At 56.2% G+C, this 57671-nt stretch carries 49 protein-coding genes and 1 pseudogene (2 of these 50 only partly in view); 18 read left to right on the top strand and 32 right to left on the bottom strand.

What is annotated here, in order from left to right:
* Together QT230_RS13765 and QT230_RS13760 are read left to right on the top strand one after the other, a co-directional pair.
* On the top strand, positions 1–754 hold the 3' end of the coding sequence (locus tag QT230_RS13765; protein WP_308322472.1) for a molybdopterin cofactor-binding domain-containing protein. 1535 nt of this gene lie to the left of the window's left edge; only the last 754 of its 2289 coding nucleotides appear in the window; its start codon lies beyond the left edge, outside the window; it ends in the stop codon at positions 752–754.
* Positions 754–1722, top strand: a complete 969-nt coding sequence (locus tag QT230_RS13760) for an XdhC family protein (RefSeq protein ID WP_308322470.1) — start codon at positions 754–756, stop codon at positions 1720–1722. The genes QT230_RS13765 and QT230_RS13760 overlap by 1 nt, the downstream gene beginning before the upstream one ends.
* A 284-nt stretch (positions 1723–2006) precedes the next feature.
* Here the strand turns inward: QT230_RS13760 and QT230_RS13755 are convergent, their stop codons facing one another.
* The 17 genes and pseudogenes from QT230_RS13755 to QT230_RS13675 form a co-directional block, all read right to left on the bottom strand.
* Complete coding sequence (locus QT230_RS13755; protein WP_308322469.1) at positions 2007–3044, bottom strand: hypothetical protein; 1038 nt, start codon at positions 3042–3044, stop codon at positions 2007–2009.
* Between the two features lie 132 nt (positions 3045–3176).
* Entirely contained in the window at positions 3177–3788 is a 612-nt protein-coding gene (locus QT230_RS13750) for a hypothetical protein (protein ID WP_308322468.1), read from the bottom strand.
* 193 nt (positions 3789–3981) lie between these two features.
* Positions 3982–4245, bottom strand: coding sequence for a PAAR domain-containing protein (locus QT230_RS13745; RefSeq protein WP_308322467.1), 264 nt, complete (start codon positions 4243–4245; stop codon positions 3982–3984).
* Positions 4242–5096 (bottom strand): hypothetical protein, encoded by an 855-nt coding sequence (locus QT230_RS13740; protein ID WP_308322466.1) that lies wholly within the window; start codon positions 5094–5096, stop codon positions 4242–4244. The genes QT230_RS13745 and QT230_RS13740 overlap by 4 nt, the downstream gene beginning before the upstream one ends.
* Positions 5097–5199: 103 nt before the next feature.
* Positions 5200–5463 carry a PAAR domain-containing protein gene (locus QT230_RS13735; protein ID WP_308322465.1) on the bottom strand — a complete coding sequence of 88 codons (264 nt, stop codon included), beginning with the start codon at positions 5461–5463 and terminating at the stop codon, positions 5200–5202.
* Positions 5460–6308 carry a hypothetical protein gene (locus tag QT230_RS13730; RefSeq protein ID WP_308322463.1) on the bottom strand — a complete coding sequence of 283 codons (849 nt, stop codon included), beginning with the start codon at positions 6306–6308 and terminating at the stop codon, positions 5460–5462. The genes QT230_RS13735 and QT230_RS13730 overlap by 4 nt, the downstream gene beginning before the upstream one ends.
* Positions 6309–6374: 66 nt before the next feature.
* Positions 6375–8294, bottom strand: a complete 1920-nt coding sequence (locus QT230_RS13725) for a hypothetical protein (protein WP_308322462.1) — start codon at positions 8292–8294, stop codon at positions 6375–6377.
* On the bottom strand, positions 8291–9649 hold the full coding sequence (locus QT230_RS13720; RefSeq protein ID WP_308322460.1) for a DUF4123 domain-containing protein: 1359 nt from the start codon (positions 9647–9649) through the stop codon (positions 8291–8293). The genes QT230_RS13725 and QT230_RS13720 overlap by 4 nt, the downstream gene beginning before the upstream one ends.
* Positions 9650–9652: 3 nt before the next feature.
* On the bottom strand, positions 9653–11617 hold the full coding sequence (locus QT230_RS13715) for a type VI secretion system tip protein TssI/VgrG (protein ID WP_308322459.1): 1965 nt from the start codon (positions 11615–11617) through the stop codon (positions 9653–9655).
* 331 nt (positions 11618–11948) lie between these two features.
* Entirely contained in the window at positions 11949–14102 is a 2154-nt protein-coding gene (gene katG, locus QT230_RS13710) for a catalase/peroxidase HPI (protein ID WP_308322458.1), read from the bottom strand.
* A gap of 246 nt (positions 14103–14348) precedes the next feature.
* Positions 14349–14522, bottom strand: a pseudogene (locus QT230_RS13705) (aldo/keto reductase); the annotation flags it as partial.
* 1 nt (position 14523) lies between these two features.
* A complete protein-coding gene (locus QT230_RS13700) occupies positions 14524–15708 on the bottom strand; it encodes a toxic anion resistance protein (RefSeq protein ID WP_308322457.1) in 1185 nt (394 codons plus the stop codon).
* 62 nt (positions 15709–15770) lie between these two features.
* Entirely contained in the window at positions 15771–16712 is a 942-nt protein-coding gene (locus QT230_RS13695) for a cobyrinic acid a,c-diamide synthase (protein WP_308322456.1), read from the bottom strand.
* Positions 16713–16793: 81 nt separating this feature from the next.
* Positions 16794–18548 carry an ABC transporter transmembrane domain-containing protein gene (locus tag QT230_RS13690; RefSeq protein ID WP_308322455.1) on the bottom strand — a complete coding sequence of 585 codons (1755 nt, stop codon included), beginning with the start codon at positions 18546–18548 and terminating at the stop codon, positions 16794–16796.
* A gap of 157 nt (positions 18549–18705) precedes the next feature.
* Positions 18706–19503 (bottom strand): molybdopterin-binding protein, encoded by a 798-nt coding sequence (locus tag QT230_RS13685; RefSeq protein ID WP_308322454.1) that lies wholly within the window; start codon positions 19501–19503, stop codon positions 18706–18708.
* Positions 19500–20372: a cytochrome b/b6 domain-containing protein gene (locus tag QT230_RS13680; protein WP_308322453.1), complete on the bottom strand. Its 873-nt coding sequence runs from the start codon at positions 20370–20372 to the stop codon at positions 19500–19502. The genes QT230_RS13685 and QT230_RS13680 overlap by 4 nt, the downstream gene beginning before the upstream one ends.
* 66 nt (positions 20373–20438) lie before the next feature.
* The gene (locus QT230_RS13675) at positions 20439–20759 is read right to left on the bottom strand and encodes a hypothetical protein (RefSeq protein WP_308322452.1); all 321 of its coding nucleotides are present in this window, start codon (positions 20757–20759) and stop codon (positions 20439–20441) included.
* A 174-nt stretch (positions 20760–20933) separates the two neighbouring features.
* Here QT230_RS13675 and QT230_RS13670 point away from each other — a divergent pair, with 174 nt between their 5' ends.
* Together QT230_RS13670 and QT230_RS13665 are read left to right on the top strand one after the other, a co-directional pair.
* Positions 20934–21656, top strand: a complete 723-nt coding sequence (locus QT230_RS13670; RefSeq protein ID WP_308322451.1) for a response regulator transcription factor — start codon at positions 20934–20936, stop codon at positions 21654–21656.
* Positions 21653–23149, top strand: a complete 1497-nt coding sequence (locus QT230_RS13665; RefSeq protein WP_308322450.1) for a HAMP domain-containing sensor histidine kinase — start codon at positions 21653–21655, stop codon at positions 23147–23149. Before QT230_RS13670 ends, QT230_RS13665 begins: the two co-directional genes overlap by 4 nt.
* 212 nt (positions 23150–23361) lie before the next feature.
* Here QT230_RS13665 and QT230_RS13660 read toward each other — a convergent pair whose 3' ends face one another.
* The gene (locus QT230_RS13660; RefSeq protein ID WP_308322449.1) at positions 23362–24804 is read right to left on the bottom strand and encodes an NAD(P)(+) transhydrogenase (Re/Si-specific) subunit beta; all 1443 of its coding nucleotides are present in this window, start codon (positions 24802–24804) and stop codon (positions 23362–23364) included.
* A 16-nt stretch (positions 24805–24820) separates the two neighbouring features.
* Entirely contained in the window at positions 24821–26392 is a 1572-nt protein-coding gene (locus QT230_RS13655) for a Re/Si-specific NAD(P)(+) transhydrogenase subunit alpha (protein ID WP_308322448.1), read from the bottom strand.
* Between the two features lie 407 nt (positions 26393–26799).
* Between QT230_RS13655 and pqqA the strand changes: the two genes are divergently transcribed.
* The 5 genes from pqqA to pqqE all read left to right on the top strand — a co-directional run bounded on the left by pqqA (position 26800) and on the right by pqqE (position 30258).
* A complete protein-coding gene (gene pqqA, locus QT230_RS13650; protein WP_009722990.1) occupies positions 26800–26871 on the top strand; it encodes a pyrroloquinoline quinone precursor peptide PqqA in 72 nt (23 codons plus the stop codon).
* A gap of 79 nt (positions 26872–26950) precedes the next feature.
* Positions 26951–27874: a pyrroloquinoline quinone biosynthesis protein PqqB gene (gene pqqB, locus QT230_RS13645; RefSeq protein ID WP_308322447.1), complete on the top strand. Its 924-nt coding sequence runs from the start codon at positions 26951–26953 to the stop codon at positions 27872–27874.
* A 69-nt stretch (positions 27875–27943) separates the two neighbouring features.
* On the top strand, positions 27944–28732 hold the full coding sequence (gene pqqC, locus QT230_RS13640) for a pyrroloquinoline-quinone synthase PqqC (RefSeq protein ID WP_308322446.1): 789 nt from the start codon (positions 27944–27946) through the stop codon (positions 28730–28732).
* A gap of 31 nt (positions 28733–28763) precedes the next feature.
* A complete protein-coding gene (pqqD, locus tag QT230_RS13635) occupies positions 28764–29048 on the top strand; it encodes a pyrroloquinoline quinone biosynthesis peptide chaperone PqqD (RefSeq protein WP_308322445.1) in 285 nt (94 codons plus the stop codon).
* Positions 29041–30258, top strand: a complete 1218-nt coding sequence (pqqE, locus tag QT230_RS13630) for a pyrroloquinoline quinone biosynthesis protein PqqE (RefSeq protein ID WP_308322444.1) — start codon at positions 29041–29043, stop codon at positions 30256–30258. Before pqqD ends, pqqE begins: the two co-directional genes overlap by 8 nt.
* 244 nt (positions 30259–30502) lie before the next feature.
* Here pqqE and QT230_RS13625 read toward each other — a convergent pair whose 3' ends face one another.
* From QT230_RS13625 to QT230_RS13605, 5 genes are all read right to left on the bottom strand, one after another.
* Positions 30503–31369, bottom strand: a complete 867-nt coding sequence (locus tag QT230_RS13625; RefSeq protein WP_308322443.1) for an alpha/beta hydrolase-fold protein — start codon at positions 31367–31369, stop codon at positions 30503–30505.
* Positions 31370–31483: 114 nt separating this feature from the next.
* Complete coding sequence (locus QT230_RS13620; RefSeq protein ID WP_308322442.1) at positions 31484–32311, bottom strand: alpha/beta hydrolase; 828 nt, start codon at positions 32309–32311, stop codon at positions 31484–31486.
* A 296-nt stretch (positions 32312–32607) separates the two neighbouring features.
* Entirely contained in the window at positions 32608–33210 is a 603-nt protein-coding gene (locus QT230_RS13615) for a rhodanese-like domain-containing protein (RefSeq protein WP_308322441.1), read from the bottom strand.
* A 7-nt stretch (positions 33211–33217) separates the two neighbouring features.
* Positions 33218–33904, bottom strand: coding sequence for a pentapeptide repeat-containing protein (locus tag QT230_RS13610; RefSeq protein ID WP_308322440.1), 687 nt, complete (start codon positions 33902–33904; stop codon positions 33218–33220).
* A 72-nt stretch (positions 33905–33976) separates the two neighbouring features.
* Positions 33977–35878, bottom strand: coding sequence for a methanol/ethanol family PQQ-dependent dehydrogenase (locus tag QT230_RS13605; RefSeq protein ID WP_308322439.1), 1902 nt, complete (start codon positions 35876–35878; stop codon positions 33977–33979).
* 386 nt (positions 35879–36264) lie between these two features.
* On the opposite strand from QT230_RS13605, the gene pedF reads away from it, so the two are divergent.
* The 7 genes from pedF to QT230_RS13570 all read left to right on the top strand — a co-directional run bounded on the left by pedF (position 36265) and on the right by QT230_RS13570 (position 45357).
* A complete protein-coding gene (gene pedF, locus QT230_RS13600) occupies positions 36265–36669 on the top strand; it encodes a cytochrome c-550 PedF (RefSeq protein ID WP_374694468.1) in 405 nt (134 codons plus the stop codon).
* 20 nt (positions 36670–36689) lie between these two features.
* Positions 36690–37517 carry a quinoprotein dehydrogenase-associated SoxYZ-like carrier gene (locus QT230_RS13595; protein WP_308322437.1) on the top strand — a complete coding sequence of 276 codons (828 nt, stop codon included), beginning with the start codon at positions 36690–36692 and terminating at the stop codon, positions 37515–37517.
* Positions 37514–38458 carry a quinoprotein relay system zinc metallohydrolase 1 gene (locus tag QT230_RS13590; RefSeq protein WP_308322436.1) on the top strand — a complete coding sequence of 315 codons (945 nt, stop codon included), beginning with the start codon at positions 37514–37516 and terminating at the stop codon, positions 38456–38458. The genes QT230_RS13595 and QT230_RS13590 overlap by 4 nt, the downstream gene beginning before the upstream one ends.
* Positions 38459–38471: 13 nt before the next feature.
* Positions 38472–40247: a prolyl oligopeptidase family serine peptidase gene (locus QT230_RS13585; RefSeq protein ID WP_308322435.1), complete on the top strand. Its 1776-nt coding sequence runs from the start codon at positions 38472–38474 to the stop codon at positions 40245–40247.
* Between the two features lie 97 nt (positions 40248–40344).
* Positions 40345–41508 carry an alcohol dehydrogenase-like regulatory protein ErcA gene (gene ercA, locus QT230_RS13580; RefSeq protein WP_308322434.1) on the top strand — a complete coding sequence of 388 codons (1164 nt, stop codon included), beginning with the start codon at positions 40345–40347 and terminating at the stop codon, positions 41506–41508.
* A complete protein-coding gene (locus QT230_RS13575) occupies positions 41505–43202 on the top strand; it encodes a NahK/ErcS family hybrid sensor histidine kinase/response regulator (protein ID WP_308322433.1) in 1698 nt (565 codons plus the stop codon). Before ercA ends, QT230_RS13575 begins: the two co-directional genes overlap by 4 nt.
* The gene (locus QT230_RS13570) at positions 43195–45357 is read left to right on the top strand and encodes an insulinase family protein (RefSeq protein ID WP_308322432.1); all 2163 of its coding nucleotides are present in this window, start codon (positions 43195–43197) and stop codon (positions 45355–45357) included. The genes QT230_RS13575 and QT230_RS13570 overlap by 8 nt, the downstream gene beginning before the upstream one ends.
* Before the next feature lie 6 nt (positions 45358–45363).
* Here the strand turns inward: QT230_RS13570 and QT230_RS13565 are convergent, their stop codons facing one another.
* Positions 45364–46026 (bottom strand): response regulator transcription factor, encoded by a 663-nt coding sequence (locus QT230_RS13565; protein WP_215091604.1) that lies wholly within the window; start codon positions 46024–46026, stop codon positions 45364–45366.
* Positions 46027–46131: 105 nt separating this feature from the next.
* Positions 46132–47085 (bottom strand): LysR family transcriptional regulator, encoded by a 954-nt coding sequence (locus QT230_RS13560; protein WP_308322431.1) that lies wholly within the window; start codon positions 47083–47085, stop codon positions 46132–46134.
* Between the two features lie 164 nt (positions 47086–47249).
* Between QT230_RS13560 and speB the strand changes: the two genes are divergently transcribed.
* On the top strand, positions 47250–48152 hold the full coding sequence (gene speB, locus QT230_RS13555; RefSeq protein WP_374694467.1) for an agmatinase: 903 nt from the start codon (positions 47250–47252) through the stop codon (positions 48150–48152).
* 97 nt (positions 48153–48249) lie between these two features.
* Here speB and QT230_RS13550 read toward each other — a convergent pair whose 3' ends face one another.
* The gene (locus QT230_RS13550) at positions 48250–48918 is read right to left on the bottom strand and encodes a hypothetical protein (RefSeq protein WP_308322429.1); all 669 of its coding nucleotides are present in this window, start codon (positions 48916–48918) and stop codon (positions 48250–48252) included.
* A gap of 519 nt (positions 48919–49437) precedes the next feature.
* Between QT230_RS13550 and QT230_RS13545 the strand changes: the two genes are divergently transcribed.
* Positions 49438–50337, top strand: a complete 900-nt coding sequence (locus QT230_RS13545; RefSeq protein WP_308322427.1) for a LysR substrate-binding domain-containing protein — start codon at positions 49438–49440, stop codon at positions 50335–50337.
* Between the two features lie 10 nt (positions 50338–50347).
* Here the strand turns inward: QT230_RS13545 and QT230_RS13540 are convergent, their stop codons facing one another.
* The 5 genes from QT230_RS13540 to QT230_RS13520 form a co-directional block, all read right to left on the bottom strand.
* Positions 50348–51514, bottom strand: coding sequence for an MFS transporter (locus QT230_RS13540; protein ID WP_308322425.1), 1167 nt, complete (start codon positions 51512–51514; stop codon positions 50348–50350).
* A gap of 78 nt (positions 51515–51592) precedes the next feature.
* The gene (locus QT230_RS13535; RefSeq protein ID WP_308322423.1) at positions 51593–53086 is read right to left on the bottom strand and encodes a tripartite tricarboxylate transporter permease; all 1494 of its coding nucleotides are present in this window, start codon (positions 53084–53086) and stop codon (positions 51593–51595) included.
* Positions 53087–53095: 9 nt separating this feature from the next.
* Complete coding sequence (locus QT230_RS13530; RefSeq protein WP_308322421.1) at positions 53096–53596, bottom strand: tripartite tricarboxylate transporter TctB family protein; 501 nt, start codon at positions 53594–53596, stop codon at positions 53096–53098.
* Positions 53597–53861: 265 nt separating this feature from the next.
* Positions 53862–55940: a 3-hydroxyacyl-CoA dehydrogenase NAD-binding domain-containing protein gene (locus tag QT230_RS13525; protein ID WP_308322419.1), complete on the bottom strand. Its 2079-nt coding sequence runs from the start codon at positions 55938–55940 to the stop codon at positions 53862–53864.
* A protein-coding gene (locus tag QT230_RS13520; RefSeq protein ID WP_308322417.1) for an acetate--CoA ligase family protein crosses the window boundary here: on the bottom strand, positions 55933–57671 show its 3' portion. It continues 376 nt past the right edge of the window; only the last 1739 of its 2115 coding nucleotides appear in the window; its start codon lies beyond the right edge, outside the window; its stop codon occupies positions 55933–55935. Before QT230_RS13520 ends, QT230_RS13525 begins: the two co-directional genes overlap by 8 nt.

The following is a 57671-nucleotide window of genomic DNA, read 5'->3' as shown; positions in this document are numbered from 1 at the left end:
TGACGACGTGCCGACCCTGGTGCGCGCCTCCTGGTTACGCGGCGTCTCGGCGCTGCCCAACACCTTCGCCCACGAAAGCTATATCGATGAGCTCGCCTATTGGGCGGGCGAAGATCCTGTCGCCTACCGGTTGCGTTACCTAGCTGACGACCGCGCCAGTGAGCTTGTCGAAGCGCTAGTCAAACGCGCGAACTGGGAGCCTGGCATTGCCAATGCCAGCCCGAGAAGCGATGGCGATTGGCGCTATGGCCGCGGCTTCGCTTACGCCCAATACGTACATAGTAAATTCCCGGGCTTCGGCGCCGCACTCGCCGCCTGGGTGATTGAATTGAGAGTCAACGTGAAGAGTGGGCGCATTGTGGTCGAGCGCCTATACGTAGGACAAGATGCGGGACTCATGGTGAACCCTGCTGGCGTTCGCCACCAAGTGCATGGCAATGTCATCCAAATGCTCAGCCGCACCCTAAAAGAGCGGGTAACCTTTGAGAATGGCCTACCCACCAGCAGAGAGTGGGGCGGATACCCCATTCTGCGTTTCTCCGAGCTGCCCCCCATCGATGTGATGCTGCTCGATCGTCCTGAACTGCCGCCACTCGGCGTGGGAGAGTCCGCCTCCCTGCCTGGCGCCCCCGCGATGGCTAACGCCCTCTTCGACGCCACAGGGGTACGCTTTACCCATCCCCCTTTTACGCCTGCCGCCGTTCGCGAAGCACTACATGCGGCTCTTAGGCTCCCCATGGAGGCGGTCAGTTAATGCACCACCTAGATCTACAGGTGATTGAGCGCGCGCTGCAATGGGCCAATCAGGGGCTGACCGTTTGGCTGTGTACGGTGCTAAAAACCTTTGGTTCATCGCCCCGGGAGCCGGGCGCCATGCTGGTAGCGTGTGACACTGGGGAGTACCTAGGTTCGCTTTCGGGCGGCTGTGTTGAGGAAGATTTTATTGCACGGCTACATAGCGGTGAATTTGCCCAGCCGGTGCAACAGGTAAGCTACGGTGGCGACAATGGCCCAGCGAACACCTACCTACCCTGCGGAGGCAGCCTTGAGGTGCTGGTTGAGCGGCTAGCGCCAACTACTGAAAATCTCACCCATCTTGAAGTGATGCATGCCACCCTGCTGGGCCGCCAACCGCTAACCCGTTGCATTAAATTGGATGGCAGCGGCAAGCGGTTTAACCCTGCGAATAACTCCGAGCCCGCCGTCACTTTCGATACGAATAGCGTCAATATCCGTATCGGCCCCGCACTACGGCTGATTATCGCGGGAATCTCCGCTATCTCTTCGCCCTGCGCGCTGTTTGCCCAATCGCTGGGGTTTGAAGTGATTGTCTGCGATCCCCGAGACGCCGCTCGCGAGAATTTTGCCGTCACCGATGTGGAAGTTCAGGCAGTACTGCCCTCCGTGTTTATCGCTTCGGGCGGTTGCCATGCCAATACGGCGGTTGTCGCCTTGACCCATGACCCGCGTATTGACGATTTAGCCATGATCGAAGCCGTCCGTACGGAGGCGTTTTACATTGGGGTTATGGGCTCTCAGCAAACCTCGCAACAGCGTGCCACACGGCTGCTACGTTCTGGTGGGCTGACGAAAAGCCAAGTGGCCAGAATCGCCATGCCCATTGGGCTCAATCTGGGGAGCAAAACACCGGCGGAGATCGCGCTGGCCGTAATGGCCGATATAGTTCGCCTCTATCGCGGAAAACAGCGCCATACCTTGTAGCGATATTATAGTCATCGTGATGGCGGCAGCCCAATCCAGGCAGCGGTCGCTTTGAGGTTATGCATATGCTCCGCTACCGCTTGCCTCCAGAGGAAATAGCAAGGGACCTCCCCCCCAAGTCACCCTCATAAAAAAACGCTGGTCAAGGCGTTGCACGCCATACCGGGCGCACAACGAGCCCCCCTCCAGCGGGGCTGAGTCTGCAAGTAATCAATATTGGCAATTTTGACACAACCTAACTAGGGTGCCTTTTTACTTAATGCTAGCCAGCTTTCGCGCCAGCACTATTCCATATGTAGCAGCGTATAAAGCGCCTCACTGGCATGGCGCTCATCGCGCTCGTCAATACTCCCGATACCCATTTCACGGTCGTTGTCGTACACCACAAAGACGCGCTCGTGATCCAAAACGGCCAAACCCTCTGCTTTGTGTTCAAACTCAAACGGCGTTCCATCTAGTGCGCGAATCAGTTCAGGCGGCTCGCCGGTGGTGAGGTTATCCAGCTCCATTAACCATAAATAACCGCCAATGCGGGCGACGTTGTCGACCTCAGTTTCAAAGCTGGTCATCAGATAGAGCCGATGATGATAGGGGTCATACTCAAGACTCGATAGACCGCACTCGATGGTTACCCCTTCCTGCTCAGTCGGTTCAAACGAGTAAAATTCGCGCAGTTCATCAATAAACTCGAGGTTGCCGGAACTGTTCACCACGTAGTGGGCGCCCACCACACGGCTCACATAGGAGAAATCATCGTGGCGCTGCCCCTGTTCACGCACGCCAAAAAGCAGCAGCCCATCGCCCAGCTCGCCCGGTACCGCCGCAAGCCCTTCAATCTTGTAATAGGGAAGGCCAATGGCGTTATTAAGCTTATTGCGTAACTCCAGCGACCCTTCAACACCATCACGGGGGTCAGGGTCCACTGCCTGCGCTTTGTCTGGCTCGCCAAGCGGCCAGATGAGCAGGTGGTTATAGGCATTCAGGTCGTGGGTCACATTATCGATACGATCAAAGCCAGTGGTGGCTAACACGTGCTTGCCATCAGCGGTTAACGCAAAGTCTTCATACTTTACCGCGCGCTTAATCAGCGGCGTTGTAAAGTACTCAAGCTGCGAATCATCAGGCCCCTCTGCCGTCATTGGCAGGGCAAAAACTGCAGAGCGATGCTCCCCAGGAATCGGCTTATCGCTGGCCAATAGCAACCGCTCTCCGTCGTACATCACCGCCGACACTTCCGCGTTGGCGAGCTTGCCCTGCTCATCGCGAAGACCCACGGGAAAGCAGTGAATACTGCCCTGCTGCAAAATTCTGGCTTTCTGCATCGTTATGCTCCTTATGAAGATCACTGATAGAGACAGCGCCGACGTTTGAAAACTCCATGATTTGAAAAGTGATGTTTTGCGAGTGCGAGAGGGGATAAACGCATGCAGTACTAACAAAAAGCCGTTTAAGTATTAGTAGAGTTCGGACAGCTCTGAAGCAACCTGAAGGCTCACGTGCTTACAATTCTCGCTATCCAGCTCGATAGTGGGAAGGGTTACACGACAAATTATTCCGCTGAATCTAGCCGTAAAGGTTCCTGTCTCGGAGTCAATGTCATAACTTTCCAGTTCGAGTTTCACGTCCTCGCTCATACCATCGGACCCCCAGTAAAAACTACCTTCTGGATCAGATTCCCATGTAATTTCAGCACCCCGAGTCTGTTGCCCCTCAGCATCAATAAAAGCAAAGACCGTTATCAATCGATCTGCTACAACGGGTATTAGCGCATCCAAATTCTCGGCTGCTTGCGGATTTTCATAGCCAGTGATGGCTATGGCGTATTCCAGTTTGTCTGGCTCATCGGCAAGATATAAACTAGAGCTAATGTACGTAGATGACCTATAATAGGCATCATCACCTACGTTCACGGACACCGTCTCGTAGATCGTCTTGGTACCATCTGCAGTGATCTCAACGGTACCTGTTGCTCTTAGCGGTTCTGCATGAGCCCCAGCCCAGCCTGTTAATAAGAGCATCACGGATACGGCCAAAATTGCGCCCCAATTCTGCAAAAAGCCTGTCATCACATATTCTCTGTGGAACACTCATCCTAATCTACGAGCATTTAAGCGCCTACTTTACCATTTCATGTATTCCCATCTTCAGATATGGCGGGAAGTAATTTCTCACCAGCTCTTGAGAGATACCCCCAGTAGCAACTGACCAATAAGGGAGAGACGTCGGCCCAACAGCTCTTTTCAATCTCTCTCCTTGAAACTAAGACTCCACCTTGGCACTGCTCGACGCCGTAATAATCTCGCCACCGTGGTCGGTTTTGCAGCCTAGGTAGGCCGTAGGCTTGCCATCATGGTTGGAGTGGCTGGAGCCTTCGATAATGGTGGCGCCGCAGCCGGTTTTATCACCCACCCGCGCCACGGGCTGGCCCTCTACTTTAGAGGGCGAACCGGAGACAATTTCCGTGGTGCCGTGGCCGGGAATCGGGCAGCGGTGCAGGTCGCCTTTGCGGGCGATGGGTTTCATCGGCAGATTTCCCACTGGCCATCGCGGCGGATGAAGTAGATGCTAATGAATGCCGAACGACCTTCTTGTGTAATATTCTTAAAACGCAGTGGCTGATTGACGCCTTCCTCAGTTAACCAGGCTACACGATTACCTGCAGCTAGGTTCAGTGTCATTGGTTGATCGGGTAAGTCATCTAACTGATAAACATCCGGGTTATCAAAGTACATGTCGTAGCTGAACCGATCCCGCACATACTCTTCCGGTGTTCCCGAGGCCAACGCCAGCTCTTCGGTTCTTGTGGCGGCAGCGTTCAATAAGGCTTCGTTATCGCCCGCCGCAAACAGTGCATGGAGGCGACGGTACTCGCGAGCTAAGCTATTGCGAGTGGCCTCGTTATCGCGCAGCACATCACCCTCTTCCCAGCACCAGGTAGGCATCGGTTGGCGGTTATTGAAAGGCACAGTTAATTTGAAATAATCTTGATCCCAGCTAATACCACTTTCTCGCGGCTGAACGGGGGCAGCCGAGTTGATTGACACAACTTCAGGCTTGGCGTCTTCTACACCGGGCATCATCACTACTTCAAATGCAGTTTTAGCATCGATATTAGGATTCTCGCCAGGCTCCCAATACTCGATGGAGAGGCGGAGTTCATGCTGCTCTTCAAATGGTTCAGCAGACGGAACGGGCCAAGCGTAAAACTGCAGAGCATTGCGTCCATTACGAACATACTGAGTAATGGGCAACATTCTGTTTTGCTCACTCGGCACTCCTTGAAAGTCGAGCATAATGTCCTGTATGTCAACTGATGATGCCAAGCCATTCACGCTCCAGCGAACGCCAAACTGATACTCGGCTTCCTGTGCCATTGTTGATGCACTAAGAAGCGTCAGCGCAACAAGCCAACAGTAAGCTATCCATTTCTTCATGCTGTTATATGCCTTTGGTAACTCCACAAACTGACACGATCCTTCAAGGCTCCACCTTGGCACTAGTTGAAGCGGTAATAATCTCGCCACCATGATCCGTTTTACAGCCTAGGTAGGCCGTGGGCTTACCATCGTGGTTGGAGTGGCTAGACCCTTCGATGATGGTGGCCCCGCAACCGGTCTTGTCACCCACCCGAGCCACGGGCTGGCCCTCTACCTGAGAGGGAGAACCGGTGACAATTTCCGTAGTGCCGTGACCGTGGATGGGGCAGCGGTGTAGGTCGCCTTTGCGCGCGATGGGTTTCATCGACAGATTTCCCACTGGCCATCGCGGCGGATGAAGTAGAGACTTACGTAGCTGGCACGACCTTCCTGTGCGAGGTTTTTGAAACGAATGGGTTCACTTACTCCTTTTGTGGTCAGCCATGCCACGCGATTATTTGCTCCCAGGTTTAGCGTCATGGGCTCTTCGGGGAAATCGTCTAACTGGTAAATATCAGGATTGTCAAAGTACATACTGTAACTGAACCGATCCCGTACGTAGGCTTCCGGAGTACCCGAAGCCAGGGCGAGTTCTTGTGTTCTTGTCGACGCAGCCGCTAACAAAGCATCGTTATTGCCTGCGGCAAACAACGCATGTAGCCGACGGTATTCACGTGTCAGGCTATCGCGGGTAGCGTCGTTGTCTTGTAGAACATCGCCCTCTTCCCAGCACCAAGTGGGCATGGATTGCCGGTTTTGGAACGGCACATGCAACCTGAAGTGGCCAACATGATCCACCCAGCGAATATCACTCTCTACTGGTTGCAGGGGGGCGTTAGGGTCTCTTGATACAACTTCAGGCTCTGCGTCCTCTTCCCCCGGTTTAATCATGATTTCAAAAGCAGTCTTAGCCTCCGTATTCGGGTTTTGATCTGGCTCCCAATACTCCATAGACAGTCGTATCTCATGCCTCTCTGCAAAAGGCACTGGCCAAGCGTAAAATTGAATTTCGTTGCGCCCATTACGCACATACTGGCTTACAGGCAGCATCGTATTCTGCGCACTAGGCTCGCCTTTGAAATCGAGTAGAATATCTTGGATGTGCGTACCGGTGGCTAAACCATTAACGCTCCAACGAACGCCAAACTGATATTCAGTTTCCTGCGCCATTGCCTGTGCTCCCATAGTGAGTAATATCGATAATACAAAAGTGATAAGTAATTTCATGCGATGCCTTTAACCTGCGTTATTAAATGGGTGAAACGCACCCGTCCAACTGTCTGCCAAGCGGTAGCTATGGACCCCACCGTCTTCCTGCCAGTGGGTACCGTCGTCTGTTTCGACAATCTGAGAACTGCTGCGGTGGGTTTGGGTTGGAAAACCACCATCACTTGACTGGCTTTTGCGATCACTTGTATCCGCTTTTTTATACCCCTGAACACTGAGCATCGCACCGGCATGGGAAAGCTGGTAGCCCCACTGGCCGTTCTCAATGGCAATCGCGATACTGCCACTGGTCGCTACCTGAACGCCGTACTTGAAGACGGTTCGCTCGGTAAACAGGCTGTCGAAGTACCCCATCATGCCGCCGCTGACCAGCGCACTTAGGGTAATGCTCACTTGCCCTTCCGGTTGCTCGAAGGCGTTGGCTTGTACGTTGTAGGTGGCACGGAGCATGTGGTTGCCGAGCGTATCTTCCGTACCCTCCGGGCCAACCCCCAACCCGACCTCCATGAATAAAGCGGGCATCAACTGACCTTCGGCAAAATACACATTAAAACCATCTTCGACACTTTCCAGAAACTGGACGAGCACGGCGCCACCGCCGGTTCCCCTGGCGGCTATTTTCAATGCTTCGTAGATATCGAGCTGCACCCCGCACTCATACGCTAGCGAAAGCCCCGGCGTAATCTCCCAGCTCGTGCCGGGGCCACCGCTCTCTTCCACCTGCTCAGTGGTCGCACCCAGCATGAGCTCAGGGCCGCGGGTGTAGAAGCTGAATGGCTTGCCACCGTCATTTTCGGTGCCGCTCAAGTTTTTGGCGATACGCTGCGAGGCCTCGGTCAGAGTGCCAATAAATCGCTCAACCGTGTTTTGCTGTTGCCGCTGGTTCTCTGCTTGGCCAAGCGAGGGGCCGGTATCGAGGGTCTCGGTCTCGCTGGGACTTTTACCCACGGATATTGTGGTGTTTTTAGCGCCACATACGACGGTGAGGTCAGCGTGGATGCCCCAGCCTTGCCGTGCAGTTACCTGCCTTACCCGCGATCCCATGCTCTGTTCTGCGGCGATCATACGGCCTTCCCTTTTTTCGACCGGGCGGGTATCGATCGTGGGCGGCGCGATGGTCACCAATCCATCGAACTTTAGCTGCGGTAGCGTCACTGTCGTGAAATGGAAGTCGTTCGTGCCGTCGTAGCTGATGCGAAAGCGCTCTTCATTTACCATGGCGGTACGGTTCATGAGTACATTCAGCAACATGACGGCGGCTTTAAAGGCAAGCTCTTCATTCGTTGAGACCACCCCCATCAGCACGCTGGGTAGGGTGATGGGTGGCACGGGCTGGGTCATCACCGTAAAATCAACGGTGGAGGTCGCTCCTGAGGCGAGCGCGGTACCGTTAAGCTCGTCGGTCCAATAGAGCGTGTGCTGCTCATGGGGGCAGTTGCTGGCCAGCGTGATCGTTACTTGGCCTTCATCCTTGAGCTGCGTACCGGCTAGAAAATCTTCGAAGGTTCCCACGCCCGTCGCAAACTGATCCGCAACAAAATATATTTTACAGTCCGTAGCAGAGAGCTCATTTTCTCCTTGCAGCACTACGCGGGTATTTTCACCGGCGTGACAGACGACCTCCACCTGTTCGATACAGGGTGTTAGTGAGGCGCACTCAATGCACATGGCGCCAAATTCAGGGTCCTGGCGGCTTTCTTCCTCTACGGGTTCCCGGGGAATCGGGCTTTCAGTGAGTGCTTGCCCATCATTTGCCAAGAAGTCGTTGTAGTGGTTTTGGGCCGTCATCGCCTCTAGTGTTTCACGCTGAACGTCGTCTGCCTGCATAGCGTTCTGGATCGATCTTAGCGTGGTCGCGGGGCTGGAGAAGCGCTCCGGTTGGTGTTCCGCTAAATACGCAATGTCTTCGATGCTTGGTTGATAGCTCATGGACGTTCCTCGTCAGCGATGGGCCGATAGTTGTCTTCATGCTCACCCTCTTGTTGATAGGGGGTTAATAGCGCATGACGTAGTCGCCCTCGGGGTAGCCACTCTTCCAGTAGCTGGCACTTCCGCCAGCCAGCTAGTTTAGCGTTGCCGAGTATCCGCTGAGCGTCGTGGTGACGCTGGGGAAAGTCGGCGCCAACCTCCAGCACACAAATGGCCAGCGTTTTTATCTGTTTTTTGGATTGCACCCCATACCGCTGCCCTAGCTGTTTGGCATCGATAACCGCACGCATCCGCTCACCTTCGGATACCTGGGGATAGCGCTCGTTGAGTGACCGTGCGAGAGCTTGGCTCGCCCTTGACTGTGCAAGCTCTCCAAAGTGCTGGTACTCCGCCTGCCCTATCGCAAACTGCCGCCCCTGGTCGTTGACGGCGCGGGCACCGTCGCTAAGGCTGATACGCACTAGGCGCCCTTGTACCTCGCGGGTATCAGTGTCCAGTGCCATCGCGGGGGTGAACTCAAGTGCCGACGGCAACGTCATCAACGGCGAAGCGGGCACGATCAGAGCCTCTAGCGGGGCCATCAAGGCGGCTAGCTTCCACGGCTTCAGGGCTTGGCTCATGTCCAGCGCCACCCGGGGGTCGTAGAAGCGGAAGTACACCGGGGCCTGGTCGTTGGCGGGTGTCCACAGCATAGTGAACTTGCGCAGGTGGGTGCGCAGTTGCTTGAGGGTGGCGTTTGATTCCAGCAGTATTCCCCAGTGCTGATTCTGGGGCAGGTTTTCCAGCCATTCGCGTAGGTCGCTGTCGGCTTCCAGGCGTACCAGCCAGGGGGCATTGGCCTGAGTGGCGCTATCCGTTGAGGCATAGAGGCAGGCGCTGTGTGCCTCGGCTTGGCTAAGGCGCACCATGGCCTCCCGGCAGTTAACACCGTCGATCACGGCCCATAACGGTGGCTGATGGGGAGCAAACAGCGCTTGCCAGGTGGTCTCTTGGTAGTTCACCGGCGGGAGGATGACGGTCGGTTCTGGTTCTGCTGCTTTCTCAGGTAGCAGGGGCAGCATCTCGCCATAAGCCACCGGGTGTTGCGGCGAGGTGGTGTGGGCCAGTTCCACCAGCCCTTGAACCAGGCCTTCGCGTCGGCAGCGCTGAAGCAGGGTTTCGATGGCATCTACACGAAGTAGTCCCAGGCCATCTGCGTGGCACTGTTGTTGAAGCAGGGTCCGCACTTCGGCTTCGCTGTTTGCCAGTACCGCAGCCACGGTGACCGCTTCATCGACGTCCTCTTCCCAGCGTCGGGTGCTGGGAGAATGGGCCATGACATGGCAGCGAGCCAGCCAGTAGTCGGCCGTTACCATGGATTATTCCCCTTCGAGCGGGCAGTGGGAGACAAACGGGCTGCCTTCGCCTGCGGCGGCTTCTAGCACCGCTGGGATTGGCGGGAGGGCGGCGGCACTGGGGGATGCAGAGCCAACGTTCAGTACCGGGGTGACATCCACACTACCGCCAGCAACTACCAACGCGGCACCACCGGCGACCAAGGTGATTTTGCTGGCATCCAGGATCAGCTCGCCATCGGCTTTAAAGGTGATATCGCCATTGGCGTGGGTTTGGTAGCTGCCAGCCACCGTGAGTCCACGATCACCGTCTATCTGTTCGGTGTGGTTGGTGCGCACGGTGATATCGCGATTGCCGTCGATGGTTTCGACGCGGTCCTTGGCGACGGCTAGGTGGGAGTTGTTGCCGATGGTGGCGGTGTCGTCGAACTCGACTCGCTTCTGGCGGGAGTTGAGGACATGCAGCTCCAGGTTTTTCTGGGCGTGCAGGTAGATAAACTCTTCCCCGGCCTTGTCTTCAAAGCATAGCTCGTTAAAGCCTTCGCCTTGGTGGGTCTGGGTTTTGATCGCGGTGCGGGTTTTATGCTCGGGCAAGGGATACGGCGCGGTATTGCCGGCGTGGTAGGTGCGCCCGGTGATCAGCGGCTGGTCAGGATCGCCTTCCAAACATGAAATTATTACCTCATGTCCGATCCGGGGAATGGCAATGCTGCCGTAGCCAGCGCCTGCCCAGCCTTGGGTCACCCGTACCCAACAGCTGGCTTTGTCATTGGGTTGTGAGTCGCGATCCCAGGGGAACTGGACTTTGACCCGGCCGTATTCATCGCAGTGAATCTCTTCCCCTGGCGGCCCCACTACGAGTGCCACTTGGGGCCCATCAACACGCGGTTTTGGGTTTGGCGTTGCCCGCCAGGCTCTGTCACCTGGGCCCAGTACCAGGGTGTTGTGGTAGCGAGTCATCCCTCCCGTGTCGCTACTGGAGATGCTGTCTTCTTCTAGCGCTTGGGGTTGTTCACCGTGGTGAACCACTTCTATCAACTGCCAATCACGATTAAGGATGTCGTTATCGTGGTCGGTCAACGTAAAGCGAACGCCAGGGGCAAATTCAGGCAGGTCACTTTCAGCGTGGGCGGTCACTGCTTCGCGGCGCAGGAGCTCTAACCGAATGCGGGTAAATGGTTTGCCGGAGGCGTCCTGTTTGTAACGCCCAGGGTAGTCATAGTGCTCATAATCAGCTTGTTGGCCATGCGCCTCCACATCCTGCCCCTGATGCTCGTGCAGGTGAGCATAGCTGGGATTCTTAAAGCTGTAATCCTTTAGCGTGACGGAGGAACTGGCCACGCGCGCCGTGTGGCGAAGCTTTCGCACGAGCCGGGTGGGGGCCGTCCCACCAGCACGACTATGATAGGTGCGCTCACCCAGGCTGGGTAACGTTTTAGGATCATCGGTGAAGATGAGGCGATGCACCCCTTCTTCGAAAGCATGGTAGTAGAACAACCCTTCTTCGGCAGCCAGACGCTCGATAAACGCAAGATCGGTCTCACGGTACTGCACGCAGTATTCGCGCTCGACTGGCTCGCGGGTGACGTCGAAGGTCACCTCACTAATGCCACGCTCCTGGCAGAGAGTACGGATAATCTCGAGCGGCGAAAGTGCCTGAAAGATGCGTGAGTTATGACGCAGCGAAAGCCGCCACAGCGCGGGGCGTAGCACTAAGGAATAGAAAGTGCGGCGGTGTCCGCGATCGCCCTGGGCAAATTCGCTTACAATGCCATGGACGTGGCGCAGCGCTTCTCCACTGTGCCAGACGGTGAGCGTGGCTTCGCGATCCAAAAACTCAGCAGCATTGAGTTGGCCATTGCGACTGGCAAAATTGAGCGTTAGCTCAAAGGGGCTTGAAAGAGCCTCACGGTGGGTAAAATCCACCACGGCGATATCGTCGACGCCCGGCAAGGTAAGGGTAAAAGAAAGGCCGTTACCGTTTGCCATTGCACGACTCCCAGGATCATCAGTTGCTAATAAGAAACGCTTAGCGTAGCGAGATACCGTGAGGGCGCAACCACCGGCAGATAAGAAGTGAAGATGACCTAAGGACTGCGTCTGTGGTTTAGAGCATACAAAACCAGCAATCATTAAGTAAAATCAGCTGGTTGAGGAGAATGGATGATTACCCCTGCTATTTTCGTACGAGATCTCTTACAAAAATCTCCGAAATGGCTTACAAAAATATTGGCAGAATAGTTGCCCTATTCAGTACGACACTATTGTAAAAAACCCGCATCCTGAGATACGGGTTATATATACACTAACGCTAGAGCGCTTACGCGACGTCGAAGCGGTCCGCGTTCATCACTTTCGTCCAGGCGGCGACGAAGTCTTTAACGAACTTCTCGTCGTTGTCGTCCTGGGCGTAGACCTCTGCGTAGGAGCGCAGCAGCGAGTTAGAGCCGAACACCAGGTCAACCCGTGAAGCGGTCCACTTAACAGCGCCTGTTTGACGATCACAAATCTCGTAGGTGTTGTTGCCCGCTGGCTTCCAACTGTTACCCATATCGGTCAGGTTAACGAAGAAGTCGTTGGTCAACTGGCCTTCACGGTCGGTGAATACGCCATGCTTGGTGCCACCGTAGTTGGTGCCTAGCACCCGCATACCGCCAAGCAGCACGACCACTTCTGGTCCGGTGAGGCCCATCAGTTGAGCGCGATCCAGCAGAAGCTCTTCAGGCTTTACAGCGTACTCTTTCTTCTGCCAGTTACGGAAACCATCCGCCAGCGGCTCTAACGGCTCAAACGATTCGCCGTCGGTCATTTCAGCAGAGGCATCGCCACGGCCTTTCAGGAAAGGCACGCGAACGTCGTAGCCTGCGGCTTTGGCGGCTTTCTCAATCGCCACGCTGCCGGCCAGCACGATCACATCGGCAATGCTCGCGCCTGTATCGGCAGAGATCTTCTCGTAGACCGCTAATACGCTGGTAAGGCGAGCAGGCTCGTTGCCTTCCCAATCTTTCTGGGGCGCCAAGCGAATGCGCGCACCGTTGGCACCGCCACGCATGTCAGAGCCGCGGTAAGTCCGCGCGCTGTCCCACGCAGTGCTGACCATATCACTGATACTCAGACCGGCTTCGGCGATTTTCTGCTTAACCACTTCTTCGCTGTAGTCGGTGTTGCCAGCTGGAATAGGATCCTGCCAAACCAGGTCTTCAGCGGGCACTTCGGGGCCGATGTAGCGCGCTTTTGGGCCTAGATCACGGTGAGTCAGCTTGAACCACGCCTTCGCGAATGTGTTCCTAAAGTACTCTGGATCTGCCATGAATTTTTCACAGATCGCTCGGTAGGTTGGATCCATCTTCATGGCCATATCCGCGTCAGTCATGATCGGATTGTGGCGAATAGAGGGGTCGCTGGCATCAACCGGCTTGTCCTCTTCCTTGATATCGATCGGTTCCCACTGGTGAGCACCGGCGGGGCTTTTGCGCAATTCCCACTCATGGCCAAACAGCAGGTCAAAATAGCCCATATCGAATTTAGTGGGGTTGGTGGTCCAGGCACCTTCAATGCCAGAGGTCACGGCATTGCTCGCCTTGCCACCCATGGTTGGGTTGCCCCAGCCAAAGCCCTGATTCTCAACGTCTGACGCTTCGGGCTCAGCGCTCAGCGCTGCCGCATCGCCGTTACCGTGGCACTTACCAACGGTGTGACCACCAGCGGTAAGGGCAGCAGTCTCTTCGTCGTTCATTGCCATGCGCGCGAAGGTTTCGCGTATCTGCTGACCGGTCTTCAGCGGATCGGGCACACCGTTAACACCTTCGGGGTTTACGTAGATAAGCCCCATTTGAACCGCGGCTAGCGGGTTTTCCATGGTTTCTGGCTTTTCGACGTCGCCATAGCGCTCATCAGAAGGCGCCAACCACTCTTTCTCGTCACCCCAGTAGATGTCTTTTTCTGGTGCCCAAACATCTTCGCGGCCGAACGAGAAACCGTAAGCAGGCAGGCCCATGGATTCATAGGCAACGGTACCCGCCAGAATCATCAAATCGGCCCAGCTGATTTTGTTGCCGTACTTTTTCTTGATCGGCCACAGCAAACGCCGCGCTTTATCAAGGCTGACGTTATCAGGCCAGGAATTGAGCGGTGCAAAACGCTGGTTACCGGTACCACCGCCACCACGGCCGTCGGCGATACGGTAGGTACCCGCGGAGTGCCACGCCATGCGGATCATCAGACCGCCGTAGTGGCCCCAATCAGCGGGCCACCAGGCTTGGCTGTCGGTCATCAGCGCGTGGACGTCTTGCTTGAGCGCGTCAAAATCCAGTTTTCTGACCTCTTCCCGGTAGTCGAAATCAGCATCCATGGGATTCGTTTTGCGATCATGCTGGTGCAAGATATCCAGGTTAATCCCTTCCGGCCACCAGTCTTTGTTCGACGTGCCCGTGGAGGTATTACCACCGTGCATTACAGGACATTTACCGCTCATAGCTCTCTCCCTCTAACTCTATTTTGCGTTAGCTGTTTTTGTCTTGGTTACATTTAGCTTAGCAGCTACCAAGTCAATTGACGGTGAGCGCCCTTACGATAATGCTATCGCTCTATCTGCTGTGCAGGAAAAGGACGCTTCACTTACTTGGTACCGTTTTAAAGCAGAAGCATCATAGGCACAATTTGCTTTTAGCGACCGATCTAATAGTTTTTATACATCGACCGATTGCTAGCGCTACAGTGGTTAAAATTCTTCGGTGTCGATATCCGCCTGCTGGGCCTCGCTGTAGCGTGCGCCTGCCACTTGGTCTGGGGTCATCATGGCATTCAACTGAGACAGGGTGGTGACATCAAGGCTGAGCGTTTCCGCCGCCAAGTTTTCACGCATGTGTTCAACCGAGCGGGTGCCGAGAGCGGGCTTATCTCTCCGGCTTATCAAAGCGGCCGTCCTGCGGTTGCGCCTCATTACCCTCTTGGAGTCGCTCGATGGACGCATTGCCCTGCTTAGCCAAGGTCGCCAGGCGGTCGATCTGTTCATCCAACCGCGGTAGGGCTTCCTTACGATAGGTCGAGAGATCATTAATCGCGCCCATCACCTCACTAAACGCCTCCTCAAGCACTTGCATATCAAGCATCGCCGAAGAGGCTCGTTTCTGAATGTCGACGCCTTGCTGACGCAGCGCCTTGGCAGTCCCACCGATCATCTGCGATGTGGTGGAGTTGAGCGATTCGATACGGTCCAGCACCAGCCGCTGGTTAGCCATCGCCATGGCCACAGTTACCGCCACGGTGAGGGCCGAGACAGTGACATTGATGGCCCTATCCACGCCGCGCATCAGCTCCCGGTTGTTACGGATGATCACCTCTAGCGCCAGCACACCCTGCTGGCTCACGGCTAACTGTTGCTGCAGATCGACGATGCGCTGGCGTAAGGGAAAGAGCAGTTCCTCCTCGAGGAAGTGACGCCGAAAATCCTCGCTATCGCGAGCGGCGATTTCGTCGCACAGGCGTTGATCAATCAAGCGTCCCAGGGCGACCTGACGGTTTAGCTCGTTCAGGATGTCATTAAGGGCTTGCTGGTCATCGCTCAGCGTGAGGTTGTCACGATGCAGCATGTCGCGACCGCCTTTCAGTTCCTCGATGATAGCGTCCAGCGCCTGCTGAGCATTCTCAAACTTTTGGAAATAGCGCTGTAGACGGCTATCGACACCAGGAATGATGGCTAGCACCCGATCCAGCGCGCTCGGTGCCAGGCGATGACGAGAAGGATCAAGCCCCTCCATTCGCCCGCGCAGGTCGGTGAGTGCCTTGGCGACCGATCCACCTTCGTCACCCTGGTGTGCCAATTTACGCAGAGGTGTTTGCAGCATGGCACTGCGATGGGCGGCCTGCTGTTGCAATTCAAGGCCCATCTCATCCACGGCCCGGCGCTGGCGAACCGCTGACGCCTCATCGCCCGCAGCGAGAATATCCTCGACAAAGCGGTCAGCCATCGCCTCAAGTTCAGCGTCACCCGAATCAGCTTGGCGAGTTCCCAATTCGCTAGCGATCTCTTCAACCGGCGGCAGGGAGAGGCGAGGTTGATCATCGGATTGCTGCGTCATGGGCATCTCCTGAGCTGTCAATAAAACCGTGTGAATACCGCATGCGACCATTGGCCGCCGGGTTAATCCTTGCGGGCATAACGGTCCGCGCCCTCGACGAAGCGGCGCAGATCCTCTAGTGCTTTTTCGGTGGTGACAGACGCCTGAGGGCGCGCCGTCTCAATGCGCGCCATGGAAACGGCGGTATCGTCGAGCACGGTCAGGGCCGATTCGATGCGGGCGGAGAGCGTATTCAGCCGATGTTCGGTCTCCGCCAGCAGATCCAGGCGGCGCACCAGAGCGGTCCGTTCCTCATCGCTGAGCCGTGGGCCCTCTCGTTCCAGCCGACCGCGCACATAATCACCATCGACGCTAACCACGCCGCGCGCCTGAGAGGCCATCGTGGTCAGCGTATCCGCTGCGCCGAAACAGACCTGAGTGACCAGCCCGCGCGAGCGCTCAAAAGCCAGCTCGCCAGTGTGAAAGCGACCGCCCAGCACATCCATCACATGGTGGTAGCGACTATAGAGGCGATCCGCGAGGACCGCCAAGTCGGAGCGTTTAACGTCCAGCAGGCTCTTCTTGGCCCGCCACAAGGCCAATACAAGATCGTCAGCGCCTTCAGGTGGCCACTCCGGATTGAGCACCGATACGCCAGCCTCATAGGCGTTGCGTTCATCCTCAGCACGACGTTGGCGCATCTCGGCTGATAGCCGCTTCTCTCGCAGACGCTCGCGGCGGCGGGCCAGCCAACCACGCAGCGTTCGCTCGACGGGCAGCGCCACGGGAATGGCGACAATGCCGGCCAACCAGCCAAATAGGCTGGGGCTAAACCCACCCCAAAGGGAGGTCAGCCACAGCAGCGAGCTGATGAAAGGAATTACCAGGCAATAGCGTAGGATCACCTGTAGCCGACCGGGAACCGCTATCGGAAGCGCCAGGCTAGGATTAAACAGGCCAACCAGCAGCCAGGGCAGGCAGGTCATAAAGAGGCCATAGGAAAATCCCTGTAGGAATCCCAACATCGATGCGATTATCCTTCGTTCATAGAACGCAAATGGAACACAAACAACGAGTGTAGAGCAACAGGACAGAGACGGTAAGCATTAGCCAAACTGCAACGCGGCTAAATGACGATAGAGCGGGCTGGTGGTGATCAATTCGGCGTGAGTGCCCGCCGCGGCAAGCTTCCCACCATCAAGCACCAGCAGGCGATCTGCAGCGATGACGGTCGCCAGCCGGTGGGCGATCACGATGCTGGTGCGTCCCACCATCAGCCTGTCCAGCGCCTGCTGCACCAGTCGTTCGCTCTCGGCATCCAAGGCGCTGGTGGCTTCATCCAACAGCAGCACAGCGGGGTCTTTAAGCAATGCCCGGGCGATGGCAAGCCGCTGACGTTGACCGCCGGAAAGCTGCACGCCGCCGGGGCCAAGGGGCGTATCAAAGCCTTGGGGGAGCGCGTCGATAAACTCCAGCGCGCTGGCATCCTGGGCGGCAACGCGCAGACGCTCGTTACTTGCTTTAGGGTCACCATAGCGCAGATTCTCGGCCACCGAGCCGCTAAACAGCACCGGCTCCTGGGCCACCAACCCCATGGCTCCGCGCAAAGCAGCGAGGTCTAAGCTGCGGATATCACGGCCATCCAGACTGATATGCCCTTGGCTAGGGTCATAAAAGCGCAGTAGCAGCGCAAGCAGCGTACTTTTACCCGCCCCCGAAGGACCTACCACTGCTACCCGCTCTCCTGGCTGAATATGCAGATCAAACCTTTCAAGCGCCGGTGCTTCTCGGCCAGGGTAGGTAAAGCTGACGCTCTCCAGTCTAATCTCGCCACGCAGTGGCTTAGACAGGTCGTGCGAGTTAGCAGGCGACTGGATAGCAGGTTGAGTATCGAGCAGCTCCAATAAACGCTCCGCCGCGCCTGCCGCGCGCTGCACATCCCCCGCCACTTCAGCGAGGGTCGCTACAGCGCCTGCCGCCAATACGGCGTAAAAAATAAACGCCGAAAGCTCACCGGCACTCATGGTACCCGCCAACACAGCCTGCCCGCCCTGCCAAAGCATTAAGCCAACGGCGGTGAACACCACCAGCATGGCAATACCGGTGAGCCAGGCGCGCTGCTGAGTGCGCTCGACGGCGCTGCCAAACGCCTGCTCGACGCGCTGGCCATAGTGGGTTTTGTCCACCGTCTCATGGGTAAACGCTTGAATCGTTTTAATACCACTTAGCGCCTCTTCGGCATAGCGGCCAAGCTCCGCCACGCAATCCTGACTGGTGCGCGAAAGCCGCCGCACCCGGCGGCCGTACCAAACAATCGGCAGAAGGGTCGCGGGGATACCAATCAGCACCAGCGCCGAGAGCCACGGCTGGGTCACCAGCATCAGCACCACGGCACCTACCAGCATGACCAGATTGCGCAGCGCCAGCGACACGGAAGAGCCAAACAGGCTCTGTAAGACGCTGGTGTCCGCCGTTAACCGCGATGCAATCTCGCCTGCGGCACGGCCGTCGCTGGTGCTCTCAAAAAAACTGGGTTCCAGAGTGAGTAAATGATCAAACACGCGCTGGCGCAGATCAGCCGCCAGGCGTTCGCCAATCCAGGTGACCTGGTAGTAGCGCAGCGCGGAGGCCATCGCCAGTATCGTCACCACCGCTAGCATCAAACCGAGCGATTGGGCTAATGCCTGTTCATCCGCCGCCAAAAAGCCACGGTCAATCACCAAGCGCAGCCCGTTACCCAGCAGCAGCACGCTTCCCGAGGCTAACAGCAATGCTAAGCCCGCCAGGGCTAAACGGAGTCGGTAGGGGCGCAGTAGACCCAGTAGGCGGATCAGCACCCGGGGGTTGGGGCGTTGGCTCATAGTAGCGATTGCTCAACACACAAGAAGATACTCGACCATAGCAGGCGCAGCAGTGCCCTGCACATAATCGAGTACCGAAGACTCGTGGCCCCGTGGCGACGGCACCCGCGCGAAGGGTTGCCTCATGACTAATTTTCACGCGCTCGATGGTCATCGCCTAGATGCCCGCCCACCAGTCGTAGCCCCTATCCTCCCAATATCCTCCCTTGCCGCCGTGGAGCTGCTTGAAGCTTTCCACCAGTTCGACACGCATCACGTACTTGGCATGCTTGTAACCCAACTGACGCTCGGCGCGCAGACGAATAGGCGCCCCGTTAGCCACCGGTAGCGGTTCGCCGTTGAGATCGTAGGCAAGCAGCGTCTGCGGATGATACGCCTCGATCATGTCGAGGCTCTCGTAGTACAGATCCGACCCTCCGTAGGTGTGATCTGCACAGTGAAAAACCACGAAGCGCGCGGTATCTGCCGGACGCACCCGATCAAGCAGATCTGCCAGAGGAACGCCAGTCCACTGCCCGATACAGCTCCAACCCTCGACGCAATCGTGACGAGTGATCTGGGTTCGCGAGGCCATCTCCCGAAGCGCCGGCAACGACAGCGTCATCGGCTCTTCGACCAGCCCGTCGATGGTCAGACGCCAGTCGGCGAAACCATTCTCAACCCAGGCACGATAGTAATCCTCCTGCGGGTCAGTGGTGCCATTGGGACGGAACACCGGCGCGATATGACTCTTGTCGAACTCCTTCGCGAGTGCTTGGCGCGAGGCGATCAGACGTTGGGCCTTGTAAGAGAGTTGCTCGACATTGCTCAGCGCCGCGCGCACGGGCGCGCTTCCCGACAGTCGGTCGCAACCGGCAAGGAAAGTGCCAGCCCCCAGCGCGCACAGGCCACCCAGCAGTCGCCGTCGAGCGCGGTCGGGCGTTGGTGATGTCGAGTGTCTGTTCGAGTCAGTCATGTCTCGGCTCCGTCATGCGCTTCTGCCTGGATGCGGTAGCGACCGCTTACCATCGAGCGCAGGTTGTTGAAAACGCCGGATACCAGCACCAGCGCGATGTGCACGACGAAAAAGCCAATGAGGGCCGTTGCACAGAGAAAATGAAAGGTGCGAGCACTCTGTCGTCCGCCGAAAAGTTCGGTGAGCCACGGCCAGGCAGCGTTGACACTGGGTGCCATGGTCAGCCCCGACAAAATCATTACTGGCAGCAACCCGAACAGCACCAGCAGGTAGGTCAGCTTCTGGATACCGTTGTAGTCAGCTTCGTGATGAAAACGCAGCCGCGCATGATCAAATACAGTCCTCGGGATGTTCTTCAACTGCACCCACGTTGGAAACAGCGCCCGTCGTCGTTGGGGCACCAGCAGGATATAGAGCAGATACGCGACGAGCAGCGGCACGAAGATCCACGCAGCCAGAAAATGCCAGTTACGCCCCATCGACAACCACTTGTCTCCCGGCAGCGTCGCCCAACGGGGGAAGGCCCGTTCGCGTAGCTGGCCGTTGTCATCGGAGAGCCCCAGTACGCCGGTGGTATCGAACACCTGTCCAGCGATACGAACCACGCCCATGGGCTCGCCATCCTCGGCGGTGCGCGCATGGATCGCGATAAAAGGGTTAGCGAAATCGGATTGCTCCCCCCAATAGAGCGCGGGGTGTGCATTGAATATCTGCAAACCGCTCATCAGCAACACGATCAGGCAGACGAGATTCGTCCAATGCCACAGACGAGTCGCCAGCGTATGCCGTTTGATCACTCGTGTGGCCGGCGCACCGGACACATCACCGGTCGAGTCACTAGCGTTCGAAGCTTTGACAGACTCAGACATGATATTGACCTCGAAACGAAGGCGCCCGGCAAACCAGGCAGCGCCTGATTTGCCGAATCGCAACCTTTAGTTGGCATGCTCCATGGAGTCGCTGCTCATTTCGTCATGGCTCATGCTACCGTCGTGGCTCATGCCATCGTCATGGCTCATGCCATCGTCATGGCTCATGCCATCGTCGTGGCTCATGCCATCGTCGTGGCTCATGCCATCGTCGTGGCTCATGCCGTCGTCGTGGCTCATGCCATCGTCATGGCTCATGCCGTCCTGACTCATCGTGTCCTGGGACATATTGTCGGTCTGGGCACTGGCGAGCGTGGTGAAGGCGAGGCCGCCGCTCAGCAGTACAGCACTCAGGGCGAGTAGATATTTGGATGTTGTGCGGATCATGATTCTCTCCTGATTTATCTAGGTATCCGTGTCCAGTCCGACACGGTTTGCCAAAGATAAACAGGAATGTCAGCTCAATCATCACAGAATCATAACGTTCGGTGATAACGTTTCCGTGATGATTAACGAAGTACATTGGGCTAGGATTCACAGTTCACTTAGAGGAAAACCGCTATGTCGTGCCCGATACTTTGCGTCGAGGACGATCCCGATATTGGTCGGCTATTAACGAGCATTCTCGCCCAGGCCGGCCATCAGCCGACCTGGGTTTCGACCGGGGAAGAAGCCTTGAATCGATGGCGGAATGCCTCACTCGTCGTTCTTGATCTGATGCTACCGGGCATTGACGGTCTCGCCGTGTGTCGAGACATTCGCGCTCACGACGCCACTATTCCAATCATCATGCTGACGGCGCTCGCCGGCACGCGGGACGTGGTTGTCGGTCTGGAAATCGGTGCCGACGACTACATCACTAAGCCATTCGATACCGATATTTTATTGGCGAGAATCCAAGCGCTTCTGCGTCGTCGAAAGGCGATGGAGGAGCTTACGTCGTCGACGCTCATGAAGATAAAAGCGCTGGAGATCGACATCGACGGCCACAGGGTTAAATTCGACGGAAACATGATTCAACTCACGACCCGGGAGTTCGCCCTACTGGTGTTCTTTGCCCGCCACCCGGGTAAGGGATTTTCCCGCAGCGAGTTGCTTGATGCCGTATGGGGTCCAGAATTCGACGGCTTTGATCACACCGTCAATACGCACATCAATAGGTTGCGCAGCAAGATAGAGCCAGACCCGACGCGGCCCGAGTACATTCTCACCGTGTGGGGCACCGGTTATCGGTTCACCGACGACGACGCTCCAGCATCAGTATCCGACGAGAACGCCCCATGAGCCTTGGCAAAACGTTGCGAAGAACTTACCGCAGCCTGTTCGCGCGCATCGTGTTCGTCTATCTGCTAAGCATGATCGCACTCTCCACCACGACCACACTGGTGGCGGTCGATCAGTTCGGCCAGTTGGGACGCGAATGGCTGCAGCGCAATCAGATCGACATGGCCCACCACCTGGCTCCCGTGCTGCAGCTCGACGACGGCGTTTATAGCCCTTCGACTCTAGAGGCCGTAGAGCGGGTCATGACCATCAATCCGGCGCTCTCGCTGTACGTGCTCGACACCGACGGCACGGTGGTTGGCGCTTACGCCCACGACCGCTGCGGCCTCGACCGCCGAATCGACCGGGATGCTATAGATGAACTGCTTTCCGATATGCCCATGCTGCCGGTCTACGCGGACATGCCCTGCCGGGGCGACGAGGGCGTTTTTTCAGTTGCCCCAATCACCTACGGCCCGCAGCATCAATCGGGCTATCTGCTGGTGCAACTGGAGGCCAATACAGATGTCTCGATGGCCAACATCTGGCAGACGAGCAGCATCTTGCGCACACTGCTCATCGCAGGCTGCGTGGCGTTGGCATTGACGCTGGCGGTGGGCCTCGCCCTCTTCGCTCTTCTGACGCGACGCTTTTCACGGCTGACCCGCACCGTCCAACGCTTTGCCGAGGGCGATTACCGACAGCGCAGTCCCGAGTCGATCGACGACGAAATCGGCCGGGTCGGGCGTGCCTTCAACGACATGGCGGCCACCATCGAAGCCCAGGTCGAGGCGCTGCACGATACCGACCGCCAGCGGCGGGAACTCATCGCCAACCTGTCTCACGAATTCCGCACACCGATGACCTCCCTGTTGGGCTACGCCAAGCAGTTGGATCACAGGTCTCTCGACGATGAAACACGCAGCGGTCTAGACGCCATTCGCGCCAACGTGGAGCGAATGGCCCAGTTGGCCGACCAGCTCTCGCAGATGTCTCGCGCCAATATCGCGGGCCGACCGCTATGCCCAAGCACGTTCTCCTTCGCCGAACTGGCCAACGACATTCTAGGTAAATTTCACCCTCGCGCGCTGGAGAAAGGCATCAAGCTTCGTGTGGAAAACCAGACAGCGATAGCCGAGGTCTCCGCCGACATCGAACTGATCGATCACGCGCTGACCAATATGGTCGACAACGCCATCACCGCCACGAACACCGGCGGCACGGTCTCGATACGAATTCTCGAGTTCGACGATGCCCGGCTCAAGATCGGGGTCAGAGATACCGGTGTCGGCATCCCCAAAAAAGAAATCCCCCTCATCTCGCAGCGCTTCTATCGCACCACGATTGGACGTGAGCGGGGTGAAGGTACCGGACTGGGACTCGCCATCGTCTCCGAAGTGCTGAAGCGCCACGAGTCGCAACTCGTCATCGAGAGCAAGCCGGGAAAAGGCACCTGTATCTGGTTCACGCTGCCGAAGGCGATACTCGATGAGAGGGCGATCCGCCCGGGCTGACGAGTTGGTGGCATCCGTCTCGCCCGCTATGCGGTCAATACGCTGGAGGAACGCGACATGGACGCCGAACTGATCGACATCGACCCATGGGCAGTCGCGCAGGACTGAGCCAGTCAGGCGTACAACTAAAAAGCCCGCGATTGCTCGCGGGCTCAGTACTTAATGGCTCTTAGTAATCTAGCGTCTAGCTACGTTGCATGGGTAGCTAAGGCCTAATCAATCAACGGCAGCAGCGTATTTAAGCTATCCCGAGCATCACCGTAGAACATCCGCGTGTTGTCTTTGAAAAACAGCGGATTCTCGATGCCGGAGTAGCCGGTTCCCTGGCCGCGTTTGCTGACAAACACCTGCTTGGCTTCCCACACCTTCAGCACCGGCATACCGGCGATAGGGCTGTTGGGGTCTTCCTCGGCTGCCGGATTAACGATGTCGTTAGAACCAATCACGATCACCACGTCGGTGGTGGGGAAATCGTCGTTGATCTCGTCCATTTCCAGCACGATGTCGTAAGGCACCTTGGCTTCCGCCAGCAGTACGTTCATATGGCCTGGTAAGCGCCCGGCTACCGGGTGAATACCAAAGCGTACGGTCTTGCCCGCTGCGCGTAGCTTGCGCACCAGATCGCTCACCGCGGTTTGTGCCTGGGCCACTGCCATGCCGTAACCTGGTACGATAATCACGCTATCGGCATCGTTCAACGCGCTGGCCACACCGCCGGCATCAATGGCCACCTGCTCGCCTTCGATCTCCGCCGCAGGCCCTTGGCTGCCACCAAAGCCACCCAGGATCACGTTAACGAAGTTGCGGTTCATCGCCTTACACATGATGTAAGAGAGAATCGCACCGGATGAGCCCACCAGCGCACCGGTCACAATCAACAGATCATTAGAAAGCGTGAAGCCGATGGCCGCCGCCGCCCAGCCCGAGTAGCTGTTGAGCATCGAAACCACCACCGGCATATCCGCACCGCCAATGCCCATGATCAGGTGGTAACCGATAAACAACGACAGCGCTGCGAGCACAATCAACGTCCAGAAGCCCGCACCATTGAGGTACAAAATGGCTAACACTAGCGAAAGCACCGCCGCTCCGGCGTTAAGCATATGCCCACCGGGCAGTTGGCGCGGCTTGCCATCCACTTTACCGGCCAGCTTACCGAACGCCACCACCGAACCAGTGAAAGTCACTGCGCCGATAAAGATAGCGAACACGACTTCAATCTGCAGAAAAGTAAGCTCGTCAGGCGCCTTGGTGGCAACCAGCGCGGCAAACGCCGAAAACTCCTGCATAACGCCATCGGCCGCTTGTGCCGCCAGCACCCGTCGGCGCTCTAAATCTGCGCTCCAGGCCACAAACACCGCGGCCAAGCCGACAAAACTGTGCAGCGCTGCCACGAGTTGCGGCATTTCGGTCATCTCGACCTTGCCCGCCACATAGACACCGATACCGGCACCGATAATCATCATCGGGATGAGCCACCAGTAGCCACCGATACCCGGCCCTAAGGCGGTAAAAAACACCGCCAGCGCCATACCCACAATGCCGTACCACACGGCCCGCTTGGCTTTCTCCTGGTTACTCAAGCCGCCTAGCGACAGAATAAACAGTACGCTTGCCGCGATCGCCGCGGCAGATACGAATCCTTGACCTAACATATCGTCTCTCCGCCGCTTAGGATTTTTGGAACATGGCCAGCATCCGGCGTGTTACCAGGAAGCCACCCACGATATTGATTGACGCGATAAGCACCGAGATCGCCGCCAGCACGCCGACGACAACGCTGCCGGAGCCAATCTGCAGAATCGCCCCCAAAATAATGATGCCCGAAATCGCGTTAGTCACCGCCATCAGCGGTGTATGCAGCGAGTGACTGACGTTCCAGATCACCTGGAAGCCGATAAAGCAGGCCAGCACAAAGACGATAAAGTGCTGCATAAACGACACCGGAGCCACTTGCCCCAGCAGCAGCATTAGCGCACCACCGACGGCCAATAGCCCCACCTGACGCTTGGTTTGTGCTTTGAAGGTGGCGAGCTCGGCGGCTTTTTTCTCCTCCGGCGTAGGCTCTTTCTCTTTTTTCTTGGGCTTGGCAGCCGCAATCGCTTTGACTTTAGGCGGCGGTGGCGGGAAGGTTACTTCGCCCTCGTGAGTCACCGTGGCGCCACGGATGACGTCATCCTCCATATTGTGATTGATCACCCCATCTTTCTCGGGGGTTAGATCGGTCAGCATATGGCGGATATTGGTGGCGTAAAGCAACGATGATTGCGTGGCCATGCGTGAAGGGAAGTCGGTGTAACCAATCACCACCACGCCGTTATCCGATACTACACGCTCATCCGGTTTAGTGAGATCGCAGTTGCCGCCTTTTTCGGCCGCCAAATCGATAACCACCGACCCCGGCTTCATGGCCGCAACCATATCTTCCAGCCACAGCTTGGGCGCGGGTCGACCGGGAATCAGCGCCGTGGTAATGACGATGTCGACATCGGGCGCCTGCTCGCGGAAGCACTCAAGCTGCTTCTCGCGAAACTCAGGGCTTGAAGGCGAGGCGTAGCCGCCGCTTTCGGATCCATCCTGGCTATCTTCGAAATCGAGGAACAGGAACTCGGCGCCCATGGACTCGATCTGCTCAGAGACCTCGGGGCGTACGTCAAAGGCGCGCACCACGGCGCCCAGGCTGGTGGCGGTACCGATCGCCGCCAAGCCCGCCACACCTGCGCCAATCACCAGCACCTTGGCAGGGGGCACTTTACCTGCCGCCGTTACCTGGCCGGTAAAGAAGCGGCCAAAGTTATTGCCCGCCTCAATCACCGCCCGGTAACCGGCGATATTGGCCATGGAGGAGAGCGCGTCCATTTTTTGCGCGCGGGAAATACGCGGCACCATATCCATAGCGATAACGGTGGCGCCCTGGGCTTTGCACTTCTCCAGCAGCGCTTCGTTTTGCGCTGGCCAGAAGAAGGCAATCAGGGTTTGGCCTTGGCGCAGCCGCTCAGCCTCTTCATCAGAGGGCTCGCGGACTTTAATAACCACTTCGGCGTCGTGCCAGAGCGCATCCGCTCCTTCCACCACGGTAACGCCCGCCTCACGATAAGTGTCGTCATTAAAGCCCGCCGCCAGGCCTGCGCCGCTCTCTACCAAGCACTCGTGGCCCAGCTTCTGGATCTGTTTAGCGCTCTCGGGGGTCAGCGCAACACGCGCTTCCCCCCGGGCACTCTCTTTCGGTGCACCTATTTTCACTCGCGTTCTCCTTTGTTTTTTTCTGCGTTGTTTTCTGCTGCTGTTACCTTCCCACAGCGCCGCCACACAGAGATTGGGCACTACCCATTCTCGACGTTAGTCATAAACACCTATTAGCAGCCTAGGATCTAACGGGGGGCTGCCAGATACTACTCAACCTTTGATTCAACTGGGTTGTTTAACTACAACATGGGCTGGCTGAGGCTTCAAGCCCCACCAAAAAGAGCGAGAAAACTACTTCCAAAGTACCGCAGGCAGTTGGCTTTACCTGTGCTTAACTGAAGAAGCGGGTATGGCAATAACGCTTAACCGCTGATAGTACCCGCACCAACAGAGGTAGTAACACTTGCAACGACAGTTGCAACACCACTCACGACAACATGCTTAACAACGCAGGAGAGTTTTTTATGTGGACGAAACCGACATATCAAGATATGCGCCTTGGTTTTGAAGTGACACTGTATATCTCTACCCGCTAAGACGCAGCCCCTACCTGCCTTTATTAGGTTTATAGCAGGTAGGGGCTTTCATTGCAGCACCGACTTAAGAGGCCAGCCTATGCAGGTTATAGTTCTTGGGGCTGCCGCAGGTGGCGGTTTTCCTCAGTGGAATTGCAACTGCCCGAACTGCTTCCATGCTCGCCAAGGCAGCGGCGACCATCAACCACGCACTCAGTCCTCCATTGCGTTAAGCGTTGATGGAAAACAGTGGCTGCTATGCAACGCCTCCCCTGACATTCGCGCCCAGCTCAACGCCAACCCGGAATTATGGCCTAACGAACTGCGTGGCAGCGGTATTCGTGGCGTGCTGCTGGTGGATGCCCAGATCGACCACGTCACCGGGCTACTTTCCCTAAGAGAGGGCTGCCCGCTGGATGTATGGTGCACGCCCAATGTACATAACGATTTATCTACTGGGTTTCCACTGTTCCCGATGTTGGAGCACTGGGGCGGACTGCGCTGGCAGCCAATTGGTTTGGAAGATCATCAGGAGGTTGTCGAGTTTTCGATTCCCTTCCTGCCGGATATAGCGATCACCGCCTTTGCGCTACACAGCAATGCCCCGCCCTACTCGCCACGTCGCGGTGCGCCTTCCTGTGGCGATAATTTAGGACTGTATATTGTCGACCGCCGCAGCAGTCAGTCGCTGTGTTACGCCCCGGGGCTTGGCAACCCCACACCACTGGCCATGCGCTTCTTACATGCCGCCGATGTGGTGATGGTGGACGGCACCCTGTGGGAAGACGATGAAATGCAGGCATTAGGCGTTGGCACCTCGACAGGCCGACAGATGGGGCACCTCGCGCTCAATGGCAGCGGCGGTATGCGTGAGCTACTGAACGAGCTACCCAGCAGCACGCGGCGCATTTTGATTCATATCAATAACACCAACCCGATCTTAGACCGCACCAGCGAGGCGGCAAAAACACTCCAGGACGCAGGCATCGAAACAGCTTACGACGGTATGAAACTCACGCTATAGCCCTATCGCCAATAGCACTTGTGTTCACAGAACCTGTGCTTAGCCACAATAACGATTAGGAGATTGATCATGGCGCTAACAGCGATAACGCCCTGCGCTTCTGACACCCCGCTCAATCGGGAGGCGTTCCGTGAAGCGCTGATGAATAAAGGGCAGTACTACCACCTTAACCACCCTTTTCAGCAGGCGATGGCCAACGGCGAACTTAGCCGAGAACAATTGCAGGGCTGGGTGGCTAACCGCTTTTACTACCAGCTGATGATTCCCCAAAAAGACGCCGCGCTACTGGCCAACTGCCCCGATGCAGCCACCCGCAGGCGATGGGTGCAGCGCCTGCTAGACCACGACGGCCACGCTGGCGATGAGGGCGGGATTGAAGCCTGGCTGGCCCTTGGTGAAGCCGTGGGATTACACCGTCATACGCTGCTTTCCCAGGAGCGCGTGTTACCCGGCGTGCGCTTTGCAGTCGATGCCTACCGCCACTTTGTCGCCCGCGCGCCCTGGCAGGAGGCCGCAATCTCATCGCTTACCGAGCTGTTTGCGCCGCTTGCCCACCAAAACCGCCTGGATACTTGGCCCCAACACTACCCGTGGATTAACGAGCAGGGCTATCGCTACTTTCGCAAACGCCTCAGCGAAGCCCGCCGAGACGTCGAGCACGGCCTGGAAATCGCCTTAAGCGTGTGTACGACGGTGGCGCTGCAGCAACGTGCGCTGAATATCCTGCAATTTAAGCTCGATGTGCTGTGGAGCATGTTGGATGCCATGACCATGGCCTATCAGTTAGGCCGTCCGCCTTACCACACCGTTACCCGTGAAGCGGTGTATCACCGTGGGCTTGAGCACTCACTTTACTAGACCTTGATTGATTAGCGTTGGGGAATTCAACATGGCACAGCAAGACATTTACCAACTGCGTCGCGGCTGGCGGTTACAGTGGGAAGCCATTCAGGGCTGCCACGTCATTCTTTATCCCGAAGGTATGGTCAAGCTCAGCACGACTGCCGGAGCGATTCTTGAACAGGTCGATGGTCACCAATCCGTCGCCGACATTATCGCCACCCTACAGCGGCGCTACCCAGGCGCAGAGACCTTAGCAGACGACGTCATGCAGTTTATCGATGAAGCCCGCGACAACGGCTGGCTGTCCTTGAAGGAGGTTTATTGTGGTTAATCAAAACAGGGCTAACCCAACCACGGAAGCGACCTCACCGCCCTTATGGCTGCTGGCAGAACTCACCTACCGCTGCCCGCTGCAGTGCGCCTACTGCTCTAACCCGCTGGCCTTTACCCGCTACCAAAACGAGCTGGATAGCGAAGCGTGGTTTAGCGTGCTGCGCCAGGCCCGGGCCATGGGGGCGGCTCAGTTGGGCTTTTCCGGCGGCGAGCCGCTGATTCGCCAGGATCTGGAAGCGCTGGTACGCGAAGCACGCACGCTGGGCTTTTATACCAACCTGCTGACCTCCGGCGTGGGTCTTACTGCCCAGCGAGTAGACGCTCTGGCAGAAGCAGGCCTGGATCATATTCAGATTAGCCTGCAGGCTGCCGACCCCGAACTGGCCCAGGCGCTGGCCGGCTCAGCCAAGGCCCACGCCAACAAGCTGGCAATGGCAAAAGCCGTCAAAGCCGCCGGCTACCCTATGGTATTGAACGTGGTGCTGCATCGGCACAATATCGATCAAATTAGCGATCTGATTGCCCTCTGTGATGAACTCGGTGCGGATGCTGTTGAGCTGGCCAACTGCCAGTATTACGGCTGGGCGTTTTTAAACCGCCAAGCGTTGATGCCTACCCGGGAACAGCTGGTACGCGCCGAGGCGGAAACCAACCGCTGGCGGGAAACCCTGGCGGCAAGGGGCCGCGATATGTCGTTGTTGTTTGTGGTGCCGGACTACTTTGAACAAGCGCCTAAAGCATGCATGGGCGGCTGGGGCAGCATTTTTATGACCGTCGCCCCGGATGGCGCCGTGTTGCCCTGCCATAGCGCCAGGGAACTGCCGATGGCGTTTCCCAACGTAAAAGAGATGTCGCTGCAGGACATTTGGTACCAAAGCGATGCCTTTAACCGTTTTCGCGGCACTCAGTGGATGCCAACACTCTGCCAGCAGTGCGACGAGCGCGATAAAGACCATGGCGGCTGCCGTTGCCAAGCTTATTTGTTAACCGGCGATATGAACGCCACCGACCCCGTGTGCCAGCACTCTCCCCAGCATGGGTTGCTAGAGAGCCTGATCGCAGAAAACGCCCAAAGCACCCCGGAGCAAGCTCCCCTGATTCCCCGCAATGCCCGCCAGTCAAAGCAACTACAACATCAGGCTGAACGTCAAAATGGTTCAGCGACGCCTTCGCCCCACCAACCACTCGAGCTGATTTATCGGCAATAACTAAACTTAAGAACTATTATTTAAAATAACCATTGTGAGAATTTCAGAAGCCCCCCCCTAGAAGGAACACTGACACCCATCTATGGACGTCCAAGCGCTGGATGTCAGTGCACAAACAGTCTCAAAATGGTGCCGGTGGACTGAGCCGCTTCAGCTCTTGACCGACTCACCGACAGATCAGATTAATCACACGTACTTGAGCAACATCACACTAAAAAAGGTCCTTCTCTCTTGAGACAAACGTCTACTCAGGTAGCGCACCGAGGGGGCGGCTGGCAAAGCGGAAAACATATTCCATAGCTTCCGGCAAAGTGTCTTCCCATACATTCCATTCATGATCACCATCAACGATGCGCAGCTCTACTTGGTTCGGCTGATGCTCTCTGAGAGCCTGATAAAGCACAGTGGCATGGTAAGCTATATCGAAGGTGTCATGATCGCCAGAGTTGATGTAGAGCGGTACAACCTCCTCACCAGCCATGTAGTCGTCGATATAGGAGGGATAGTTGAGTTCTTTCCAGCGCTCTTCTGAGAAGTTTCCTTCTTCATCCAAGTAAGCGGGGTGACGCCAAGCGGACGAGTGTTCTGGAGGAAGAGGGACGTAGATGGCAGGACTCAAGGCAGCACCTGCAACGAACAGATCGGGATGTTGGAAGATGAAATTAATGGTGCCGTACCCGCCAGCTGAAAGCCCCCCGATCACACGACCCTCACGCTCCCTGATAGCTGGCCAAGTTGACTCAATATGGGGAAGCAAATCTTCGATAAAGGCGGTGGCAGCTGGTTCGTTGTTTCCATCTACCCACCAGCTCTGGTTGCCTGGCATCACTATGAGTGCTGGTGGTATCTTGCCTTGTGCGATCAAAGCATCGGCGGTTTTCTGCAACGATCCCCTGGAGGCCCAGTCATTCTCGTTACCAAAAGAGCCATGCAGCAGATACATGACCGGATAGCGCTTGTTGCTTTCAGCGAAGCCGTCCGGAGTATAGAGGGTATAGGAATAGGGGGTTCCCAGCGTTTCTGAATCAAATTCATAGTGAGCAACCTCACTGGCATTGGCACCAGCAGATACTAACCCGATTACTATCATGATCTTGATTGCATACTTCATGTGCCACTCCTTCTTGTAGTTTTTTTGATTTATGTTTCACGCAGAGTCGGTATCCCGCCCATAAAAATCGCATACTGCGACATCAGCACCCTATTGCCACTATCGCTATAGCGTTCACTTCCTTGAATTTTCGACCTTTGGTAACCTTGAGATTATAAAGTGCTTCATCTCCTCTAATACTTCGTTCCTGTTGGTTTCATTAAATATTTCATGGCGCGCACCTTTAATGAAGGAACATGAAAAATCACCACCAGCAATTTTCTCCAGCGTTGGACGACTTTCTTCTAGCAGCACAAGCTTGTCTTCCGTCCCATGCATCCATAGGGTCGGAACGCTTCCTAGGCTAGCTCCCCCATGAATTTTATTCAGCATCGCCTTCATCGACGTCAAGGTGGGTCGTTTGAAGGGACCGTGCCACACCAAAGCATCAGCTTCGTAGTCTCTCCCAACATCAGGATCTCGTGATAACGTCTTGGTATCTAATGGCTCATCAGGGAGCGAAGCCAAATCATCCAAACCGGTAATGGCTGTGCGTACACCGAGTAGAGGCCCTGATAATATTAGTGCAGCCACCTCATCCTGATGCAACTGGGTATAGCGCGTCGCAATCATTCCTCCCATCGAGTGTCCGATGACCACTACCGGGAGGTCGGGGTGACGTTGCTTGTAATGATCAATGGCCTGCCCAAGATCTTCCACGACCGAGTCGAAGTCCGCTATCTCGACGCGTTCGCCTTGAGAGAGCCCATGCCCCTGATGGTCTGGGCCGATAACCACGGCACCACTAACATGCAACACATCAGCCACATGCTGGTAGCGCCCCAGGTGCTCCCCATATCCATGTACTAGAACGGCAATATAGCAAGGTGCTTCATTCGCCCAACAGGAAACCATCAAGTCACCTCGGCTTCCCTTGATAGAGTGCAATGTTCTGGTGGGCATAGGTTTCCTCTTCGGGCCAGCATGAATTTTCGATAACAATCATGAAATATTCTCTTTTGAACATACTATAACCAGACTGCCCTTAAAGCGAGCTATCGTGACTAGACTTTCGGAGCAATAACTTTTAAAACTAACTTATTTTAGTTAGTTACGAACATACCAAAGAAGCGTATACGGAACGGTCACTCCCACCTGAGCAAGATGTCTTTGAGAAGGCATGTTGATATCTATATTCGTCCCAGATCGCACCAACTGGAGCGGCTTGATCAGGAGCTTGACCGCAGCCTGATAGTGATTCACCACACTAGCTCGCATGTCGCTCGCTCAGCATGGGCGGGCAGCTGCGGGCAAACGGCCTCCAAGGGATGACCGCTCGCTTGCCAGCCATCCACCCCATTGGGGTACCAATAGAGCTCTTCATAGCCCATTGCCTCAGCCCGTCGGGCAGCATTCCAGGAAAGCCAGCAGTCGGTGCGGCAAAAGAACACCAACGGCGCTGCCTCTGCGTTCTCACGCTGCGCATCGAGTGTTTGCGTGAAGTAATCACGCCACTCATCTTCCAAAGCAGGTGCGCCCACGTTAGGTAGCCAAATACTGCCGGGAATCGTTAAGTGAGGAGACTCCTGCAGAAAAAGGCCGTTATGCCAGGTTAGCGCGTAGACATCCACCAGGATGACCGACGACGATTCCAGCAACACTTGAAAAGTATCGTCATCTAACGTGGTCACCCCTGGTAGCGGTGCAGTGACGGGGGCTTTAAATGGCGGTAACCGATAGCCTTGTTGGTTAAACACCGAGGCGGGCACTTCAGCCCCCGCCACTCCGCTAAAGATTCCAGCTATCCACGCCAAACAAATGATATAGCGGTACACAGAGTGCGCCGAGTGTTGTGTCGACATGATGGCATCACTCCCAATCGAACGGGCAGGCGGTACATCCCTCCATTTGGGCCATTTGGAAGTTACCGTAGTGGATACGCGCACCGGTCATATCGGCATCGTTAAGACGGGCAATGTTCATTTTGACTTCTTGCAGGTTAGCATCGCGCAGATCCGCCCCTATCAGGTTGACCTTATTCATCCAGGCCATTTCCAGGTTGCTGCCCATCAGCTTCGCTCCCTGCATACTGGCGCCAGACAGTCGGGCGAACGCCAAATTGGCCCCAGTCAGGTCAGCATGATCAAACGTCGCTCCCTGGGCATAAATACTCCAGCTATCCAACCCAACCAAACTGGCATGGGAAAGATCGGCACCACGTAGGTGGGTGTTAGGCATACGCGCGCGATTAAGGTTAGCGTTGCGTAGCGATGCACCTTCAAAATCGACGCTGCGTAGATTGCTATGGCGAAAATCCGAGCCGTCTAAGTTGCTGCCCGCAAAATTAGCGCCTTGCAAATCAAGGTTAGCAAAGTCACCGCCGGATAAATCCATATGCGGGCACTGGGCGCCTGGCACCAGCTCGCAGCCGTTATGCACTGGCGGTTGATACTCTTCAACATAATCGTCGGCAACCACACTGCCTATCGCGCTAAGGCAGAGAAAAATCGCCGTTGTTTGGCGGCGCCATAAAGTCACCGTATTACGCGTTATCATTATTGTTCTCTCCATTACCGTTATCTTCATTCAAAAAAGGGCGGCAAAGGCCGCCCAAAAGGGGTTAATAACTTAACGGTTAGCCAAATCTTTAACGAAGGATGGCAACTTGAAGACCCAGAACGAGCCGCCCTGGGCAATCGGTCGCGTCAGTTCTGCCATATCACCACCCCAAAGCGGAACTGCGCCGCCATAACCTGCGGTGACACCGATGTACTGCTCACCGTCCATTTCCCAGGTAACCGGTGGTGAAATAATGCCGGTGCCTACTTGGAACTTCCAAAGCTCTTCCCCGGTTTCAGCATGGAAGGCTTTGAAGTATCCATCCCCCGTACCGGTAAACACCAAATCACCGTGGGTGGCTAGCACGCCTGCCCATAGCGGCATAGGCTCTTTATGTTCCCAAGCATATTCGCCGGTAACCGGGTCTATGGCGCGCAGAATACCCACATGGTCGTCGTACATACGCTTAATACGGAAGCCCATACCCAAGTAAGCGGCGCCTTCCACGTACTCGACCTCCTCGGTCCAGTAATCTTCTTTCCAATGGTTACCGGGCACGTAGAACAGCCCTGTGTCTTCGCTATACGCCATGGGGTTCCAGTTTTTACCCCCTAAGAACGGCGGTGACACTTCAACAGGTTCAGAGCGGGTTTGTCCTTCTTCCAAACGCGGTGGGCGCTGGCCTTCAGCCTCAACCGGGCGACCGGTTTCCAGATCGATATGGGTCGCCCAGGTGATGTTATCGACAAATGGGAAGGCGTTGATGAGCTCGCCGTTAGTGCGGTCGGTGACATAGAAGAAACCATTACGGTCGGCGTGGGCACCAGCGTTGACCGTTTGGCCGTTTTCATCTTGGTATTCGAACAGCACGATCTCGTTATTGCCCGAGAAGTCCCAGGTGTCGTTGGGCGTGTGCTGGTAGAACCACTTCACTTCACCGGTCGAAGGGTCGATACCCAGTTGGCCAGAGGTATAGAGGCTGTCGTAGTCAGACGGGTCGCCGTCTTCAGAGGTACGTGCCCACCCGTTCCAGGGGGCCGGGTTTCCCGCGCCAATGATAATCGTATTGGTGTCAGGGTCGAAGCTGGCGCTCTGCCATGGCGCACCGCCACCTTGGCTCCAGGCTTGTACTTTGCCGGTTTCGCTGTCTGGGTCATCGGGCCAGGAGGGCGCGCTGGCATCACCCGTTGGGGTGCTCTCCTCACCGTTCAAACGCCCCATATGGCCTTCAACAAAGGGGCGCATCCAAATCTCTTCACCGGTATCAGGGTCACGGGCATAGAGCTTACCCACAATGCCGAACTCATCCCCTGAAGAGCCATGAATCAGCAATACGCGGCCCGTTTCGCTATCTTCTACAATCGTTGGCGCGCCAGTCATGGTATAGCCCGCGCGGTGGTCGCCAAAGCGTTCGCGCCACACTACTTCACCGGTATCTTTATTTAGCGCCACAATCCCCGCATCCAGCGTACCGAAGAACACCTTGTCACCGTAAATGGCCGCGCCGCGGTTCACGACGTCACAGCAGGGTCGAATATCGCTCGGCAGTCGATGGTTGTATGACCACAGGCGCTGGCCGGTACGCGCATCAATGGCAAAAATACGTGAATAGGAGCCGGTAACATAGATAACGCCTTCATGGATCAGCGCCTGAGACTCCTGGCCACGCTGCATTTCATCGCCAAAAGAGTGAGACCATGCAGGGGTCAGCATCTCTACATTGTCTGCGTTAATTTGATCAAGCGGGCTGTAACGCTGGGCTTTCACGCCCATACCGTACATCAGCACCGTTTCAGTGGTGTTATGGTCATTGAGAATATCGTCCCAGGTCACCTCGCTGGCGTGGGCTGTCAGTGCAACGCCTCCAACACCTAGGGCAGAGGCATAAGCAACGGCGGCGGTGAGAGTACGCAGGCGAAAGGGCCACGAAATTTTGCGGGCTGACGTGTTGTTATTGATAGCGTATGTCATGGGTTTTCCATCCGAGTAATGATCACAATGCAATGGCTGCAAAGCGGCCAAGCTGCTGCTTGCGTGGTGTCAGCAAGACTAAGCTCAGCTTAGAAGCCCAGATCAAAAACCCATCTCCCTCTCCAGTCGCGTTCTCATCCTGAATTAGCACTACTTCCAAAGGAGGAGGCTAGCGATACCTAAGGTGCTATAGGTTCGGCAAGTGTGCCTGCCTATGCTCACTCAAGTGACGATACCTTGATCCCCTGAGGAGCTATTCCATGACAACGCTTACAACGACGATCACAAAAACATTCTCAAGAACAATCTCAAAAACAATCACAACGGCAATCCCAGAAACAGTCTCTACAACAACACCCATAGGCCAAGCGGGTGCTATCGCTCTCGTGGCCCTGTTGGCGTCACCGCTAGCGTGGTCTCACGGTAGCGTGACCCCACAAGCCGTTGATATTCAAGATCTCGAGCGCCTAGGTGACGAATGGCGGGAAGAGAACCCTTACCGTGACCACCCCCAGCATGATCTAGCCGTGGATATTGGCGCCCGCGCTTACAACAGCAACTGCGCCGCTTGCCACGGCCTGGAAGCGAAATCCGGCGGCATCGCCCCCGACCTGCGCGAGCTGGAGAACGGTCCATGGGGCGATGAGTGGTTCAAAGAGCTGGTCACGAACGGATCCGAACGCAACGGCCGTGTACTCATGCCGCGCATGTCCGACTATGTCAGCCAAGAAGGGTTATGGGCTATCCGCACCTGGTTAGAAACGGTCAGCATAGAAACTACCGGACAGTAATCCCTAAGCTGGGAGGCACTATGGCAACCCCAACGCCCATCATCACGTTACAACGGCTCGTCGCGGCTCTCACTGCACTCCTCGCGGCGTTTATCTGGCTAATATTTATGTTGCCCTCCACCGCGCTGGCCACCGTGCACACAGCTGAGCAGGATCCGCTTAATTCCTTTATGTGGCCTGTATATCGCAAGCGCTTTTTGGGCGACGCCCCCGTGGTGTTTGATGAGCGGGTCATCGTTCGCGCGCCAAGTTTCGCCGAGGACTCAGGCCAAGTGCCCATTGAGCTAGATGCCAGTGGATTAGAAGCCAGCGGCGAGCCGATAACCGACATTATCGCCTGGGTGGATCTCAATCCTATTCCCCGCCTGTTTCACTACTCACCGATGAGCCATGGCCTAGCCAAGCTTTCGTTGAATATTCGCTTGGAACAAGCCTCTGCGGTACGCGTAGCAGTGAAACAGGGGGACACCTGGCATGTGGGCGGCACCTACATTGAAGCAGAAGGCGGCGGCTGTACCACGCCGGGTATTGCCGGCGCCGACAACGACTGGGAAAACACCTTCGGCGAGCTGCAGGGTCGGCTGTTTGCCAATGAGAGCGAGCAGCGCCTGCGGGTGCGCCTTTCTCACCCCATGGACAGCGGCTTAATCCCCAGCCAACCCGCCTTTTACGTACAGTCGTTTGAGCTGCTGGATCAACAGGGTCAGCAAGTGGCCGCGCTGGAAATCGAAGCGTCGGTGAGCGCCAACCCCACCCTAGGGCTGCATATGCGCCCCTCTCCGGAAGGCTATGTAATTGGCGCCCGGGACAACAACGGCAACCGCTTCTCTATTGGTCTGGAGCCATGAAAACGCGCTTTTTAGCGAGCCTAGCGGCTCTGCTTACCACATCACTAGCGGCCAGCCAGCCGGTCATGTTCTGCGAACGTCCGCTAACGGCCCAGCCGATTGCAGAGAACACCTGGATGGTGGAAGGCTTAAGAGAAGAGCTTTCCACCAGCAACTGCGGCCATATCGGCAACCAAGCATTTATTGCCACACCCAACGGCGTCATCCTCATCGACAGCGGCAGCAGCCCACGCTTTGGCGAAGCACTAAAAACAGTGATTGCTCAGCACACCTCCCTCCCCGTGCGCTGGGTTTTGAATACCCACCACCATCCCGATCACTTTTTCGGTAATGCCGCCTTCGGCGAGGCAGAGCACCTCACCTTAGCCAGCACTCGTGGGCTGATGGCCCGCGACCGGGAAGCACTGATCGATAACGTAGAGCGGCTGACCGGGCGCAGCTTGGCGCGCTCGCATATAGCCCTGCCCGATACGATTGAGGCAGGCGAGGTAACGCTGGGAAACTACCCACTCACGCTATATGCCATGAGCGGCCACAGTGGTGGTGACCTAGTCATTATGGATCACGCCACCGACGTGCTGTTTTTGGGCGATATGGGCTTCTACCAACGTGCTGCCGCTACGGCTCATAGCCCTGGCTTGCAACAATGGCAGGAAGAACTTAACGATCTTCGTGCTCTCAAGGCCAGAATCGCCGTGCCCGGCCATGGCCCCAGCGCGCCGCCCGAAACGGTTTTAGAGCAAACCGCTCACTACCTCGCATGGCTAGATCAGCGCCTAAGTGATGTGGCTAGCGAAGGGCTGGGAGCCAACCATGCCTTGGCCATCGAGATTCCTGACGGCTTTAACACCATTGCGCTCACTGAATACGAGTTTACCCGTAGTGTGATGCAGCTTTATCCTCACTATGAAGCACGGCTGCTGTGGGGCGCCCCACAATAAGGAGCACACACCTATGCCGCTTACTCTGGCAGATGCTGCCGAACCCACCGACACCCTGGCCGAGCTGCATAGCGACACCCAGGCCGTTTACTGGCTGGCTCGCTGCCCGCAAACGGGCGACATGCAGCTTTGGCGATGGTCGGCTGACAGCAACGAGACGCCGCAATGTTTGATAGAGGACGCTGTGGGCAGCCGCGTGAACCAGTACGGCGGCGGCAGCTATACGCCACTGCTAGGCGGCGTCGTATGGGTGCGCCAGCATGACCAGGCCATTAGGCACCTCGACCACCACGGCGCCAGCCAATGCTGGCAGAAGCGGCCACAAACAGCCTACGGTGGGCTGTGCGCAGACCCTAAGCGCCAGCGTGTATTAGCGGTAGAGGAAGATACCCATGGTCAGCGTCTGATCGCCATCACTGCCAGCAGTCGGCAGGTATTGACAGAAGGCGCCGACTTCTGCGGCGCGCCGATATTAAGCAACGACGGTAACTATCTAGCGTGGGTGAGCTGGTCACTGCCTCATATGCCTTGGCAGCGTAGTCAGTTGCATCTCGCCCAGGTGGCGGCTAACGGTAGGCTTGAAGCCTTTGAGCGCTGGGATTTCGGCGCAGCGATTAGCCAACCGCAGTTTGGCCCCCATAACGCGCTGATTTGCATGAGCGATCACGCGGGTTGGTGGCAACCCTGGCAGGTTAGCCTGGCCACTCCCATTTGCCTGAGCAGCACCCCGGTGGATCACATCACCACACCGTGGCAGCTAGGTGAGCGCCAGCACGCTTGGCGAGATAATCGGCAGGTTTACTGCCAACTCCACCAGGGGGCGGCTCAGCTTTACCGACGCTCCGGTGAGCAGGTGGAAGCACTGCTACCTACCCCAGGTCGCGTGGTAAGCATCGTCCTGGCTGAACACGGCGATTACGCCATAGTGCAAAGCGCTACCAGCGGCGCCCAGCTGATACGTTTTACCGAAAGTTGTCCACACCGCTGCCTAGCGGGTAACGTTGTGGATAACGTAGCGGGTAGCCTAGTGGCCAAAAATTCCGCCATTGCGCAATGGCTGGAAGTCCCCGTTGGCAACGAAGACGAAACAGTTCACGGTTTTTTCTATTCAGCCTCAGCCAACCACACTGCGCCGCTGATTGTACGCGTTCACGGCGGGCCCACTGCCGCCACTTACCCTGTTTACGACCCGCTGGTGGCCTACTGGCAGCAGCAGGGCTTCCATGTGCTGGATATTAACCCACGCGGCAGCGGCAACTTTGGCCGCCGCTACCGCGAGTGTTTAGCGGGCCAGTGGGGCATCAGCGATACTGACGATGTGATCGCCCTGGTTAACGCCGCCTGCGCACGCTTTGCGATAGATACAGCGCGCTGCTTTATCCGTGGCCAAAGCGCTGGCGGGTTTACCGCCCTCAATGCCCTGGCCGCCACGCCACTGTTTGCTGCGGCCACTAGCCTGTACGGGGTAACCGATGCGTTATCGCTATCAGCAAAAACACATCGCTTTGAGTCTGGCTACCTGGGCTGGCTAATCGGTGACGAGTCTCTGCTCGCCCAGCGCAGCCCTGCCTATAAAGTTCTCCATTGCCAGCGCCCTTTGCGGGCACTGTTTATCCAGGGTGGCAAAGACGCCGTGGTAGTACCGGAGCAGACCCACGCCATGGCGCGGCATATCAAGCAGCAGGGAGGCCAGGCGCAAACACTGCTGTTCGATAACGAACGCCACGGCATTCGCCACCCTCAGGCGCGCCAAACCATGCTGGCTCGCGAGCTGGCCTTTTATCAATAAGGATGACTTGCCCCCTAACGACGGCACCAAGGTCGTAGCGCAACAATCTCCTAAGGTGCTTAAGATAATGGTTAATAATTATAAACGAGACCGTCCCATGACTTCGCCACTCACGCAACTTCGTAAGTTTGTCGCGCCTGAAATTATTTTTGGCGACGGGGCGCGCCACGCTGCAGGCAACTACGTCACTACTTTCGGGGCAGAAAAGGTACTGCTGGTCTCTGACCCGGGCGTACTGCTGGCAGGCTGGGTGAGCGATATTGAAGCCAAACTGCTGGAAGCCAACATTGCCGTTGAGCGCTTTACCGCCGTATCCCCCAACCCACGGGTAGATGAGATTATGGCCGGTGCCGAAATCTATCGTGAAACCGGCTGCAAGGCGATTGTGGCGATAGGCGGTGGCAGCCCGATGGACTGCGCCAAGGGGATTGGTATCGTCACGGCCCACGGCGGGCACATTCTCGATTTTGAAGGCGTTGATACGATTCGCGTGCCGATTCCTCCGCTGATTTTTATTCCTTCAACGGCGGGCACCTCGGCGGATATCTCCCAGTTTGCGATTATTTCCGACCAGCAGCGGCGCATGAAATTCTCGATTATCAGCAAGGCCGTAGTGCCGGATGTGTCGCTGATCGACCCTGAAGTCACCATGACCATGTCGCCCTACCTGACCGCGTGTACCGGGGTCGACGCGTTAGTGCATGCCATTGAAGCCTTCGTTTCAACCGGCAGCGGGCCGCTCACCGATACCCACGCCCTGGAAGCCATGCGCTTGATCAGCAGCCATCTTGAGGCGCTGGTGGCGAACCCCACCGATGGCGAGCTGCGCGCTCAGGTAATGCTGGGGAGCATGCAAGCGGGCTTGGCGTTCTCAAACGCGATTTTGGGCGCCGTACACGCGATGTCGCATAGTTTGGGCGGCTTCTTAGATCTTCCTCACGGTTTGTGCAACGCTATGCTGTTAGAGCATGTGGTGGCCTATAACTACGCAGCTGCCCCCGAGCGTTTTAAGCGGGTCGCCGAAGCCGTCGGTATCGACTGCCGAGGGCTGTCACAGCAGCAGACCAAACAAGCGCTGTTTCGGTATTTAGTCGATTTAAAACATGCGGTTGGCCTGGGCGGCACGCTTGGCAAGATGGGCGTCTCACGCAGCGACGTGCCGTTTCTCACCAACCACGCGCTGGGCGACCCCTGCATTTTGACCAACCCGCGCCGTTCCAACTCACGGGATGTAGCGGTGGTGTACGAAGAGGCGCTATGAAAAAAGCCAACGACCCCTCGGGCTTTTCGGTCAGCGATTTGCTCGGGTTGGGTCAGCAGTCGGCGCGCAAAAGCTACTATCGCGAGCTTTCAGTGCGCTTGGAAGAACTTGAGGTTGAGCGCAACCGCTATAAATGGCTGTTTGAAAACGCACTACACGGTATTTTTCAGGCATCGCTCTCCGGTAAGCTGCGCGCCGCCAACCCGGCACTTGCCGCCATGCTAGACGACCCTAGCGTGGCGCATACGTTGGAGCGCTGTGCGCGCTTTGACGCGCTTTTTGTTAACGCTACTACTGGGCAACAGCTGCGCGACCTGCTGCTCATTCAAGGGCACGTAACAGGCCAAACCACCTTGCTGCAGGGGGCCTCTGGTCGCCAGGTTCCCGTCGCCATTACGCTGATCAAAAAGCCCGCCGAACTTGCCGGAGACGAAGACCTGATTGAAGGCTTTGTGGCGGATATTACCGAGCGTGAGCGCGCCCGCCAGCACTTGGAAACACTCAACGCCCACTTGGAAGCCCGGGTAGCTGATCGCACCCAGGCACTTGAACGACTCAACGAGGAGCTTAGAAGCGCACGCGACGCTGCCGAGTTTGCCAACCACAGCAAAGACCGCTACCTGGCCGCCGCTAGCCATGACCTGCTGCAACCCATGAACGCTGCACGCTTATTGATGGCCTCACTACAGGAGCGGTTGAACGACAGCGATAATCTAGCGCTGGTTGAGAGGGTGCAAAACTCACTGGAAGGCGCCGAAGCGATTCTTTCCGATCTCTTGGATATTTCAAAACTGGATCACGGCCAGGTACAGCCGCAACTGCGCCACTTTAAACTCGACGATATTCTTAGCCATCTCGCTGACGAGTTTGCCCCCGTGGCGCAACGTAAAGGGTTAACGCTGCGCTATGTGCCCTGCCATCAAGCGGTGACCAGCGACCCTCATCTACTCAGCCGTATTGTGCGCAACTTTCTGGCTAACGCTTGCCGCTATACCCAGCGTGGCGGCATTTGCCTAGGCGTGCGACGCCACAGTGACGACAGCCTGGCCATACACGTCGTCGATAGCGGTATTGGTATTCCCGAAAGCGACTACCAGCTTATTTTCCGCGAGTTTCATCAACTCAACGCCACCCGCGCGCGTGATCGCCAGGGCGTTGGCCTGGGGCTTGCGATTGTGGAGCGGATTAGCCAGTGCCTTGAGCACCCGCTTTCTGTGCGCTCTGCCCCCGGCCAAGGCTCCTGCTTTGCGGTTAGGGTGCCCCGTGCCAGCGGCATTTCCTTTAGCCAAACACCCGCCCCCAGCGCGCCGTTTTCTGCTGACGCCGAGTTCGAAGGAGTGCGCGTACTGATCCTGGATAACGAACCCGCCATTCTTGAAGGCATGGCGCTGTTGCTAAGTGAATGGCAGATCAGTTGCGATACCGCGCTGGATGTGGCGGCCGCCAAAGCCTGCCTGGAAGCGCCGGATATGCTGCTGGTCGACCTGCACTTAGACGATAACGTGACGGGGTTGGAGGCCATTCGACAACTTCGCCACCACTGGCATGACCCGCACTTACCCGCAGCCATTATCAGTGCCGACCGCTCTGACCACTGGCAAAGGCGGTTACGCCATGCCGGCGTTCCGCAGTTAAACAAGCCGGTACGCCCCGGCAAACTGCGCGCACTACTGCGTAGCCTGCTCAATGGCTAACCTGCGCTTCCCACAGACCTGTATCTCCCTGCCTAGCGGAGTGCAAGGCGTGCTGGCCCACGCGCCCCACTTAACCCACGCTCACGTCAGCATCACTATAGCAGCGGGCTATTTGGATGAACCGCCCGCCCTGCCAGGCCTGGCCCACTTACTGGAGCACGTGCTCACCACCGCACCACTGACAAGCTCCTCTAACACCAGCCTGCTCACTTGGTTTGCCCAGCATCAGGGCAGCCTGAACGCCCACACCGACGACTACGTCACCGATGTGCATTTCTCGATACCGGCAGATAGCCTAGAAACGGCGGCTCTCACTGTTGCCAGCCAGTTGGCCACGCCCACTATCTCGTCGCCGACCATTCGCACTGAAGTCGCCGCCATTGACGCCGAATGGCAGGCTCGCCAGCACGATTCGGCAATGCAGCGGCTATCGGCCATCGCCACGCTCAGTGACCCGCAGCATATCGGTGCAGGCTGCCGCCACGGCAACGCACAAACGCTGGGCCAGAACACTGGGTTGCTTTATGAGGCGCTGACCACGTTTCACCGCGACCACTATCACGGCGACCGCGTTGGCATTGCGATTATCAGCCCCAGGGCTGCAGAAGCGATGACTCGCCTTATTCAACGCATGGCTACGCTGTTTAGCCCGCTACCGCCCAACGCTCCGGCGCTTGCCATTACGCCCCGCTGGGGCGGTCTGCCCCGTGCGAAGGTGGTCGGGACGGCCAACGCCGTTGAGCTGTTGTGGCCGCTACCCTCGTCCGTTTCACGTCATCAGTTTAGCGCCCTTAGCGACATTGCTGATTCGTTAAACCAAGGCTACCTGGTGGATCAGTTAGCTGACTCGATTATCGACTATCACGCGACTGCCGCTCCAACCGGGGCTACAGACGCCTTCAGCTTGACGCTAACCGGTACCCCGGCGCAGGAACGTCTGGAAGTGCTTGCCGATTCCCTCAGCGAACGGCTAGCAGCCCTGCTCGCGACGACCCCTATTGATCACCACCCGGTTTGGCAGCCTCCTGCCGGTACCGTGCAACTGGCGTCGGCGTGGTTTGTCTATGCGCGTCAGCAAGCGTTAGCACGGCGGCTTGCTGCACATACAGCGACTCAACAAGATTTCCCCAACAAGGCCCGCTGGCAGGCTCCCTACTGGCTAGTTTATAGCGCGCCAACAACGCTCACGCACGCTGACGATGCGGCACAATTGGCGGCCACCCCCAAGGTACAGCGTTGGTGCGGCCAGTATGGTGTCAGCGATGATTTCGCCTCACTTGCCGACACCACCTGGGCAGCCTGCTTTATTCCCAACGCAATGTTTCTCCCCGCCCCACTGGCTGCCAAGCGGTGCGCCCGTAGAGGCGTGATATGCCAGCACATGCAACTAGCGCAGGGCAGTTGGGTGATAACCGTGGGTGAGGGAGCGGCCGTTGCCATGCAAACCTTGCTGAAAGAAGCGAATGTTAATACGGCGATTGCCCCCCAGGGGCTTCTGGCTCAGCGGTTGTTACAGCGCTTAACCCCGCTGCCTGCCACGCCTGTGGTATGGGTTTCCCATGCAACAGATGCAAACGCTGTTTGCCACGCACTGGCAGATTTGGCTAGCCGCATAGCAACACGTTCTGTGCAGACGCCTTCTATCAATGGGTCGGCCAGCACAGCCATCATGCGCACACTGAGCTTACCGGGCACGCCCACCCAGCGCTGGCTATTAGCGCTGATTGAGCAGCACCATAGCGCGGCATTTTTTCAGCAGGCGCGGTATGACCATCACTTGGGGTATGTGGCAGCGGTACGCAGAGGCGACGGCACACCCTGCTCACTTGGTTATGTGGTGCAAACCAGCGAAGACGCTGAACCGGTAGGGGAAAAGCTACTCTCCATCACCGATGCCCTGTGGCAAACGGCGGATGATGTCCTACAGGCGCCAAACTCGCTTAAACTCTCGCTAACACCGCCTGAAACGCCCCTTGCCGCACTGATTATCCAGTGGCAAAGCCTCTTGTCAGGTACCGATCAGCCACTGCATCGGCTTGGGCAGCAAAGCATCGATTCACAGGCGCTTACCGATTTACTCACGCAGATAAATACCCACGGTCGCTGGCAAACCCACTGGTTAGATAGCGCTGGCCACTATCTCGTCAACGATTGAGGCGAGTCAGCGCTTGAGGAATTGAGAAAAATCGATATCGTTGGCCGATAAAATTGCTTGTACGCGACTGGTTACACCCAGCTTACGCAAGATCGCCGACACATGGGCTTTCACCGTGGTTTCCGCGATATTGAGGTGATAGGCAATCATCTTGTTAGATTCACCGCGGGTCATGTGTTCCAACACCTGCAGTTGTTTGCGAGTTAGTTGGCGCAGCTGTTCCGCCGTAAAACCCTGCTCCTGATGGCGACGCTTACGAATACTATCCGGCGCGCGCATAGCATCGGCGGGTAGAAAGATATTGCCTTCCAGTACCTGGGCAATGGCGTGGCGCATCTGATCACGGGGCAGTGATTTGGGGATAAACCCCGCCGCACCACAAGAGACCGCCTGAAGAATAATCTGCTTATTCTCTTCCGCAGAAACAATCACCACCGGAATCGTAGGGTGCTCGTTACGCAGCTGTAAAAGTCCCGTTAACCCGTTCATGCCAGGCATATTTAAATCTAGCAGTATCAAGTCAAGATCAGGATCTTGCTGGGCATGGGCGAGAGCCGCATCAAAGTCTTCCACCTCGATAACCTCAGCATCTGCGTAAGCTTCACGGATCACGCGCGCCATAGCATCACGTACCAGGGGGTGATCGTCGGCAATCAGGAGTTTATACATTGCTGTCATTATTATGGTTGCCTGTGGTTTAGCTAAATCCCGCTTACTGCGTCTTTGCTAACACTCTACTCAGTCATCCGCCTTTATTGAAGCAACTTCCCACCATCAAGCGGGCCGCCGTTCCCCTGAAGAGGCTTGCTGCTGGAATGTGTCGGCGAACTCGATCAGTGATTGAGTTAGCCAGATGAGCGCAGGATCATTGGCAAACAGCCCATGCTGGATCAGCGTCATCTTCAGTGTGGGTAGCTCTTTGGGCGGCTCTACCAAACGCACCGGCAGCATGGTGGCAAAACGCTCGGCCATTTGCCGTGGCAGCGTCATGATCGCTTCCGTTAGCGCCACCACCTGCGCCGCAGCGATATAGTTGAGGTTTTTCGAGATGACCCGGCGGGTTAAGCCGTGCTGAACCAGACAGCTATCGATGTTGCTGGGGCGTAGGCCGCTAATGTCAGCCAACTCCACATGGAGCTCTTGAGCAAACTGGGCAATATCCAGCCCATCGCCGACGCGGCCATTATGGGTAGCGGCCAAGCAGACCAACTCCTCATCCATCCACGGGGTCTGAACCACGCCACTGGGCAGCTCGCTTTGGCTATCCAACCCTACCACCATATCGATTTGGCGCTGTTCCAGCCCCTCACTCAACACATCTGGGGTAATCAGCTCAATGGAGAAACTAATGCCCGGCGCATAGGCCAGCAGCTGGCTAAGAAAGGGTGGGTACATTACCTCTTCAAAGTAATCCGTGGTGGCCAGCGTAAAGCGCCGCTTGCTGTTGGCAGGCAAAAACATCGCAGGAGGCGCAAGGCCCTCCCTTAGCTGCCCCAGCGCCTGCTGTACGACCGGCAAAAGCGCCAGCGAACGTGGGGTTGGCTGCATGCCGTTTTCAGTGCACACCAGCAGTGGGTCATCCAACGCTTCACGCAGGCGTTTAAGTGCATGGCTTAACGCTGGCTGGCTTAAATGCAGCTTTTCTGCCGCGCGGGTAACGTGGCGCTCGCGCATCAGCGCTTCAAATACCAGCAGCAAATTCAGATCGAAATGGCGTAGCGAGCGCATGGTTTCTCATTATTCATATCACGAATGATTAAATTCTAAACATTCATTTAATTTATCGCCAGAAATTGCTTATTGTCTGCCGCTCATTCGCCCCCCAGCGACTATTAGCGATCATCCAGCACGTAAGGAGAAGCACACCGGTGTCCCACCCACTATCTCAAACTATGCCCAGCCTGTATGGCGATATGATCTCTACCTTTATGGGCGTAGAGAAAGCAACGGATCCCAAGGCAAGCGACGCCGACGTTGTGGTGAGTGGCGTACCCTTCGACCTGGCTTGCTCTGGCCGTGCGGGCACCCGCATGGGGCCGAATGCTATTCGTCAGAGTACCGCCAACCTGATCTGGGAAGGCAAACGCTGGCCGTGGGACTTTGCGCTGGAAGAGCGCTTAAAGGTGTGCGATGCCGGCAACATTGATTACGCCTATGGCGAGCCGGAAAGCCTGGTCGATAACCTGGAAACCCACGCCAACCGCTGGCTAAGCGCGGGCAAAAAGATGCTCACCCTGGGCGGCGACCACTATATCAGCCTGCCGCTGCTGCGCGCCCACGCCCGAGAGCATGGCCCGCTGGCGCTGATCCACTTTGATGCCCACACCGATACCTACGAGCAAGGCACGCGTTTTGACCACGGCACCATGTTTTACCACGCTCTTAAAGAGGGTTTGGTAGTGCCGGAACACTCGCTGCAAATTGGCATTCGCACCAGCTATGACCGCCACAATCACCCTTACGAAGTGCTGGATGCGGATTGGGTGAACGATCACGGGCCGAAAGCCGTGCTGGAGCGCATTCGCGCCAAAGTGGGGCATCACCCAGCCTACATCAGCCTCGACATCGATGGCCTCGACCCCGCCTATGCACCGGGCACCGGCACACCGGTATGCGGCGGCATGTCCACCGACCTAATGCTAAAAGTCATTCGCGGCATGGTGGGTATGGAGCTGGTCGGTATGGACGTGGTGGAAGTAAACCCCGCCTATGACCACGGCGACATTACCTCCCTCGCCGCCGCGACGTTGGGGCTGGAGTTTTTGTATGCCTTGGGCGCATCTAAGCGCGTTTGATGGTTATACGTATAACTTACCACTAGCATTAGAAGCCTCCGCCATTTGATTTTCGGCCTTAAAGCGGCGGAGGTTGCAATCAATGTAGTATCGCCATTTATGTATACTGGTTTTGTAGACGGCTCTCACAATGAGCTTTATGGCTAAACAACCTTCTAAGCTGATAAAGATCATGCATGTACATATCAAGCCTTGAAATAACGTACGCCATGAATACTAAAGCATAAATAACCAACATCACCATGAATGGTTCATTAAGCCAAGCCCAAAAAGGAGTCAATATTGGATAGCCTATTGTGTAGATACTTAGCCCACCTAGTAACTGAATCAAAAAACAATTAACAATTATCGATATAATCAATACTATTCGTATACTTTTACTAGGCAGCTTCGTTTTCCAGAAAGGCAAATGGTGTACTTTTATACTATTCACATCCCCTTTATTGCCGTTAAATAGCAATCTATTTTTACGCCGTAACAAAGGAATCGCATAGGCGCTTTTCTCCTTTTCAGCAAAAGCTTTCAACACGATATCCCGATCAAATTCGGCGCCTAAAGCATTGACCGCCGCTTGATCAAAACCTGCGCGTTCGTGGGTTTGTACAGCGATTTTGGCTTGGCCAGAAAGTACTTCCAAGCGACTTTTATCGGCAGTTGACAGCTTTTTGTCATTGCCGACGTTGATGTTGTAATGAATTTCATACACCTGATACAGAGCCGCAGTCACACCTACAAAAATCATCAGAAAAACAATATATATCAGCATACTAACAGACACCTCTTAAACGAAAACTCACCTAGTCAGGCGAAAACAACTTTATTAGCCTTAAAACTAACTTACTGACTATGCCTGATATGCCGTCTATCTGTACAGGCTCAGAAAGCTGCTAAAAAGGCGGATCAGATCAATGATTCAGCGCCCAGTGTCTACCCACCAGTATTAGCACCGGCGACGCCAAAACAACACTGGAAGCAGGCACGGCTAACCAGACACCACCGACTCCCTACCACTACGGAAGAATGAACAAGAAGGCGCCTGAATAGCCATATTGCCTGACGTCATATCGCGCACAAAGGGCAAAGCAGGGTGTCGTCTTTAACCGCTAGCAGTATTGAACCACTAGGCAGACGTTACGTGCGTCGGCAAAAGCCCCCTTACTAGCCTCGATTCACACCAGTCATTGGGTTACTATCAAAGGGTTGCTATCAGAGTGTTACTGTATTGTTATGCAGCAACACTCACCCACACGTCAGCTGTCAGCGGCCCCGTTGGTAACCCTATGCTATGAGCCATCCACTACTCCCCCTCAATCCGCTCAGAGCGTTTGAGGTAGCTGCCCGTCTACGTAGCCTAACCCGTGCGGCAGACGAACTGCATGTATCCCAGGTAGCGGTTAGTCGCCAAGTGAAAGTCTTAGAGGATTACCTTGGGGTAGCGCTGTTCAACCGCCTACATCGCGGTATTGAGCTAACCCAAGAAGGCGCGGAGCTTTACGCGGGGGTTAAAAATGCCTTCCGCGAACTTGAAAATGCCTCGCGCAAAGTCTCGCGTCGAAATAAGCGTGATGTGCTTTCTATCCAGTCTTACACCACGTTCTCGCAGCGTTGGTTGATTCCTCGGCTGGCCGATTTTCATAATAAAAATCCACTGCTTGAGGTCAAACTGTCATCGTCGTTAAAGCCGGTTGATTTCCAAACACAGAGCGTCGATGCAGCCATCCGCTCCGGGCATGGCGACTGGCCAGGGCTACACGCTGAGAAACTGGTGGATATAGAGCTGATTCCGATTGTCTCCGCCGCGTTATGGGAAACTGAAGGGTTGGCTAAAAACGATGTCGCCAAGGTACGCCTACTGCACTCTATGGCGCGCCCCGACGACTGGAAGACATGGCTGGCGGAAAGCGGATTACAGGGCGTCGATGCAGAGTCAGGTATGAAGTTCGACAACTCAGCGCTAGCCTATGAGGCAGCGTCGATGAATATTGGCTGCGCCATCGCCATCAAAGTGTTTGTCGAGCGCCAACTGCAGGAAGGCAGTTTTGTGGCACTATCAGACACGGTGTGCCGCACCGGCGAAGCGTACTATCTGACATGGCCGAAAGATGCTCGCCCATCGGATGCACTGATTAAGTTTCTTGAGTGGATGAAGGAACTGATTGGCCACCCCCTGGGCCAACTCGATTAACTGACTCTTACTAAATCGTGTGCTGCTTTCTCAATCGTTGAAACAGCAGCCAGTGCATCAATAGCAGTACGCCACAGGCGAAATATGCCAGCGTAAAACCGCCAAGCTGAGTCAAAATCCCCAGTAACAGCGGTGCGGCAAACTGCATGGCACGGTTAGCCATCAAGCGCACCGCTAAGGCATGGGCACGCTGTCGTTCCGGCACCGACTCCGCGATGACCACCATAGAGAGCGGCTGAGAGAGCCCTACGCCTAGCCCCACCAGAATTGAAAACAAACAGAGCCAATAGACATTACCCGTCACCCCCACCAGCATTAAACCCAGCGCCATAAACAGCAACGTGAGCGACATCGTCGCGTAACGACCGTGAAGCAGGCTGACGATGGTACTGGTAAACGGCCTAACCGCCATGGAGGCAAGTGCGCGTAGACTAACTAGCAGCCCAATGGTGGTGCCCGAGAGCGCCAGGCTTTCAAGATAAACAGGGAAGTAGCTGCCATGAGCGCCCAGCGCCAGCATGGCCGCCAAGGAGATAATCAGCGATAACTTTACCCCCTGGGAGGTTTTCAGCAGTTGCCACTGCTGCCCAACGCTGACAAGGAAACCAACGCCCTGTTGATCACCGCTTGATGCACGCTGGTTGACCATAAAAAATGACACCAGCGCCACAAAAGAGGCAATAAAAGCGCCATAAAATGCAGCACCTGGGCCGCCACGATAATCGATGATCCAGCCCCCCAGCAGTGGCCCCACCATCTGTCCAATCGATAAATAGGTGGTGTACCATCCAAAGTACTTTTCCAGTGCCGTGCCCTGCCCCAGATAAGTGATCGCCGTTTGGGCTGAAATGATCATCAGCAGTTGCGCCAAGCCAATCACCAACTGCCCGGCAATTAACCCCTTAAAGCCTGGCACTACCGCCAATAAACCAGCACCGATCACCATGGCCATGGCCCCCAGCTGAAGAGTGCGAGGGCTGCCCAAGCGCGCCACCAGCGAGCCAAAAGGGAGCGCTAACAGAAGCGGTAATACGTAGGGGGCACTGACGATCAAGCCCAGCATTAAGGGTGTCGCGCCCAGCTCAATGGCCGCGAGCGGCACCGCCACGAGTAGCATCGTTTGCACGACAAAGGCGGTGCCTAGGCTTAGACAAATGCAGGCAAACGCTTTATTCATGGCATCTTTTGAACGTCATGCCGACCTCCCTGTCACTGATGCTCATGGTGAATAACGTCGCCAAGCTCCAGTTACGTTTTAGTGGGCCCGATACCCCTTCACTTTTTTACGAAACATACCAAGCGCTGGGAGTAAAAATGACAGTGCAGCGATAGCCAACAAGGTTGCGCTAAGCGGATTAGCAATCAAGGTCGTCACATCACCATTGGAGATAGACAGCGCCCGGCGCAGGTTGGTCTCCAACATATCGCCTAATACCAGAGCCAAAATGACCGGCGCCAAGGGGATATTCGCTTTGCGCAACACATAGCCGACGACCCCAAAGGTCAGCGCCACGTAGACCGGGAACATGGAGCTTGTCGACGCATAAGCCCCAATCAAGCTAATCGACGCCACAATCGCCGCAATTGCCGGGCGGGGAATATCTGCCACCTTTGCCCAAAACCGCGCCCCCGCAAGGCCAATAAAGACCATGATCGGCACACTCAACCAGAGCGAAACAAACACCGTATAGGGAATTTCAGGGTTAGTGGTGAACAGCAATGGCCCCGGCTGCACCCCATGGATCATTAATGCACCAATCATAATGGCGGTAGTGGCTGAACCAGGAATACCCAATGCGAGCAACGGCGACAAAGAGCCCGAAACCGAGGCATTATTGGCCGTTTCCGATGCCGCAATACCTTCGTAGCTGCCGTTTCCAAACAGCTCTGGCTGCTTTGAAAAACGTTTGGCGACCGCGTAGGAGATAAAGGAACCAATGGAAGCCCCAGCCCCCGGTATAACGCCTACAAAATAACCGATTAATGAGCTACGTAAAAACAGATACTTCATCTTATAAAAAGTTTTGAAGGGCACCTCTAAAATACCGCTCATGGGTTGGTTCTTTACTTTATGGCTTGCTCCCGCCTCTATCATGAAGAGCACTTCTGAGATGGCAAATAAGCCGAGCAGTACAGGTACTAACGGCAGGCCTTCAAAAAAATCCGGATGGTAGCTAAAACGTGGAACACCGGTTTGACTATCCAGCCCGACCGTGGCTAAAGCAAGGCCAAGCCCCATCGCCAGGGCACCTTTCAGCAGTGAACCGGAAGAGAAACTCGACACCAGGCTCAAGCCCAGCAGGGCAAGCGCAAAATAAGCCGATGGTCCAAAATTCAGCGCATACTCGGAGAGCGGTACGGCGGTAAAAAACAGCAGGATGGTACTAACAAAAATACCAATACCCGATGAAATAATGGAAATATTCAGCGCAATGCCGGTTTTACCCTGTTTGGTGAGCGGGTAGCCGTCCCAGGTGGTCGCCACCGCTGCTGCCGTGCCAGGGGAGTTAAGTAAAATGCCCGAAATAGCGCCGCCATACTCGGCAGCGGCAAACAGCGCGACCAGCATGACGATAGAGACAAGCGGATCCATACTGTAAGTGAAGGGGATCATCAGCGCGATTCCCAGGCTAGGCCCTAAACCAGGAATAGCACCAATCAAGTAACCAATTAAAGCACCCGCGATAAGGCCAACAAGCACCATGGGGTCTGCAAAGGCGTTCAGCCCTATTAAAAGATTATCAATCATGTTCAAACCTCAATCAAAATAGACGCCGAGCACCAGTACGAAGATGGCGTAAATGCCTAAAGCCAATAACGGTGGCAGCGTTAGCAGTAGCGAGTAACGATTTTCTCCTCCCAGTTTCATTAATAAAAAAGCAAGAAGCGCAATACCAACGATCAGCCCTAACCATTCGAGTGCCAGTACAACAGCTACCATAACCATCATCGATAACAACACTTGGACTGGCCGGCTAATCTCAACTAGTGAGTCGCTTTCTGAGTTGGCCTTGCTTAAAAAACTCACCACAATTAAAAACAGTAAAGAAACCCCAATAAGCATGGCGACTAACAGTGGAAACCCACTGGCTCCAATACCTGAAGAGCTATAGTTGGGTAGCTTAAGTGCATCATTTGCATATAGCGCAGTCGCTGCCAACAGCACAAAATACACCGCTAATTCCAGCCATTTTTTTCGTATGACTAGTGTTTTATGTGCCACTTCAGGCGTCTCTGCATCAGAGCTTTCGATACTCACTGGCGACCTCCATATTTCTTGTAGTTAATGATTGACGTAGCATCAAAAAACGCCATCACACTTATTTTATTAATACTGCTTTTCTAAGTACTATTTTTAATTTCTGTTTCCAAGTACTGCTTATAATTTCTGTTTCTAAGTACGGCTTATAATTTCTGTGTTTTGTCCAATCATGGCGCAGGGTGGCCAGAAGAGAAACTGATCATTTATCAGGCTTGACCACCGCTACTATTAGGCTGAAACACGACTAAAGGATTATCGACACCTAAAAGTCCTGTCGATTGGCGCGCTGGTGGCCTTTACCACTGACGTCCGCCAACTTGTCCAGCGCGCTTGCCAGCTCGCCCCCGCTCATCTGCTGGGCAATAAAGAGAGGTCCGCCTCGCCAGCGGGGAAAGCCATAGCCATTGACCAGCGCAATATCAATATCCGCAGGCCGCTGGCATACGCTCTCTTCCAGCAACAGCAGAGCTTCGTTGATCAAGGCAAGCACCGCACGCTGCTGGATGTCATGCTCGTTAAACGCTTTAGGCGTGATGGCGTGCTCTTCCCGGTAGCGCTCGATGATTTGGGCAACAGCCGGGTCGGGAGTGGGCCGCATTGTGTCGTCGTAACGGTAATACCCACTGCCGGTTTTACGTCCTAAGCGGCCCGCTTCGCAGATCAGGTCCGGTATACCCACGTAGCGCCTAAGGTGGCGAGTGTCGGCGGTTTGCTGGCGCATTTTCCAGGCGATATCCAGTCCGGACATATCCGCCACTTTAAAGGGCCCCATGGCAAAACCATAAGTCTCCAGAGCAGCATCGATCTGCTCGGGGCTCGCTCCCTCTTCGAGCATGAACTCACACTGGCGCCGATAGGCGGCGTAGAGCCGATTGCCCACAAAGCCCCATGAATTGGCGACGACAATGGCTTTCTTTTTTAACCACCGCGCAACGCTCACGGCAGTACTCAAGGTCTGCTCGCTGGTGGTTTGGCAGCGCACGATCTCCATTAACGGCATGCGGTCGGCCGGGCTGAAAAAATGCAGCCCCAGTGCGCGCTCCGGGTGGGGAATACCCGCGGCAATCTGGTCAATATCCAAGTAGGAGGTATTGCTGGCTAGGAGCGTGCTTTCGCTCACCCACTTGGCTAATTCGGCAAACAGCGAGCGCTTGATGGCCAAATCTTCCACAATGGCCTCAATCACCAAGTCGGAACCGGCTACATCGGGTAAATGCTGAGTAGGGTTCAGGCGGGAAAGCGCTCTATCACGCTGCGCCTGGGTTAACCGCTGGCGCTTAACATCTTCATCCAGCGTCTGGGTAATCCGCGCCACACCCGCTTCAAGGGCCTTATCGTTTAGCTCTAATAGATCGACGCTATAGCCTGCTTTAAGGGCACAAAGGGCAATACCGCTACCCATGGTGCCTGCGCCCACTACCGAGATACGCGATACCGGCGCGGCCTTAACGGGCTGGGTGGGCTCAAAGGGTTTTTCACGCTCGGCAAAAAAAAGATAACGTAGCGCCTGGGCCGACTCGCTGCCGCGCAAGGCAAGAAACTGGGCCCGTTCTTCAGCTATCGCGGCGCTAAAGCTGAGCGTGGCCGCCTTCATTACAACCTCGGCAGCGACCGGTGCCGCGGGTAAGCCGCGGGCACGTGCCAGCAGCTTGTTGACCTGGGCTTGTAGTGCTTGCTCATCCGCAGGGGGCACATCGCGCTCTGCCAGTGGCTGTTTGCCACCCTGATAGCGGTTGGCGTAAGCCAGAACCTGATCGAATGCCTCGGTATCCGACGCCTCGCCCTCTGTGGCGTGGAGGAGCTCGTCGACTAATCCGACCTTATGGGCTTCAAGCGCCGTAATGGGCTTACCGGAAACGATCATCTCCAGCGCCTTGGGCAGACCCACCGCCCTTGGCAAGCGCTGGGTGCCACCGGCACCGGGTATCACGCCTACCGTCACTTCGGGCAGGCCCAACTGCGCTGTAGGGGTAGCGATGCGGCTGTCGCAGGCTAATGCCAGCTCTAGGCCACCACCCAGAGTATGACCGCAGATCACCGCAATCACCGGCAACGGAAAAGCGCTAAGCGCGGCGGTGACCTGGGGTAGCGTCGGTTCTGTCGGCTCATGCTCCAACTCGCGCAGGTCGGCCCCCGCCATTAGGTTCGAGCCTTTGCCCATCAGCACCACGGCGCGACATTGCTGGGTATCAATCTTGTCCAGCGCGGCCAAAATGCCTCGGCGCACCGCGTCGTTGCTGCTATTCACCGGTGGGTTATCCAGGGTGATAATGGCAATTTGCCCTTCCTGGCTAAGATGAACGCGGCCCATGGTGGGTGAAATGATGGGGGAATCAGCCATGAGTGCCACCCCCTTCCACGCCATCCTCGAGTACCAGTACCGCATCAGCGGCCACAACGTCTTGACCTTCCGGCATCACAAACAGCGGATTAATTTCAGCGGTGGTCAGGCGTTCGCCTAGTGCAGCGGCCAGCGCAGAAAAAGAAACAATGGCTTGGGCCAGCGCCTCAGTATCACGACGTGGCGCACCGCGATAACCGTCGAGCAGAGGCCACGTCGTCAGCTGCTGCATCATGTCTCGCGCCTGCTCCAGGGTTAAGCCGCCCTGCTCTGGCAGCAAACGGATGGCGGTGTCCTTGAACAATTCTGCCGTGACGCCGCCTGCGCCGAGCAGGATGGCCGTTCCCAACGCATCACGGTTAGCGCCGAGGATGAGCTCATGCCCGCCCGCCACCATCGCTTCGACCAGGAAGGTATCAGGGCGACGCGCAACGTGCGCTTCAACGTCACTCACCATTTGATCAAACCGCTGGCCGATGGTGTCGACATTCAAATGCAGCGCAACGCCACCAATATCACTTTTATGCAGCAGGCTGGCATCCATTACCTTGAGCACCACGGGGGCGTCCAACTCTTTGACCGCGCGCTCCGCCTCTTCGCGGGAGTGAACCACCCGGCTAGGCGGTACGCTAATGCCTGCCTCAGCGAAGAGCTGCTTGGCGGCGGCTTCGTCAATTGAACCATTAGGCAAGGCACTTAGATCAGGTAACGCTACCCGTGACGACTCACCGCCCGTCTGCAATGGCTGGCCAACAAAGTGCAGCGCTTCAAGCACCGCACTACAGCTTTCCGGTGAACTAAAGCCTGGAATCGATGCACGATTTAAGCGCTGCAGCGTATCTGGGGCATAGGGACTAACATAGGCCAGTAGTGGCTTATTATTGGTTGCCAGGCTGTCGTTGATCGCCCCCACCACAAGATCGGGCATCGCCAACCCTGACGAACCAATAATCACGATCAAGGCGTCGTAGCTGTCGCTTTCCAGCAGAATACGGATAGCTTGACGCAGCAAGTCGGGCTGCAGTCCCGCCAGGGTCACATCAATGGGGTTACGGTCTAGCGCGGTCGGTGTATCGCCCTGCAGGGCGCGCAGTTTTTCTGCGGTATCGTGATCCGGCGCAGGCGTATCAAAGCCGTTAACGCCGAGGCTATCGGCAATCAGCGTACCGGCGCCCCCGGTTGAGGTCAGTACCGCAACCCGACGCCCGGCCAGTTGGCGGCCAGCGACTAATACCGCGGGCACGTCCAAGAACTCATCAAAGGTGTTAACCCGGATAACCCCCAGCTCACGGAAGAAGGCATCGTAAACCCGATCCTCGCCCGCCAGGGCGCCGGTGTGGGAGCTTGCCGCGCTGGCACCGGCTTCGGAACGACCAATTTTGAACACCACCAGCGGCTTGCCCGCTGCCCGCGCGCGCAGGGCAACCTCTCGGAAGCGCGCCGGGTGCCGAACACTTTCCAGATACAGCGCAATCACCTTGGTATTCGGATCGTCAACCAGGTAGTCAACAAAATCGCTGACTTCCAAATCCACCTCATTACTGGTGGCAATCAGCGACGATAAACCAATGCCCCGCCCGGCGGCCCTGGACAGAAGCGCCCCCAGAATACCGCCACTTTGGGAGACCACCGCGACACTACCCTTGGGCAGTTCGCTCACTTCCAGCGCGCCGCTGGCAGAGAGCGGAATGCCCGCCGATAAATTAACCAACCCGATGGTATTGGGGCCGA

The sequence above is a fragment of the Halomonas sp. SpR8 genome (assembly GCF_031010195.1).
Taxonomy (GTDB): Bacteria; Pseudomonadota; Gammaproteobacteria; order Pseudomonadales; family Halomonadaceae; genus Vreelandella.
The sequence above is the reverse complement of the archived record's forward strand: the minus strand, read 5'-3'. Positions and strand labels throughout refer to the sequence as shown.

What these genes read in the sequence shown, in the direction of transcription:
- QT230_RS13615 (WP_308322441.1), bottom strand. Translation starts at nt 33,210, where the DNA reads ATGTCGACACAACACTCGGCGCACTCTGTGTACCGCTATATCATTTGT.
- QT230_RS13545 (WP_308322427.1), top strand. Translation starts at nt 49,438, where the DNA reads ATGAGCCATCCACTACTCCCCCTCAATCCGCTCAGAGCGTTTGAGGTA.
- QT230_RS13760 (WP_308322470.1), top strand. Translation starts at nt 754, where the DNA reads ATGCACCACCTAGATCTACAGGTGATTGAGCGCGCGCTGCAATGGGCC.
- QT230_RS13695 (WP_308322456.1), bottom strand. Translation starts at nt 16,712, where the DNA reads ATGTTGGGATTCCTACAGGGATTTTCCTATGGCCTCTTTATGACCTGC.
- pqqC (WP_308322446.1), top strand. Translation starts at nt 27,944, where the DNA reads ATGGCGCTAACAGCGATAACGCCCTGCGCTTCTGACACCCCGCTCAAT.
- QT230_RS13755 (WP_308322469.1), bottom strand. Translation starts at nt 3,044, where the DNA reads ATGCAGAAAGCCAGAATTTTGCAGCAGGGCAGTATTCACTGCTTTCCC.
- QT230_RS13675 (WP_308322452.1), bottom strand. Translation starts at nt 20,759, where the DNA reads ATGATCCGCACAACATCCAAATATCTACTCGCCCTGAGTGCTGTACTG.
- QT230_RS13670 (WP_308322451.1), top strand. Translation starts at nt 20,934, where the DNA reads ATGTCGTGCCCGATACTTTGCGTCGAGGACGATCCCGATATTGGTCGG.
- QT230_RS13565 (WP_215091604.1), bottom strand. Translation starts at nt 46,026, where the DNA reads ATGTATAAACTCCTGATTGCCGACGATCACCCCCTGGTACGTGATGCT.
- QT230_RS13680 (WP_308322453.1), bottom strand. Translation starts at nt 20,372, where the DNA reads ATGTCTGAGTCTGTCAAAGCTTCGAACGCTAGTGACTCGACCGGTGAT.
- QT230_RS13590 (WP_308322436.1), top strand. Translation starts at nt 37,514, where the DNA reads ATGAAAACGCGCTTTTTAGCGAGCCTAGCGGCTCTGCTTACCACATCA.
- QT230_RS13610 (WP_308322440.1), bottom strand. Translation starts at nt 33,904, where the DNA reads ATGATAACGCGTAATACGGTGACTTTATGGCGCCGCCAAACAACGGCG.
- QT230_RS13620 (WP_308322442.1), bottom strand. Translation starts at nt 32,311, where the DNA reads ATGCCCACCAGAACATTGCACTCTATCAAGGGAAGCCGAGGTGACTTG.
- QT230_RS13660 (WP_308322449.1), bottom strand. Translation starts at nt 24,804, where the DNA reads ATGTTAGGTCAAGGATTCGTATCTGCCGCGGCGATCGCGGCAAGCGTA.
- speB (WP_374694467.1), top strand. Translation starts at nt 47,250, where the DNA reads ATGCCCAGCCTGTATGGCGATATGATCTCTACCTTTATGGGCGTAGAG.
- QT230_RS13730 (WP_308322463.1), bottom strand. Translation starts at nt 6,308, where the DNA reads ATGGCGCAGGAAACTGAATATCAGTTTGGCGTTCGTTGGAGCGTTAAT.
- pqqB (WP_308322447.1), top strand. Translation starts at nt 26,951, where the DNA reads ATGCAGGTTATAGTTCTTGGGGCTGCCGCAGGTGGCGGTTTTCCTCAG.
- QT230_RS13735 (WP_308322465.1), bottom strand. Translation starts at nt 5,463, where the DNA reads ATGAAACCCATCGCGCGCAAAGGCGACCTACACCGCTGCCCCATCCAC.
- QT230_RS13715 (WP_308322459.1), bottom strand. Translation starts at nt 11,617, where the DNA reads ATGGCAAACGGTAACGGCCTTTCTTTTACCCTTACCTTGCCGGGCGTC.
- QT230_RS13740 (WP_308322466.1), bottom strand. Translation starts at nt 5,096, where the DNA reads ATGGCACAGGAAGCCGAGTATCAGTTTGGCGTTCGCTGGAGCGTGAAT.
- QT230_RS13700 (WP_308322457.1), bottom strand. Translation starts at nt 15,708, where the DNA reads ATGACGCAGCAATCCGATGATCAACCTCGCCTCTCCCTGCCGCCGGTT.
- QT230_RS13745 (WP_308322467.1), bottom strand. Translation starts at nt 4,245, where the DNA reads ATGAAACCCATCGCCCGCAAAGGCGACCTGCACCGCTGCCCGATTCCC.
- QT230_RS13540 (WP_308322425.1), bottom strand. Translation starts at nt 51,514, where the DNA reads ATGAATAAAGCGTTTGCCTGCATTTGTCTAAGCCTAGGCACCGCCTTT.
- QT230_RS13525 (WP_308322419.1), bottom strand. Translation starts at nt 55,940, where the DNA reads ATGGCTGATTCCCCCATCATTTCACCCACCATGGGCCGCGTTCATCTT.
- QT230_RS13725 (WP_308322462.1), bottom strand. Translation starts at nt 8,294, where the DNA reads ATGAGCTATCAACCAAGCATCGAAGACATTGCGTATTTAGCGGAACAC.
- katG (WP_308322458.1), bottom strand. Translation starts at nt 14,102, where the DNA reads ATGAGCGGTAAATGTCCTGTAATGCACGGTGGTAATACCTCCACGGGC.
- QT230_RS13550 (WP_308322429.1), bottom strand. Translation starts at nt 48,918, where the DNA reads ATGCTGATATATATTGTTTTTCTGATGATTTTTGTAGGTGTGACTGCG.
- QT230_RS13690 (WP_308322455.1), bottom strand. Translation starts at nt 18,548, where the DNA reads ATGAGCCAACGCCCCAACCCCCGGGTGCTGATCCGCCTACTGGGTCTA.
- ercA (WP_308322434.1), top strand. Translation starts at nt 40,345, where the DNA reads ATGACTTCGCCACTCACGCAACTTCGTAAGTTTGTCGCGCCTGAAATT.
- QT230_RS13560 (WP_308322431.1), bottom strand. Translation starts at nt 47,085, where the DNA reads ATGCGCTCGCTACGCCATTTCGATCTGAATTTGCTGCTGGTATTTGAA.
- QT230_RS13575 (WP_308322433.1), top strand. Translation starts at nt 41,505, where the DNA reads ATGAAAAAAGCCAACGACCCCTCGGGCTTTTCGGTCAGCGATTTGCTC.
- QT230_RS13535 (WP_308322423.1), bottom strand. Translation starts at nt 53,086, where the DNA reads ATGATTGATAATCTTTTAATAGGGCTGAACGCCTTTGCAGACCCCATG.
- QT230_RS13750 (WP_308322468.1), bottom strand. Translation starts at nt 3,788, where the DNA reads ATGACAGGCTTTTTGCAGAATTGGGGCGCAATTTTGGCCGTATCCGTG.
- QT230_RS13585 (WP_308322435.1), top strand. Translation starts at nt 38,472, where the DNA reads ATGCCGCTTACTCTGGCAGATGCTGCCGAACCCACCGACACCCTGGCC.
- QT230_RS13605 (WP_308322439.1), bottom strand. Translation starts at nt 35,878, where the DNA reads ATGACATACGCTATCAATAACAACACGTCAGCCCGCAAAATTTCGTGG.
- pqqD (WP_308322445.1), top strand. Translation starts at nt 28,764, where the DNA reads ATGGCACAGCAAGACATTTACCAACTGCGTCGCGGCTGGCGGTTACAG.
- QT230_RS13665 (WP_308322450.1), top strand. Translation starts at nt 21,653, where the DNA reads ATGAGCCTTGGCAAAACGTTGCGAAGAACTTACCGCAGCCTGTTCGCG.
- QT230_RS13595 (WP_308322437.1), top strand. Translation starts at nt 36,690, where the DNA reads ATGGCAACCCCAACGCCCATCATCACGTTACAACGGCTCGTCGCGGCT.
- QT230_RS13625 (WP_308322443.1), bottom strand. Translation starts at nt 31,369, where the DNA reads ATGAAGTATGCAATCAAGATCATGATAGTAATCGGGTTAGTATCTGCT.
- QT230_RS13685 (WP_308322454.1), bottom strand. Translation starts at nt 19,503, where the DNA reads ATGACTGACTCGAACAGACACTCGACATCACCAACGCCCGACCGCGCT.
- QT230_RS13720 (WP_308322460.1), bottom strand. Translation starts at nt 9,649, where the DNA reads ATGGTAACGGCCGACTACTGGCTGGCTCGCTGCCATGTCATGGCCCAT.
- QT230_RS13570 (WP_308322432.1), top strand. Translation starts at nt 43,195, where the DNA reads ATGGCTAACCTGCGCTTCCCACAGACCTGTATCTCCCTGCCTAGCGGA.